The 55,713-nt window shown below is 69.8% G+C and carries 57 protein-coding genes (2 of these 57 running past the window's edge); 22 read left to right on the top strand and 35 right to left on the bottom strand.

The window, feature by feature from the left end; translation table 11 throughout:
• The 6 genes in view from ASE12_RS14035 to topA are tightly spaced (at most 37 nt apart) and all read right to left on the bottom strand, a layout consistent with a single transcriptional unit that may run on beyond the window.
• Positions 1–307: the start of a DNA polymerase III subunit delta' gene (locus ASE12_RS14035; RefSeq protein ID WP_056404852.1), read on the bottom strand. Its footprint begins 836 nt before the window's first position; 307 of the gene's 1,143 nt are visible here — the first part of the coding sequence; it begins with the start codon at positions 305–307; its stop codon lies beyond the left edge, outside the window.
• Positions 304–945 (bottom strand): dTMP kinase, encoded by a 642-nt coding sequence (tmk, locus tag ASE12_RS14030; RefSeq protein ID WP_056401815.1) that lies wholly within the window; start codon positions 943–945, stop codon positions 304–306. Before tmk ends, ASE12_RS14035 begins: the two co-directional genes overlap by 4 nt.
• A 9-nt stretch (positions 946–954) precedes the next feature.
• A complete protein-coding gene (locus ASE12_RS14025) occupies positions 955–1,812 on the bottom strand; it encodes a methyltransferase domain-containing protein (RefSeq protein ID WP_157412936.1) in 858 nt (285 codons plus the stop codon).
• Positions 1,813–1,849: 37 nt separating this feature from the next.
• Positions 1,850–2,251: an MmcQ/YjbR family DNA-binding protein gene (locus tag ASE12_RS14020; protein ID WP_056401809.1), complete on the bottom strand. Its 402-nt coding sequence runs from the start codon at positions 2,249–2,251 to the stop codon at positions 1,850–1,852.
• Positions 2,252–2,260: 9 nt separating this feature from the next.
• Positions 2,261–3,433, bottom strand: coding sequence for a low temperature requirement protein A (locus tag ASE12_RS14015; RefSeq protein WP_056401806.1), 1,173 nt, complete (start codon positions 3,431–3,433; stop codon positions 2,261–2,263).
• A 21-nt stretch (positions 3,434–3,454) separates the two neighbouring features.
• Positions 3,455–6,142 carry a type I DNA topoisomerase gene (topA, locus tag ASE12_RS14010; protein WP_056401803.1) on the bottom strand — a complete coding sequence of 896 codons (2,688 nt, stop codon included), beginning with the start codon at positions 6,140–6,142 and terminating at the stop codon, positions 3,455–3,457.
• A 127-nt stretch (positions 6,143–6,269) separates the two neighbouring features.
• On the opposite strand from topA, the gene ASE12_RS14005 reads away from it, so the two are divergent.
• Entirely contained in the window at positions 6,270–7,499 is a 1,230-nt protein-coding gene (locus ASE12_RS14005) for an MFS transporter (protein WP_157412934.1), read from the top strand.
• Here ASE12_RS14005 and ASE12_RS14000 read toward each other — a convergent pair.
• Positions 7,460–8,032, bottom strand: coding sequence for an XRE family transcriptional regulator (locus ASE12_RS14000; protein ID WP_056401796.1), 573 nt, complete (start codon positions 8,030–8,032; stop codon positions 7,460–7,462). The two genes, ASE12_RS14005 and ASE12_RS14000, sit on opposite strands and share 40 nt — an antisense overlap.
• Before the next feature lie 23 nt (positions 8,033–8,055).
• Here ASE12_RS14000 and ASE12_RS13995 point away from each other — a divergent pair, with 23 nt between their 5' ends.
• Complete coding sequence (locus ASE12_RS13995) at positions 8,056–8,553, top strand: GNAT family N-acetyltransferase (RefSeq protein WP_056401792.1); 498 nt, start codon at positions 8,056–8,058, stop codon at positions 8,551–8,553.
• A 45-nt stretch (positions 8,554–8,598) separates the two neighbouring features.
• Here the strand turns inward: ASE12_RS13995 and ASE12_RS13990 are convergent, their stop codons facing one another.
• From ASE12_RS13990 to ASE12_RS13975, 4 genes are all read right to left on the bottom strand, one after another.
• Positions 8,599–9,486 (bottom strand): maleylpyruvate isomerase family mycothiol-dependent enzyme, encoded by an 888-nt coding sequence (locus tag ASE12_RS13990; RefSeq protein ID WP_056401790.1) that lies wholly within the window; start codon positions 9,484–9,486, stop codon positions 8,599–8,601.
• Between the two features lie 43 nt (positions 9,487–9,529).
• A complete protein-coding gene (locus tag ASE12_RS13985) occupies positions 9,530–10,996 on the bottom strand; it encodes a class I SAM-dependent methyltransferase (protein WP_056401787.1) in 1,467 nt (488 codons plus the stop codon).
• 76 nt (positions 10,997–11,072) lie between these two features.
• A complete protein-coding gene (locus tag ASE12_RS13980) occupies positions 11,073–13,487 on the bottom strand; it encodes a sodium-translocating pyrophosphatase (protein ID WP_056401784.1) in 2,415 nt (804 codons plus the stop codon).
• Between the two features lie 102 nt (positions 13,488–13,589).
• On the bottom strand, positions 13,590–13,934 hold the full coding sequence (locus ASE12_RS13975; protein ID WP_056401781.1) for an STAS domain-containing protein: 345 nt from the start codon (positions 13,932–13,934) through the stop codon (positions 13,590–13,592).
• A gap of 91 nt (positions 13,935–14,025) precedes the next feature.
• Between ASE12_RS13975 and ASE12_RS13970 the strand changes: the two genes are divergently transcribed.
• The 3 genes from ASE12_RS13970 to ASE12_RS13960 are packed head-to-tail and all read left to right on the top strand — an operon-like array spanning position 14,026 to position 18,261.
• Positions 14,026–16,338, top strand: coding sequence for a DEAD/DEAH box helicase (locus ASE12_RS13970; protein ID WP_056401778.1), 2,313 nt, complete (start codon positions 14,026–14,028; stop codon positions 16,336–16,338).
• 55 nt (positions 16,339–16,393) lie between these two features.
• Entirely contained in the window at positions 16,394–16,978 is a 585-nt protein-coding gene (locus ASE12_RS13965) for a helix-turn-helix transcriptional regulator (protein WP_056401775.1), read from the top strand.
• Positions 16,975–18,261 carry an MFS transporter gene (locus ASE12_RS13960; RefSeq protein ID WP_056401771.1) on the top strand — a complete coding sequence of 429 codons (1,287 nt, stop codon included), beginning with the start codon at positions 16,975–16,977 and terminating at the stop codon, positions 18,259–18,261. Before ASE12_RS13965 ends, ASE12_RS13960 begins: the two co-directional genes overlap by 4 nt.
• Here ASE12_RS13960 and ASE12_RS13955 read toward each other — a convergent pair.
• The 8 genes from ASE12_RS13955 to ssd form a co-directional block, all read right to left on the bottom strand.
• Complete coding sequence (locus ASE12_RS13955) at positions 18,231–18,605, bottom strand: Rv3654c family TadE-like protein (RefSeq protein ID WP_082582272.1); 375 nt, start codon at positions 18,603–18,605, stop codon at positions 18,231–18,233. The two genes, ASE12_RS13960 and ASE12_RS13955, sit on opposite strands and share 31 nt — an antisense overlap.
• Entirely contained in the window at positions 18,602–18,952 is a 351-nt protein-coding gene (locus ASE12_RS13950) for a TadE family type IV pilus minor pilin (protein WP_162255493.1), read from the bottom strand. Before ASE12_RS13950 ends, ASE12_RS13955 begins: the two co-directional genes overlap by 4 nt.
• Positions 18,952–19,164, bottom strand: a complete 213-nt coding sequence (locus tag ASE12_RS13945; protein ID WP_082582271.1) for a DUF4244 domain-containing protein — start codon at positions 19,162–19,164, stop codon at positions 18,952–18,954. Before ASE12_RS13945 ends, ASE12_RS13950 begins: the two co-directional genes overlap by 1 nt.
• Before the next feature lie 57 nt (positions 19,165–19,221).
• Positions 19,222–19,398, bottom strand: coding sequence for a DUF4244 domain-containing protein (locus ASE12_RS19820; RefSeq protein WP_082582270.1), 177 nt, complete (start codon positions 19,396–19,398; stop codon positions 19,222–19,224).
• Between the two features lie 115 nt (positions 19,399–19,513).
• Entirely contained in the window at positions 19,514–20,212 is a 699-nt protein-coding gene (locus ASE12_RS13940; RefSeq protein WP_056401760.1) for a type II secretion system F family protein, read from the bottom strand.
• Entirely contained in the window at positions 20,209–21,009 is an 801-nt protein-coding gene (locus ASE12_RS13935) for a type II secretion system F family protein (protein WP_056401756.1), read from the bottom strand. Before ASE12_RS13935 ends, ASE12_RS13940 begins: the two co-directional genes overlap by 4 nt.
• Positions 21,006–22,148 carry a TadA family conjugal transfer-associated ATPase gene (locus tag ASE12_RS13930; protein WP_056401751.1) on the bottom strand — a complete coding sequence of 381 codons (1,143 nt, stop codon included), beginning with the start codon at positions 22,146–22,148 and terminating at the stop codon, positions 21,006–21,008. The genes ASE12_RS13935 and ASE12_RS13930 overlap by 4 nt, the downstream gene beginning before the upstream one ends.
• Positions 22,145–23,185, bottom strand: coding sequence for a septum site-determining protein Ssd (gene ssd / locus ASE12_RS13925; protein ID WP_056401748.1), 1,041 nt, complete (start codon positions 23,183–23,185; stop codon positions 22,145–22,147). Before ssd ends, ASE12_RS13930 begins: the two co-directional genes overlap by 4 nt.
• Positions 23,186–23,290: 105 nt before the next feature.
• Here ssd and ASE12_RS13920 point away from each other — a divergent pair, with 105 nt between their 5' ends.
• The gene (locus ASE12_RS13920; RefSeq protein ID WP_056401745.1) at positions 23,291–24,100 is read left to right on the top strand and encodes an HAD family phosphatase; all 810 of its coding nucleotides are present in this window, start codon (positions 23,291–23,293) and stop codon (positions 24,098–24,100) included.
• Positions 24,101–24,367: 267 nt separating this feature from the next.
• Here the strand turns inward: ASE12_RS13920 and ASE12_RS13915 are convergent, their stop codons facing one another.
• On the bottom strand, positions 24,368–25,651 hold the full coding sequence (locus ASE12_RS13915) for an FAD-binding oxidoreductase (protein WP_056401742.1): 1,284 nt from the start codon (positions 25,649–25,651) through the stop codon (positions 24,368–24,370).
• 85 nt (positions 25,652–25,736) lie between these two features.
• Positions 25,737–26,627, bottom strand: coding sequence for an FkbM family methyltransferase (locus tag ASE12_RS13910; RefSeq protein WP_056401739.1), 891 nt, complete (start codon positions 26,625–26,627; stop codon positions 25,737–25,739).
• A gap of 136 nt (positions 26,628–26,763) precedes the next feature.
• Here ASE12_RS13910 and ASE12_RS13905 point away from each other — a divergent pair, with 136 nt between their 5' ends.
• Positions 26,764–27,822, top strand: a complete 1,059-nt coding sequence (locus ASE12_RS13905; RefSeq protein ID WP_056401737.1) for an acyltransferase family protein — start codon at positions 26,764–26,766, stop codon at positions 27,820–27,822.
• On the opposite strand, the gene ASE12_RS13900 is transcribed toward ASE12_RS13905, so the two are convergent.
• Positions 27,819–28,607 carry an FkbM family methyltransferase gene (locus ASE12_RS13900; RefSeq protein ID WP_082582268.1) on the bottom strand — a complete coding sequence of 263 codons (789 nt, stop codon included), beginning with the start codon at positions 28,605–28,607 and terminating at the stop codon, positions 27,819–27,821. The genes ASE12_RS13905 and ASE12_RS13900 overlap by 4 nt on opposite strands.
• A gap of 76 nt (positions 28,608–28,683) precedes the next feature.
• Positions 28,684–29,823 (bottom strand): acyltransferase, encoded by a 1,140-nt coding sequence (locus ASE12_RS13895; RefSeq protein ID WP_157412932.1) that lies wholly within the window; start codon positions 29,821–29,823, stop codon positions 28,684–28,686.
• A 125-nt stretch (positions 29,824–29,948) separates the two neighbouring features.
• Here ASE12_RS13895 and ASE12_RS13890 point away from each other — a divergent pair, with 125 nt between their 5' ends.
• A complete protein-coding gene (locus tag ASE12_RS13890) occupies positions 29,949–31,916 on the top strand; it encodes an LTA synthase family protein (protein WP_056401728.1) in 1,968 nt (655 codons plus the stop codon).
• Between the two features lie 3 nt (positions 31,917–31,919).
• Here ASE12_RS13890 and ASE12_RS13885 read toward each other — a convergent pair whose 3' ends face one another.
• The 3 genes from ASE12_RS13885 to ASE12_RS13875 are packed head-to-tail and all read right to left on the bottom strand — an operon-like array spanning position 31,920 to position 35,931.
• The gene (locus tag ASE12_RS13885) at positions 31,920–33,122 is read right to left on the bottom strand and encodes a DUF563 domain-containing protein (protein ID WP_056401725.1); all 1,203 of its coding nucleotides are present in this window, start codon (positions 33,120–33,122) and stop codon (positions 31,920–31,922) included.
• Complete coding sequence (locus ASE12_RS13880; RefSeq protein ID WP_056401721.1) at positions 33,119–34,501, bottom strand: O-antigen ligase family protein; 1,383 nt, start codon at positions 34,499–34,501, stop codon at positions 33,119–33,121. The genes ASE12_RS13885 and ASE12_RS13880 overlap by 4 nt, the downstream gene beginning before the upstream one ends.
• Positions 34,498–35,931 (bottom strand): polysaccharide biosynthesis tyrosine autokinase, encoded by a 1,434-nt coding sequence (locus tag ASE12_RS13875; protein WP_056401718.1) that lies wholly within the window; start codon positions 35,929–35,931, stop codon positions 34,498–34,500. Before ASE12_RS13875 ends, ASE12_RS13880 begins: the two co-directional genes overlap by 4 nt.
• A 223-nt stretch (positions 35,932–36,154) precedes the next feature.
• Here ASE12_RS13875 and ASE12_RS13870 point away from each other — a divergent pair, with 223 nt between their 5' ends.
• The 4 genes from ASE12_RS13870 to ASE12_RS13855 are packed head-to-tail and all read left to right on the top strand — an operon-like array spanning position 36,155 to position 39,989.
• Positions 36,155–37,120 (top strand): NAD-dependent epimerase/dehydratase family protein, encoded by a 966-nt coding sequence (locus ASE12_RS13870; RefSeq protein ID WP_056401715.1) that lies wholly within the window; start codon positions 36,155–36,157, stop codon positions 37,118–37,120.
• 9 nt (positions 37,121–37,129) lie between these two features.
• Positions 37,130–38,344, top strand: a complete 1,215-nt coding sequence (locus ASE12_RS13865; RefSeq protein ID WP_056401712.1) for a glycosyltransferase family 4 protein — start codon at positions 37,130–37,132, stop codon at positions 38,342–38,344.
• 37 nt (positions 38,345–38,381) lie between these two features.
• A complete protein-coding gene (locus ASE12_RS13860; RefSeq protein WP_056401709.1) occupies positions 38,382–38,918 on the top strand; it encodes a DapH/DapD/GlmU-related protein in 537 nt (178 codons plus the stop codon).
• Between the two features lie 3 nt (positions 38,919–38,921).
• Positions 38,922–39,989, top strand: coding sequence for a glycosyltransferase (locus ASE12_RS13855; RefSeq protein ID WP_056401706.1), 1,068 nt, complete (start codon positions 38,922–38,924; stop codon positions 39,987–39,989).
• Positions 39,990–39,994: 5 nt separating this feature from the next.
• On the opposite strand, the gene ASE12_RS13850 is transcribed toward ASE12_RS13855, so the two are convergent.
• Positions 39,995–41,320: a lipopolysaccharide biosynthesis protein gene (locus ASE12_RS13850; protein WP_056401703.1), complete on the bottom strand. Its 1,326-nt coding sequence runs from the start codon at positions 41,318–41,320 to the stop codon at positions 39,995–39,997.
• A 214-nt stretch (positions 41,321–41,534) separates the two neighbouring features.
• Between ASE12_RS13850 and ASE12_RS13845 the strand changes: the two genes are divergently transcribed.
• Positions 41,535–42,758: an acyltransferase gene (locus tag ASE12_RS13845; RefSeq protein ID WP_056401699.1), complete on the top strand. Its 1,224-nt coding sequence runs from the start codon at positions 41,535–41,537 to the stop codon at positions 42,756–42,758.
• Here ASE12_RS13845 and ASE12_RS13840 read toward each other — a convergent pair.
• Genes ASE12_RS13840 through gmd form a run of 3 tightly spaced genes read right to left on the bottom strand, consistent with a single transcriptional unit; the run spans position 42,755 to position 45,527 of the window.
• Positions 42,755–43,525: a bifunctional 2-polyprenyl-6-hydroxyphenol methylase/3-demethylubiquinol 3-O-methyltransferase UbiG gene (locus ASE12_RS13840; protein ID WP_056401697.1), complete on the bottom strand. Its 771-nt coding sequence runs from the start codon at positions 43,523–43,525 to the stop codon at positions 42,755–42,757. The two genes, ASE12_RS13845 and ASE12_RS13840, sit on opposite strands and share 4 nt — an antisense overlap.
• Positions 43,526–43,551: 26 nt before the next feature.
• Positions 43,552–44,553, bottom strand: coding sequence for a GDP-mannose 4,6-dehydratase (locus ASE12_RS13835; RefSeq protein WP_056401694.1), 1,002 nt, complete (start codon positions 44,551–44,553; stop codon positions 43,552–43,554).
• Positions 44,550–45,527 carry a GDP-mannose 4,6-dehydratase gene (gene gmd / locus ASE12_RS13830; protein ID WP_056401683.1) on the bottom strand — a complete coding sequence of 326 codons (978 nt, stop codon included), beginning with the start codon at positions 45,525–45,527 and terminating at the stop codon, positions 44,550–44,552. The genes ASE12_RS13835 and gmd overlap by 4 nt, the downstream gene beginning before the upstream one ends.
• 105 nt (positions 45,528–45,632) lie before the next feature.
• On the opposite strand from gmd, the gene ASE12_RS13825 reads away from it, so the two are divergent.
• The gene (locus ASE12_RS13825; protein WP_157412930.1) at positions 45,633–46,595 is read left to right on the top strand and encodes a class I SAM-dependent methyltransferase; all 963 of its coding nucleotides are present in this window, start codon (positions 45,633–45,635) and stop codon (positions 46,593–46,595) included.
• A gap of 4 nt (positions 46,596–46,599) precedes the next feature.
• Positions 46,600–47,472, top strand: coding sequence for an SGNH/GDSL hydrolase family protein (locus tag ASE12_RS13820; RefSeq protein WP_056401676.1), 873 nt, complete (start codon positions 46,600–46,602; stop codon positions 47,470–47,472).
• On the opposite strand, the gene ASE12_RS13815 is transcribed toward ASE12_RS13820, so the two are convergent.
• Positions 47,455–48,171 (bottom strand): hypothetical protein, encoded by a 717-nt coding sequence (locus ASE12_RS13815; RefSeq protein ID WP_056401673.1) that lies wholly within the window; start codon positions 48,169–48,171, stop codon positions 47,455–47,457. The two genes, ASE12_RS13820 and ASE12_RS13815, sit on opposite strands and share 18 nt — an antisense overlap.
• A 49-nt stretch (positions 48,172–48,220) precedes the next feature.
• Between ASE12_RS13815 and ASE12_RS13810 the strand changes: the two genes are divergently transcribed.
• Positions 48,221–48,901: a class I SAM-dependent methyltransferase gene (locus ASE12_RS13810; protein ID WP_056401669.1), complete on the top strand. Its 681-nt coding sequence runs from the start codon at positions 48,221–48,223 to the stop codon at positions 48,899–48,901.
• Positions 48,902–48,904: 3 nt separating this feature from the next.
• Here ASE12_RS13810 and ASE12_RS13805 read toward each other — a convergent pair whose 3' ends face one another.
• Complete coding sequence (locus ASE12_RS13805; protein WP_056401666.1) at positions 48,905–49,645, bottom strand: class I SAM-dependent methyltransferase; 741 nt, start codon at positions 49,643–49,645, stop codon at positions 48,905–48,907.
• A 189-nt stretch (positions 49,646–49,834) separates the two neighbouring features.
• Between ASE12_RS13805 and ASE12_RS20115 the strand changes: the two genes are divergently transcribed.
• Complete coding sequence (locus ASE12_RS20115; protein ID WP_157412928.1) at positions 49,835–49,999, top strand: hypothetical protein; 165 nt, start codon at positions 49,835–49,837, stop codon at positions 49,997–49,999.
• 34 nt (positions 50,000–50,033) lie between these two features.
• Positions 50,034–51,491 (top strand): GuaB1 family IMP dehydrogenase-related protein, encoded by a 1,458-nt coding sequence (locus ASE12_RS13800; protein ID WP_056401663.1) that lies wholly within the window; start codon positions 50,034–50,036, stop codon positions 51,489–51,491.
• Between the two features lie 109 nt (positions 51,492–51,600).
• On the opposite strand, the gene ASE12_RS13795 is transcribed toward ASE12_RS13800, so the two are convergent.
• On the bottom strand, positions 51,601–52,179 hold the full coding sequence (locus ASE12_RS13795; protein WP_056401660.1) for a TetR/AcrR family transcriptional regulator C-terminal domain-containing protein: 579 nt from the start codon (positions 52,177–52,179) through the stop codon (positions 51,601–51,603).
• 108 nt (positions 52,180–52,287) lie between these two features.
• Here ASE12_RS13795 and ASE12_RS13790 point away from each other — a divergent pair, with 108 nt between their 5' ends.
• The 3 genes from ASE12_RS13790 to ASE12_RS13780 are packed head-to-tail and all read left to right on the top strand — an operon-like array spanning position 52,288 to position 54,212.
• The gene (locus ASE12_RS13790) at positions 52,288–52,896 is read left to right on the top strand and encodes a biotin transporter BioY (RefSeq protein WP_056401657.1); all 609 of its coding nucleotides are present in this window, start codon (positions 52,288–52,290) and stop codon (positions 52,894–52,896) included.
• 9 nt (positions 52,897–52,905) lie between these two features.
• Complete coding sequence (locus ASE12_RS13785; RefSeq protein ID WP_056401654.1) at positions 52,906–53,601, top strand: energy-coupling factor ABC transporter ATP-binding protein; 696 nt, start codon at positions 52,906–52,908, stop codon at positions 53,599–53,601.
• On the top strand, positions 53,598–54,212 hold the full coding sequence (locus ASE12_RS13780; protein ID WP_056401652.1) for an energy-coupling factor transporter transmembrane protein EcfT: 615 nt from the start codon (positions 53,598–53,600) through the stop codon (positions 54,210–54,212). Before ASE12_RS13785 ends, ASE12_RS13780 begins: the two co-directional genes overlap by 4 nt.
• Here the strand turns inward: ASE12_RS13780 and ASE12_RS13775 are convergent.
• Positions 54,209–54,388, bottom strand: a complete 180-nt coding sequence (locus ASE12_RS13775; protein ID WP_056401649.1) for a hypothetical protein — start codon at positions 54,386–54,388, stop codon at positions 54,209–54,211. The genes ASE12_RS13780 and ASE12_RS13775 overlap by 4 nt on opposite strands.
• Position 54,389: 1 nt before the next feature.
• Positions 54,390–55,385 (bottom strand): biotin synthase BioB, encoded by a 996-nt coding sequence (gene bioB, locus ASE12_RS13770; protein WP_056401647.1) that lies wholly within the window; start codon positions 55,383–55,385, stop codon positions 54,390–54,392.
• Positions 55,386–55,453: 68 nt separating this feature from the next.
• Between bioB and ASE12_RS13765 the strand changes: the two genes are divergently transcribed.
• A protein-coding gene (locus ASE12_RS13765; RefSeq protein WP_056401644.1) for an adenosylmethionine--8-amino-7-oxononanoate transaminase crosses the window boundary here: on the top strand, positions 55,454–55,713 show its 5' portion. The gene runs 1,015 nt beyond the window's last position; the window shows 260 of its 1,275 coding nt (coding positions 1–260); it begins with the start codon at positions 55,454–55,456; its stop codon lies beyond the right edge, outside the window.

Raw genomic sequence — 55,713 nt, 5'->3', positions numbered from 1 at the left:
CGGACGAGCGTACGTACTGGCGGATGTCCTTGACGCCGATCGAGAGGCCGTCGGTCGAGATCAGGGTGATGTCGGGGTGGCTGCCGGCGCGTGCGGTCGCGCACGAGTGGCACTCGCCGCAACCGCCGAGCTCACACTGCAGACCAGCGGCGAACGCCCGGGCGGCATTGGAGCGACCCGAGCCGGGAGGACCGGTGAAGAGCCAGGCATGCGTCATCGAACGGCCGTCACCGCCGGCCGAGGCGACCGCTGCCTGCAGGGTCTCCACGACTGGTTCCTGCCCGACCAGGTCCGACCACACGGTCATGCCGTCGCCTGCCCCAGCCACGGCTCGACGGCCGCGCGGATCTCGGCGTGGATCTCTGCGGGCGTGCCACCGCCACCGACCACGAGGTAGTGCTGCGGATCGGCGGCAGCCAGGTCGAGGAAGTGCTGGCGTACGCGTTGGTGGAACTCGAGCGGCTCGGACTCGATGCGATCGGCACCCTCGAAACGGAGATGCCCGATGGCCGGATCGATGTCGAGCACGATCGTGAGGTGCGGCCGCAGCGACGACGTCGCCCAGCGCGCGACGTGCTCGACCTCGGCGGAGTCGAGGTGGCGGCCGGCGCCCTGGTAGGCCAGCAGCGAGTCGACGTAGCGGTCGGTCAGCACGATCGTGCCCTCGGCGAGCGCGGGGAGGACGACCTGGTCGACGTGCTCGGCCTTGTCGGCGGCATAGAGCAGGACCTCGGTGCGTGGCGACAGCTCGCCGGTGTCGTTGTCGAGCACGATGTGGCGCAGGATCTTGCCGACCTCGGTGGCGCCGGGCTCACGAGTCAGCAGGACGCCGTGGCCGAGGCTCTCGAGCCACTCGACGAGCATGACGGCCTGCGTCGACTTGCCGGCACCCTCCCCACCCTCCAGAGCGAGGAACACCCCGGTTTCGGTGAAGAGCGGATCCATGGGGCGAGCCTACTCAGTGGCCCCGACGTCCTCCGAGGGCGCGTAGGCGTGACGGCCGAAGTACTGGACGATGCGGTCCATGTTGCTTCGCGAGCGAGTGAAGAGGACATAGCGCTTGCGGAGCCCGGCCGATCCCGTCGCGATCGCCGGCACCCGGAAGTCGAACCGCATGCGGCTCCGGCGGGCGATCACGCCGATCGCCTTAGGGCTGTAGTAGGACGTGTGGCCGCGCGAGTAGAGGTAGCGATGGTTGGCCACATTGCGACCGTCGTAGATATTGGTCGAGCAGACCAGCAGACCGTTGCGGGTGAGCAGCTTGAACAGCCGCGGGAACTCCGAGCGCGGATCCGTGAAGTGCTCGACGACCTCGCACGCGATGATCAGGTCGAACCGCTCGGACGTGCCTTCGGTGATGTTGAGGAAGTCGGCATCGACGCCGAGGTCGACGACATCGCTCATGACGACCCGGTCCACCGCCGGGAGCTTGGCGATGTGCTGGTAGTCGAGGCTGCGGCCGGCACCGAACACCATGACCTTGAGGCCCTGCCGTTGCAGGATGTCGACGCCCATCGCGGCCATGTGGAACTCGCGGCCCTGGTGCTCTGCCGTGCCGACGCGGGGCGAGAGGCGGAAGCTCTCGACCGACTCGAACGCCGTGTAGTCGACGGTGTTGGTGAAGTTGGAGACGTACTGGCAGCGCTGGCAGATGCGGATCTCGTAGGACCGCTTCTTGCGGTCGACGACCTGGGTGCGCGAACGCCGGGAGCCGCACACGAGACACGGCGGGGTGCGCAGTCTGCGGGCGACGACGCGAGCACCTTCCCTGGGATCGCGTACGAGCTGGGACACACGCTGGACGTCGACCATCGGTACACCGTAGCCGGACAGCGGTCGCACAGCCCAGCTAGGCGGGGCGCTCGACGCGAGCCACGAGCTTCTGCGGAGCCATGACGCAGAAGCTGTCGGTCAGCATCTCGGCGAGCTCGTCCCAGTCGGTGTCGTCCCTCAGCTCGAGCCCGACGACGTCGCGGCCCCACCGAGCGACGAAGAACGGCGGGCCGGCCTGGCGGAACGCCTCCAGCTCGTCGCCCGGGGCGCGGAACGTGACGACCGTGACGGGACCCTGGTCGGCGATGAAGCGCGCGTATGCCTCAGGCCGCCCGTCGTCGATGACCAACGCATGGGCGAACGTCTTGCGTCGCACGCACCAGCGCAGGCCGGTCCACGCGGTCTCCTCGTAGGCGTCGGGCAGCGCGAGACAGATCGCACGGAGGCGTTCGACGATGTCGAGCGACACATCGGTCATGCGCCCAACCTAGGACTCGGCGCCGACACTCTCGTCACGGTTGGTCGTCAGCCGGATCTCGGTGACGAGCACCGTGACGGCGATCAGCCCGGCCCAGAGCTCGGAGTACGGCACGAACGTCACGGCGATCATCGCGAGGGCGCCGGCGGCGAACGGCCCGGCGGTGCGTATGGATGCGTCGTGCAGCCGGATGCTGACGGTCCAGAGCGCCACGAGGAACGCCGCGCCGGACCCGGTGACGAAGGCGCTGCTGACCAGGTCGGAGACCTTCGAATGGTCGTCGGAGTAGAAGTCGACGCGCGCCGCCAGCCCGGCGCCGAGAGCGGCGGCCGTGCCGAAGATGACGTAGTGGCCGAACCCCCAGACGTACCCGACCGAGTTGTCCGTGAGGATGTCGGCGTTGTCGCGAGCGAAGTAGAGCCACCAGCCGCTGAACGTGCTCAGCACCCCGCCGGCCACGACCAGCCATAGCTCGGCGGGCGGGTGCGCCTTGTCGAACGCGACCTGCAGGGCGATCGTCACCGAGAGGATCGTCTCGCCGAGCACGATGATGAAGAACAGTCCATAGCGCTCGGCGATGTGGTGCGGGTGCCACGGCGTCGTGCCGGCGAGCTCGGCGTAGAACGGGACCCCGAAGTCGAGGGCCACCATGACGAGGAAGAGCCAGATCGGGATGTGCCCGGAGGTCACCAGCAACGCGACGACCCAGCCGACCTGGACGAGGATCAGCCCGTACGCATAGCGGAGCGCCGTCGTCCGCCGCTCCGGGTGGCCCGAGGCGGCGCGCAGCCACATCAGCACCAGGCCGACCCGCATGATGACGTAGCCGACGACGCCGAGCGTGAAGTCCTCGTGGAAGATCCGGGGCACGCCGGCCGCCAGCACCAGCGACCCGAACACCTGCAGCAGTGTCAAGATGCGGTTGACGGTGTCGTCAGGGTCGTACGCGGAGTTGAACCAGACGAAGTTGAGCCAGGCCCAGAAGATCGCGAAGAACGAGACGGCGAACCACACGAGACCGTGGCCGGCGTGGTCGGCGGTGATCTCGTGGTGCAGCGACAGCGCGGCCTGCGCGACCGCGACGACGTAGCAGAGGTCCGTGAACAGCTCGAGCGGCGACGCGACGCGGTGCGCCTCGTGCGGGTCCCGCGGTGACAGAGGCCTGACGATGGGGCGCAACATGGCCACGATTGTGGCAGGTCGTCAGGCCTTCTTGGCGACCGACTTCTTGGCGGTCTTCTTGGCCGGCGACTTCTTGGCGGTCTTCTTCGTGGCCTTCTTGGCGGTCTTCTTGCCGCCCTTCTTGGCCGGGCCCTTGGCACGGCGCTCGGCGAGCAGCTCGAAGGCGCGCTCCGGCGTCAGCGTCTCGAGCGAGTCGTCCTTGCGCAGGGTCGCGTTGTACTCGCCGTCGGTGACGTACATGCCGAAGCGGCCGTCCTTGGCCACGACCGGCGAGCCGCTGACCGGGTCGTTGCCGAGCTCCTTGAGCGGCGCCGCGGCAGCCCGCCGCCCGTACGTCTTGGGCTGCGCGTAGATCGCGCGCACCTCGTCCTCGGTGATCGTGAGCAGCTGGTCCTCGCGCTCGAGCGACCGGGAGTCGGTGCCCTTCTTGAGGTAGGGACCGTAGCGGCCGTTCTGCGCCGTGACCTCGGTGCCGTCCTCCTCGACGTAGACGACGCGCGGCAGCTTGAGCAGCTCGACGGCCTGCTCGAGCGTGATCGTGTCGAGGTCCATGCTCGCGAACAGGCTCGCCGTCCGCGGCTTGTCGGCCTTCTTGGCGTCCTCGGGCAGCGCCTCGGTGACGTAGGGACCGTAGCGACCGCTCTTGGCGGTGATCATCAGGCCGGTCTCGGGGTGCTTGCCGAGCTCCTTCTCGACGCCCGAGGGGCTCGCGAGGAGCTCCTTGGCGCGGTCGAGCGTCAGCTCGTCGGGCGGCAGGTCGTCCGGCACGTTGGCGCGGGTCGGCACCTTCTTGCCCTCGGCGTCCTCGGTGAACGGCGGCCCCTCGACGTACGGGCCGTAGCGGCCGACCCGCAAGTCGATGTCCTCGCCGAGCGGGAAGGTCGCAAGGCCCCGCGCGTCGATGTCGGGCAGGTTCTCGACAAGGCGCTTGAGCCCCGTGTCGCCCTCGCCGGTGCCGGTCCAGAAGCTCGTCAGCACGTTGAGCCGCTCCTCGCGACCCTTGGCGACCTCGTCGAGGACGTCCTCGAGCTCGGCGGTGAAGTTGTAGTCGATGAGCCGCGGGAAGTGCTGCTCCATCAGCCGGATCACCGAGAACGCGATCCACGCCGGGACCAGCGCGGTGCCCTTCTTGTAGACGTAGCCGCGGTTCTGGATCGTGCCGACGATCGAGGCGTACGTCGACGGGCGGCCGATCTCGCGGGTCTCGAGCTCGCTGATCAGGCTGGCCTCGGTGTAGCGCGACGGCGGCTTGGTCTCGTGGCCGGCCTTGCCGAGCTCGGCGGCGGTGACGGTCTGCCCCTCCGACAGGTTGGGCAGCTTGGTCTGCTGGTCGTCGCCCTCGGCGTCGGAGTCGTCGTGCGACTCGACGTACGCCTTGAGGAATCCGTAGAACGTGATCGTGCGGCCCGAGGCGCCGAACACGACGTCCTCACCGGTCGTCGCGGTCGCACCGATGCGGATGGACACCGAGTCGCCCTTGGCGTCGTTCATCTGCGAGGCGATCGTGCGCTTCCAGATCAGCTCGTAGAGCCGGAGCTCGTCGCCGCCCAGGCCGGTCTGCTGCGGGGTCTTGAACCGCTCGCCCGCGGGACGGATCGCCTCGTGGGCCTCCTGCGCGTTCTTGACCTTGCTGGCGTAGACGCGCGGCGAGGCGGGCAGGTAGGCGGCGCCGTAGAGCTCGGTGACCTGGGCGCGGGCCGCGTTGAGCGCGGTCTGCGACAGGGTCGTCGAGTCGGTACGCATATAGGTGATGTGGCCGCCCTCGTAGAGCCGCTGGGCGACCTGCATCGTGCGGGCGGCGCCGAAGCCGAACTTGCGCGACGCCTCCTGCTGCATCGTCGTGGTGCGGAACGGCGCGTAGGGGCGGCGCGTGTAGGGCTTGGACTCGACCGAACGCACGGTGAACGGCTGCTCCGCGAGCGCGTCGGCCAGCGCCCCGGCCTGCTGCTCGTCGAGGTGCGCGACCTTGTCGGACGTCAGCTGTCCGGCGTTGTCGAAGTTGTTGCCCGACGCGATGCGCTTGCCGTCGACGCTGAACAGCTTGGCGGGGAACTGACGCGGGTCGAAGCCCTCGCCGGCGTCGAACGTCGCCTCGAGGTCCCAGTAGGACGCGACGTGGAACGCCATGCGCTCACGCTCACGCTCGACCACGAGGCGCGTCGCGACGGACTGCACACGTCCGGCCGACAGCCCGCTCATGACCTTCTTCCAGAGCACCGGGCTGACCTCGTAGCCGTAGAGGCGGTCGAGGATGCGGCGGGTCTCCTGGGCGTCGACGAGGTCCATGTCGACGTCGCGGGGGTTGGCGATGGCGTACTGGATCGCGTCCCTGGTGATCTCGTTGAAGACGATGCGCTTGACCGGGACCTTGGGCTTGAGCTCGTCGAGCAGGTGCCACGCGATGGCCTCGCCCTCACGGTCCTCATCCGTCGCCAGGACGAGCTCGTCGGCGTCCTTGAGGAGCTTCTTGAGCTTGGTCATCTGCGACTTCTTGTCGGCCGAGACGACGTAGATCGGCTCGAACTCGCTGTCGATGTTGACGCCGAGGCGGGCCCAGGTCTCGCCCTTGAAGGCCGCCGGCACCTCGTCAGCGCCGCGTGGCAGGTCGCGGATGTGGCCGACGGAGGAGTCCACGACATAGCCGTCGCCGAGGTAGCCCGCGATGCTGCGGACCTTGTTGGGCGACTCGACGATGACGAGACTGGTCACTGGTGAACTCCTGATTGGTCAGACGCAGCACACCGTAGCGTGTGTCGTCAAGACTTCATGCATCCGCATCTGTGAGCGCGTACGGCGCGTCGATCGGTGACAGTCGGTCCTGAGGTGTCCGTGCCGGGTGAAATACTTTCCTGTGGCCTTCTCCGGATATGCGCAGCTGTGGGCGGACAAGTCCGTCCGAACGCTGTTCATCGCGGCCTTCTTCGCACGCATCCCGATGATGGCTGCACCCCTGGTCTTCACGCTCTACGTCGTCGGCGACCTCGACGGCACCTACGCGCAGGCCGGCGTCGTCGCCGCCGCCACGACCCTCGGTGCGGCGATCGGGTCGCCGTGGCGCGGTCGCCTGATCGACCGGCTCGGCATGCGTCGCGCGATCCTGCCCTCGATCGTCGCGGTCGGACTCCTCTATCCCCTGGCCACGTTCGCCTCGTACGTGTGGCTGATCCCGATCGCGCTGTTCATGGGGCTGTTCCTCATCCCCGTGTTCTCGATCGTGCGGCTCTCGCTGAGCGTCATGGTCGAGGAGCGCCAGCGCCGCACGGCGTTCTCCGCCGACTCGGTCATCTCCGAGGCGAGCTTCATCATCGGCCCCGCCGCCGGGGTGCTCCTCGTGACCCAGGCCGGCGGCGACGCAGCGCTCTACGCCGTCGGCGCGTGCGAGGTCCTCGCGGGCCTGATCTTCCTGCGGCTCAACCCGCCGACCCGCTCGGCCTCGCAGGATGACGACGCGGCTCCCGCCGAGTCGACCGGGGCGTCGATCCTGTCGGTGCCCGTCGTGTTCCTCTTCCTCATCTCGGGCGGCACGATGGCGACCCTGGTCGGCACCGACCTCGGCATCATCGCGGAGCTCCGCGAGCTCGACAAGGTCGGCGCGATCGGCTTCACCTACGGGTTGTGGGGCTTGTCCTCCCTGTTGGGCGGTCTGATCTACGGGTCGCTCAACCGCTCGATCCGGCCGACCTATCTACTGCTGGCCCTCGGCCTCACGACGATCCCCGTCGGGCTCGGCGAGCAGGTGTGGTCGCTGTCGCTGTGGGTCATCCCCACCGGGTTCCTCTGCGCGCCGACCATGACGGCTGCCGCCGAGTGGATCGCCAAGCTCGTGCCCGAGGAGCGCCGCGGCGAGGCGATGGGCTGGCAGGGCACGGCGTTCACGATCGGCGGCGCGGCCAGCTCACCCGTCATCGGTGCCGCGATCGACGAGGTCGGCGCCTGGGGTGGCTTCGTGGTCGGTGGCCTGGTCGCCACGGTCATCGCCCTCGGGTGCTGGAGCGGTCAGCTGATCCCGGCGTTCCGGCCGAGCAACTACGTGTCGGTCGACGACGAGAACACCGTCACGACGTAGCGCACGTCGTCGGGTGACGCGTTGCGGTAGACCACCGGTGCCGGATCGCCCATCCGCAGCCGGTCCCCCGCCGCGAGCTCGTAGGTCGTCTCACCCACGACGAACGTCAGGACGCCCTCGACGACCCACACGACGTGCATCCCGAAGTCGTACGACTCGGCCGGCACCGCGACCTCCTTGCCGGGCGGCATCACGATCTCGGTGATGTCGCCGGCCGGTGTCGTGATGACCTGCCGCCGGCGATAGCCGGTGTCGGGATCCACCCACAGCTCCTGGTCGTCACGCGCCAGCACCCGGGTGCCACGGGGCTCCCCGCGTGCGATCAAGGTGGAGACCGTGAGGCCGAACGCGCCGGAGAGCTTGCCGAGCAGCGTCGCGGTCGGGCTGCTCTCACCACGTTCGACCTTGTGGATCATGGCCCGCGACACCCCGGAGCGCTCGGCCAGCTCGCTGAGCGACCAGCCGCGCTGCTCTCGCTCGAGCGCCACCCGCTTGCCGATCCGTGCGCTGATGTCGTCTACTATGGTGGACATATCGCCACTATAGGGGAGACTCGATGATCATCCGCGACGCCGTGCACGACGACCTCCCCGCGATCCTCGAGATCCACAACGACGCGATCCGCACGACCACGGCGATCTGGGACGAGACCGAGGTCGGCCTCGACGACCGGCGTGCCTGGTTCGACGGCCGGCGATCCGCCGGGCTCCCGGTGCTGGTCGCGGAGCGCGACGGCAGTGTCGCGGGCTTCGCGACGTACGGGCCGTGGCGGCCCAAGACCGGCTACCGATTCACGGTCGAGAACTCGGTCTACGTCCATCCGGACCACCGTCGCCGCGGAGTCGCGAACGCCCTGATGCCGGAGCTGATCGACCGGGCCCGTGCCGGTGACGTGCATGCCATCGTCGCCGGCATCGAGGCCACCAACACCGGGTCGATCGCCCTGCACGAGCGGTTCGGGTTCCGCCAGGTGGCGCTGCTGCCCGAGGTCGGCTTCAAGTTCGATCGCTGGCTCGACCTGGCCTATCTGCAGCTGTCGCTCAGCGGTTCCTAGGCAGGCCGGCCGCGGCCGACCGGGAGCGAGCTTGCGAGCGAAGGGCTAGCGGCGGAACAGCGAGGTGAGGCCGCCGAGGCTCTTGGCGGCGAGCGCGAGCCCCTTGCCGCCGGGAAGTCCCGGCACCTCGTCGAGGATCGGCGCGAGCGTCGTCAGTCCCGCCGGGTGCGAGATCTTGAGGCGCCGCGTCGCGAGCAGGCGCACCGGCTCAGCCCGCCCGGCCGCGGCCTCCAGCAGGTCCTTGGCGCGGCCCGCGATGCGGGGCCCGTGTGGCTTGCCGGTGACGGGAGTCGTGGTCCAACCACCAGCCTCGTACGACGTGAAGCTCCACGCCGCCTCGTCCGCGATGATCCCGATCGTCGCGTCGGCTCCGGCGCGCGCCGCGAGTGCTCCGGTCGAGTCGGCCAGGGCCGCGATGCCGTGCCGCAGGAGCACCTCCGGGCAGTCCACGTCCGCGGCGTCGGCGATGTCGAGGGCGTGGATCGCCAGCTCGTACGACTCGGCGTGCACGACCGTCAGCAGCGGCAGCGGACCGGTGACGCTCGCCACCAGCTCCCGGCCCCGCTCCTGGGCGAGCCCTGATGCCAGCAACGCCGCCACGTCATCGCGGGACTGCCGGAGCGCGGCGCGTACGTCGTCGTCACTCGCCCCTGCGCGAGCCTTCACCAGCTCGGCGTTGAAGCCGTCCGCGTCGAGCGGCTGCCGGGCAGCGTCGGTCCCGACCGTCTGCAGCACCTGGTTCAGCGCCGAGCGCCCGACCCACGTCCCGAGGTGCACGACGACCTCGCGGACGGTCCAGCCGGGCAGGCGTGTCCGTGCCGTCAGGTCAGCCCGTTCGACGAGCTCGATGAAGGCGTCCCAGCTGTCGAGCACCGTGGCCGCGAGGTCGTACCCGGGCAGGTCGATGACACCGTGAGAGGAGGCTGACGTCATGCCTCGAGCATCTCGCGGGCGACGCGAGCACGCATGCCGAGCCTCACTCGAGGAAGCCGTCGGCGACGAGCTCGCGGACCGAACCGGCATACGTACGTCTGAGGTCCGCAGCATCGCGGTCCAGCAGCGAGGCGAGCGCGTCGAGGATCTGGCCGGCCGACAGGTCACCCTCGCTGGCGCTGACCAGCCCGGCCTCGACGGTGTCGACCTGGCGCGCACGGCGTACGCCCTGCTGGAGCCGCAGCACGATCGACTCCGGGTGCTCGGCGCCCGCCGGCCCGCGGGTCTCCTCGACGAGGTCGGGGGCGTGCCGGTACGCATGGTCGAGCAGCGCCTCGTCGTCGAGCCCGCGCAGCGTGTCCGTGCGCCGGCCCCATGCTGCGACGGCCGGTCCGACGGGCGGTGCGACCTCGCCGGTCCACTCCTCGAGGCGGTGCACGGGTGTCGCCGACGTCTTGCGCATGCTCAGCCAGCCGAAGCCGACGGCCTCGATGCCGACCTCGGCGAACCAGTCGAGCCACGCGTCGTAGCGGCGTACGTAGTCGGGTGCCGAGGCGAGACCGGCGTCGGCGAGCCACATCTCGACGTACTCCGAGGGGTCGACGAGCTCGCGCTGCACGACCCACGCGTCGAGCGGCTGACCGGCGAACCACTCCTCGAGCCCGTCCTGCCACGCCGTGTCGGTGCGGTGCGCCCAGTTGGCGAGGATCTGGCACCAGCCGCCCTCGTTGAGATGAGCCGCGGCGTTCTCGACGAGGTGCCGCACGACGCTGTCGCCGGGCATGCCCGAGTCGCGATAGACCAGCACCTCGCTGCCGGGCGGGGAGATGACGAACGGCGGGTTCGTCGCGATCAGGTCGAAGGTCTCCCCCGCAACCGGGTCGAACAGGCTGCCGTCGCGGACGTCGATGTCGAGCTGGTTGAGCTCAGCAGTGAGCCGGGCCATCGCCAGCGCCCGCGGGTTGACGTCCGTGGCCACGACCTCGCGGGAGTGCTGGGCGAGGTGGAGCGCCTGCACGCCACAGCCGGTGCCGAGGTCGAGCGCCCGGCCGACGGACTCACGGATCGTCAGCTGCGCCAACGACGACGACGCCTCGCTGATGCCGAGGACGTACTCGGGGCTCATGGGCGCCTGCCGCACGTCGAGGCCGGGCGTCGGGTCGCACACGATCCACCAGTCGTGGTCCTCGTCGCCGTACGGTCGTACGTCGACCAGCGCTCGCACCTCGCCGCCTGAGGCCTCGAGCATCCCGGCGGCCACGAGCGGCTCGACGAGCCCCGGCAGTGCGGCGTCCGCGCGGCTCCGGTCGACGGCGACCTGCAGGGCGAAGAGCCGTACGAGCGTGGCGAGGTCGCCCCCGCCCGCCGTGGCTCGCCGGGCCGGCACCGTCTGGTTGCGTCCGAGCGCGCGATGGGCATCCTCGCCGAGCAGCGCGAACACCGCGTCGACGGTGAAGTCGGCCCTCGCCAACGCCGTGCGGAGATCCTGGACGTAGGCACCTTCGATCATCCGCCCACCCTGTCAGACGTGCCGGAACGCACGAACGGCGCAGACCCGGAGGTCTGCGCCGTTCGTGGTGGTGCGACTAGGCGACCGGAGTGGCCGCCGGAGCGATCTCGTCGACGATGCCCGTGTCGAGTGCGATCGGGCGACGCTTGGAGATGTAGACCGCGACCGCGATGATGACCACCGAGACGCCGGCGATCGAGTAACGCATCCAGTCGTTGGCGTCCTCGCCGTACGAGTACTTGATGATCAACGGCGTGGCGAGCAGCGCCACGAGGTTCATCACCTTGAGCAGCGGGTTGATCGCCGGACCGGCGGTGTCCTTGAACGGGTCACCGACCGTGTCACCGATGATCGTCGCCTCGTGGGCCGGCGATCCCTTGCCGCCGTGGTTGCCGTCCTCGACGAGCTTCTTGGCGTTGTCCCACGCACCACCGGAGTTGGCGAGGAACACCGCCATGAGCACACCGGTCGCGATCGCGCCGGCGAGGTAGCCACCCAGCGGGCCGATGCCGAGGCCGAAGCCGACGGCGATCGGCGCGAAGATCGCGAGGATGCCGGGCGTCGCCAGCTCGCGCAGCGAGTCACGCGTGCAGATGTCGACGACCTTGCCGTACTCAGGACGGCCCGTGCCCTCCATGATGCCCGGGATCTCGCGGAACTGGCGGCGGACCTCGTAGACCACGGCGCCGGCCGCGCGACCCACAGCGTTGATCGCGAGCCCAGAGAACAGGAACACGACCGCGGCACCGAGGATCAGACCGACCAGGATGCTCGGATCGCCCACGTTGATCTTGCCCTGCAGGGAGTCGAACTCGCTGAGCAACAGATCCTTCGCCTCACCCTGGCCGACCTTGGCGCCCTGGATCGAGGTGGAGATCGAGCTGCTCAGCGACCCGAACAGCGCGGTCGCGGCCAGCACAGCCGTGGCGATCGCGATGCCCTTCGTGATGGCCTTGGTCGTGTTGCCGACCGCGTCGAGCTCGGTGAGGATCTGCGCGCCCTCCTCGTCGACGTCGCCCGACATCTCGGCGATGCCCTGGGCGTTGTCGCTGACGGGGCCGAACGTGTCCATGGCGACGATGACGCCGACGGTCGTCAGCAGACCGCAACCGGCGAGCGCGACGGCGAACAGCGCGACGGTGATCGAGCCGCTGCCCAGGAGGAACGCACCGAACACTGCACCCGCGATGACGATCGCGGTGTAGACCGCCGACTCGAAGCCCACCGACAGTCCCGACAGGATCACGGTGGCCGCGCCGGTCAGCGAGGTCTTGCCGACGTCCTTGACCGGACGCGTCTCCGTGCCGGTGAAGTAGCCGGTCAGGGCCAGGATGACAGCGGCGAGGACGATGCCGATCAGCACCGCCGCGATCGCGATCAAGCGCGGGTTGTGGTCGAAGCCGGGCTCCGACGCCTGGTTGGCCTGACCCAGCGTCGTGATGATCTGCGACGTGTCGATGCCCTTCAGGTCGGTGAACTTGCTCGGCAACAGCCAGAAGGCGGCGCCGACGGATGCGGCGGCCGAGATGAGTGCCGTCAGGTAGAACGAGCGGTTGATCGTCGTGAGCCCACCCTCACCGACCCGCGGGCGGGTGATGAACACGCCGAGCACGGCGGTCAGGGCGCCGATCGCGGGGATCACGAGCGGGAAGACCAGCCCGACCTCACCGAACGCGACGGCACCGAGGATCAGGGCGGCGACGAGCGTCACCGCGTACGACTCGAAGAGGTCGGCGGCCATGCCGGCGCAGTCGCCGACGTTGTCGCCGACGTTGTCCGCGATCGTCGCGGCGTTGCGCGGGTCGTCCTCGGGGATGTTCTGCTCGACCTTGCCGACGAGGTCGGCGCCGACGTCAGCGGCCTTGGTGAAGATGCCGCCGCCGACTCGCATGAACATCGCGAGGAGGGCCGCGCCGAAGCCGAAGCCCTCGAGCACGACCGGCGCGTCGCTGGTGTAGATGAGGACGATGCCACCGGCACCGACCAGACCGAGACCGACCGTCAGCATGCCGACCGTGCCGCCGGTGCGGAACGCGATGCGCATGGCAGCTTCGCGGCCCTCGTTCTGGGCGGCCGCGGCGACCCGGATGTTGGCGCGCGTCGCGAGCCACATGCCGAGATAGCCGATCGTGGCGGAGAACCCGGCGCCCAGCAGCAGCGCGACGTAGCGGCCGATCTTGACCTTCCAGTCGTTGTCCCACCCGAGGACCGCCGCGTCGAGCGCGAACAGCATCACGAGGGCGACCAGGGCGAAGACGGCGAGGGTCTTGAACTGCCGGTTGAGGTAGGCGGCAGCGCCCTCCTGGACGGCCTGACCGATCTCCTGCATCTTCTCGGTGCCTTCAGACGCCTTGAGCACCTGGGAGCGGAACACGCCCGCCATGATGAGCGCCAGGACCCCGACGCCGACGACTGCGTACAAGAAGTACGAGTCCTTGTCGGAGAAGTCGAGGTCGCCGCCTACTGCGGCAACGAATGTCGCGTTTGCCATGTAAATGTCCTCCAGATGTAAGGCAAGACGTGGAACGGGTCCGGAGAACCGGACCGCGTGACGCAGGTTACATGGAGGGCCTGTGATCCGGTGCGACCGGGATCACAGTGCTTGGGTCGTACGCGCCTCGTCGATCGAGGTGTGCAGGCCGAAGACCTTGTCCAGGCCCGTGATCTCGAAGATCTTGAGGATGCGCTCCTGGGTGCACACGATGTCGAGCGAACCGCCATCGGCCCGTACGCGCTTGAGCGCACCGACGAGGACGCCGAGGCCCGTGGAGTCGAGGAAGTCGACCTTCTGGACGTCGATGATGAGGCGCGTGTGGCCCGCATCGACGGCGGCCACGATCGCCTCGCGGAGCTTGGGGGCGGTGTAGACATCGATCTCGCCGCCGACCTCGATGATCTCGAAATCGCCCTCGGTGCGTGACGTCGTCGACAGCTCCATGTCCACTCCTCTCTCCGCCTGCATTCAATCACGATCCGGGGGGCACCGCCGATGGGCGAGACGGTGCGGACACGTCTGGGAGAATCACGAGGTGGACCCCGCTGACCTCGTGCTGCGCTACGGCGAGCGGGTGACCCACGTCGAGCGCGTGCCCGAGCGCGAGGCGGTCGTCGAGCCGTGGCCGGAGTGGGTCGACCCCGCCGTACGCGCGATGTACGAGGCCGAGGGCATCACCGCGTTGTGGGGGCACCAGGCCGAGGCGCTGCACCACGTGCACGAGGGGCGCCACGTCGTCATCGCCACCGGCACCGCGTCGGGCAAGTCCCTTGCCTTCCAGGCTCCGGGCCTGACCGGGCTCGCGGAGGGCCGCAGCGGCAGCGCCCTGCGGGGCAACCGGTTGCCGACCGTGCTCTACCTGGCGCCGACCAAGGCGCTCGCCGCCGACCAGCTGCGGCGGCTGTCGGGTGCGCGCGAGTTCGCGCGGCCGGCCACCGTCGACGGGGACAACTCGCGCGAGGAGCGGGTCTGGGCCCGCGACCACGCCAACTACCTGCTGACCAACCCCGACACGTTGCACCACTCGATCCTCCCCGCGCACGCCCGCTGGGCACGGGTGCTCGGCGGGCTGAGCCACGTCGTCGTCGACGAGTGCCACCACTACCGCGGCGTGTTCGGCGCCCACGTGGCTCACGTCCTGCGACGCCTGCGCCGGGTCTGTGCCTACTACGGCGCCGAGCCCACGTTCGTCCTGTCGTCGGCCACCGTCGCCGAGCCCGAGGTGTTCGCCGGCCGGCTCACGGGGCTCGAGGTCGTACCGGTCACGGATGACGCCTCGCCGCACGCCGCTCGTACGATCGCCCTCTGGGAGCCGCCGCTCCTGCCCGGCCGCGACCCGATCAGCGGCGACGCCACCGAGGGCGTCGTACGCCGGGCGGCCACGACCGAAGCCGGGGAGCTGCTCACCGACCTGGTGATCGGCAAGGTCCGCACCCTGGCCTTCGTACGTTCGCGGCGCGGCGCCGAGTCCGTCGCCGCCACCGCGCAACGCCGGCTCGCCGAGGTCGACCCCGAGCTGGCCGCGCGAGTGGCGACGTACCGAGGTGGCTACCTGCCCGAGGAGCGCCGCGAGCTCGAGCAACGACTGCGCAGCGGCGACCTGCTGGGGCTCGCCAGCACCAACGCCCTCGAGCTCGGCATCGACGTCGCGGGGCTCGACGCCGTCATCAGCGTCGGCTTCCCCGGCACCCGCGCGGCTCTCCAGCAGCAGTTCGGGCGCGCCGGCCGGTCGGGTCGCGACTCGATCGGCATCCTCGTCGCCAGGGACGATCCGCTCGACACGTTCCTCGTCCACCACCCGGAGGCGCTGCTCGGCGCACCGGTCGAGGCGTCGGTGTTCGACCCCGACAACCCGTACGTCCTGGGCCCGCACCTGGCCGCGGCCGCGCAGGAGCTCCCGTTGACCGAGGACGACTTCGAGCTGTTCGGCCCGCGTACGGCCGAGGGCGTGCAGGCGCTCGAGGCGGCGGGCTGGCTGCGCAAGCGCCCGGCCGGCTGGTTCTGGACCAAGCGCGAACGCGCCAGCGACCTCGCGGACATCCGGTCGAGCGGCGGCGCTCCGGTGCAGATCGTCGACGCCGTGACGGGCCGCCTGATCGGCACGGTCGACGCCGGCTCCGCCGACTCAGCCGTCCACGAGGGTGCGGTCTACGTCCACCAGGGCGACGTGCACATCGTCGACGACTACGACGTCGAGCACGGCGTCGCGGTCGTGCATCGCGACGACCCGGACTACTCGACGATGGCGCGATCGGTCACCGAGATCACCGTGACCGAGACCGAGCGCACGACGCCCTGGGGCAAGGCGGCGATGTCGTTCGGCTCCGTCGACGTCGTCAACCAGGTCGTGTCCTACATGAAGCGCAGCACCACCGGCGGCGGCATCCTCGGCGAGGAGCTGCTCGACCTGCCCGCTCGTACGCTCCAGACCAAGGCCGTGTGGTGGACGCTCGAGCCGGATGCCGTCGCGGCGACGTTCGAGAGCGGCGACGTGCCCGGCGCCGCGCATGCCGCCGAGCACGCGGCGATCGGTCTGCTGCCACTGCTCGCGACGTGCGACCGCTGGGACATCGGCGGCGTCTCGACGGCACTGCACGCCGACACCGGGACCATGACCGTGTTCGTCTACGACGGCTATCCCGGCGGAGCGGGCTTCGCGGAGCGCGGCTACGAGCTCGCGGCGCGGTGGTTGCGGGTCACCCGCGACGCGATCGTGGCGTGCGAGTGCGCGGGCGGCTGCCCGTCCTGCGTCTACTCTCCCAAGTGCGGCAACGGCAACGAACCGCTCGACAAGGCCGGCGCCGTACGCCTGCTCGAGGCACTGCTGACCGACGCGCCGGCCTCCTGAACCCAGTTCCACAAGAACTCTTGTGCAACTTCTCTTGTGGGATTATCGTGGTGACATGAACGACGCAGGCACCCCGAGGCCCAACATCCGGCGGATCACCGAGACCGCTGTCCTCAGCGCGATGGCGCATCCGTTCCGCGCCCGCCTGATCGATGCCCTCAAGGTCGACGGCCCGTCCACCGCGTCAGCCCTCTCCCAGCGGACCGGCCAGGCAGTCGGAAGCGTCAGCCACCACCTCAAGGTGCTGGCCGAGGTCAAGGTCGTCGAAGAGGTGCCCGAGCTCGCCCGCGACCGCCGTGAGCGCTGGTGGCGCCTCGTCGACGCCGGCTGGAAGTGGACGTCGTCGGACTTCGCCGACGACCCGGTCGCGGCCACTGCCGCCGCTGCCGCCGAGTCGGCCCACTTCAACCGGCAGGTCGCCCGTACGCACGAGTGGCTCGACACTCACGAGGACACCGGCGAATGGGCCGATGCCGCGTTCGCGACCCAGAACTGGCTGCACCTGACGCCCGACGAGCTGCACGCCATGAGCGTCGAGATCGTCGAGCTGATCCAGCGGTGGCAGGACCGACCGCTCGACGACGGCGCCGAGCGACAACCGGTGTTCGTCTACAGCCGGGGATTCCCGAGCCAGCCATGACCCCGGCTCCGACACCGGTCACCACAGCAACGCCGCTGCGGCAGAACCGGAACTTCAGCCTGCTCTGGCTCGGCGAGGGCGTCAGTCTGCTGGGCAACGCCACGACCGCGGTGCTCCTGCCGCTGCTGGCCGTCGTCGACTTCGGCGCCGGGCCCGGCTGGATGGGCGCCCTCACCGCGGCGGCATGGCTGCCGTGGCTCGTCATCGGGCTGCCCGCCGGGGCGTGGGTCGACCGCATGGCGCCACGTCGCGTCATGATCGTCGCGGACCTGGTCGCCGCAGCCGCCTTGGCGAGCGTGCCGGTCACCTGGGCCGTCGGCGCCCTCACCCTGCCGCACCTCGTCGCCGTCGCCCTGGCCAACGGCGCCTGCACGGTGTTCTTCCGCACGGCGTACGGCAAGCTCATCCCCGACATCGTCGAGACCCGCCACCTCGAGCAGGCCAACGGCCGGATGTTCGGCACCGAGTCGACGATGCAGGTCGTCGGTCCTGGTGCGGGTGGCGTGATGGCGCAGTTCCTCAGCGCCGCCGGTGGCCTCGCCGTCGATGCCGTGAGCTACGTCGTCTCGGCGGCATGCCTGTGGCGCATCCGGCCGAGCGGGGAGAGCAGCGCGCCCGACACGGACACCGAGCCGCTGATGACCCGGATCCGCGAAGGCATCACGTACGTCGCCCACGACCCGTACCTCAGGCCGCTGACCCTCATCGGGGGTGTGTCGAACTTCGGCCTCACCGGGTTCACGACACTCCTGGTGCTGTTCATGGTGGACGACCTCGCACTGTCACCCTCGGTCGTCGGCTTCGCCCTGATGGCGGGCAGCGTGGGTGGCATCGTCGGGGCCGCGCTGTCCGGACGGTTCTCACGACGCTGGGGCTCCGGCCGGGCCGCCGTCGGGCTGATGCTGGCGTCGGGGCCGACAACGCTCCTGCTCGTCATGGCCGGCCCCGGCTGGCAGACCATGTGGCTCATCGTGGGCGTGTTCCTCACCGACGTCTGCATCATCGCCGGCAACGTCATCCGCAACGCCTGGCGCCAGCGCTACGTCCCGGGCCACCTCATGGGGCGGGCGATCACGACGAGCCAGGTCATCAACTTCGGCACGATGCCGGTCGCTGCTGCCACGGCGGGGCTGCTGGGCGAGCAGATCGGCCTGCGGTCGACCATCGCGGTGATGGCGGCCATCCACCTGGTCTCGACGCTCGCGGTGCTGCTCACTCCGCTGGCCCGGGTGCGTGACCTGCCGAGCCCCGCTCACTCCTCTGTCGCCGGCGAGCCCAGATAGAAGTCGGGTGCCGCACGGGCCTTCTGCTCCACCGCCCACCTGTGTCCCCACCACGTGCGACTCGTGGCCCGGGTCGTGATCGTCGCGACGTCGAAGTCCATGCGGCAGGTCAGGACCTTGGCATCGTTGCGACCCGCGATGCGCCGGGCCGCCGCGCACCCGTCCTCACCGGAGACACTGGCCTGCGTCGCGGCGAGGGCTGCGAGGTCGGCCGCCGCTGCAACGCGGTGACGCAGCCTGATCAGACCGGCCATCTCGGTGATGATCAGCGCCGCCACGAGCAGCATCACGCCGATCGTCGCGGCGTGCACCGTCACGGCTCCACGTTCGCCCGGTCCCCTCATGGCGACTCCACCGCGGCGACCGACGCGGAGTCCATCGTCTGAGAGCCGACTCCGGAGAAGAAGGGCACCGGCATCCGTGATCGCGCGGTGACCGTCACCGTCACGGTGCCCGACTCCGTGTCGACCGACACCTTGGCCCCGTCGGGCGCGTGGGTGCGAGCCATCGTGGTGGCCGCGTCGACCCCCTCCCCACGCGCGATCATGCGGGCGGCCTCGCGCGACGCATCGGCGATGCGTATCTGGGTCAGTCCCAGCGAGACGACCCAGAGCAGGAGGAAGGCGAATGCGACCCCGAACGGGATGATCGTGGCCAGCTCAGCGGTGACCATCCCCCGCTCGCGCCTCATCAGAATCGAACGCCGAACCGCGGGACACCCTCGAAGGCGTCACGCATCGGGCCCCAGCTGAACGCCCGCTGCAGGATCTCCCGGAACGTCTCCATCCACGGGTTGTCGTCGAGCACGCCGAACTTGTAGAGCGTGAAGGCAAAGCAGACGGCACCCAGGGTGCCGACGGTGTACTCCGCGGTCGCCATGCCGCGGTCATCGTGGTGAGACATGTGAAGCCTTTCAGGTGGATGGCCCGGGGCGGCGCGACGCCGCCCCGGGCCGGACGGTCAGAACGGGAGCAGGTCGGGGATCTTCCCGATCACGTCCTTGACGAGGTCGCCGAACCACGGCGACTGCCCGATCTTGACGAGCACGCCACCGATCGTGCAGGCGCCGAGGGTGCCGACGGTGTACTCAGCGGTGGTCATGCCCCGCTCGGCGCGGCGCAGGAGCTGCTTCTTCATGTGGAGTCCTTTCGATGGATGAAACTGTTGACAGGAAGAAGCGGGGGCTGAGGCCCGAAGTGCGGCCCCGCTGTCTCGGCTGGGGACAAGTGATGCGCAGCCGAGCAGCTGTGGATCAGAAGCTGAACGAGCGGAATGTCGCGACGATCGTCGGCACGATCCCGATCAGGAAGAAGGCCGGCAGGAAGCAGGCCCCCAATGGCGCGGCCGTGCGGACGGCGACCTTGCGGCTGCGTTCGCGTCGCGCTGCCCGGCGTTCACGGCGCAGGTCGTCAGCCACCCCGGACACCACGTGCGCGACCGGCATGCCTGATGTCGCAGCTCGTCGGAAGGCACGACCCACCGGCGCCAGCGACGGGTCGAGCGCGAGCGAGCGCCACACGGCGCCTGCGTCCCCCGCGATCGCCAGCCGGCCGGCCACGAGGCCGAGCTCGGCTCCCAGCGGGTCCGCCGTGGCCGCCGCGGCCAGCTCGAACGCCGTGACCGGCGGTCGACCGACCTCGAGCGCCGCCACCATGAGGTCCAGGGCGGTCGGCAGCTGGGCCACGATCTGTGCGTTTCGGCGCCGCGCGGCTGCCGTCTCGAGGCGACTCATCGACCGGTGGAAGAGCGGCGCCAGCCCCACTCCGATGACTGGCCCGAGGGGCAGGCCCAGCACGACGAACGCCGCGACCGGAGTCAGCAGGGCGGCGACAACGGCCGGATCGATCCTGCCGCCTGCCTTGGGCTGGCCGAACAGGGCTTGCCGCCTGGCCGTCGTCGAGCACGGGACCAGGCACCAGACGGCAAGTCCGGCGAGCACCGACGGAATCATGTGTCGGTCTCCGCGCTCGACGCGATGTGTTCGACCCAGGCGACCCCCAGGCACGCAAGGGCGCACCCCGCTGCGAGGCACAGCACGCCCGGATAGGTGCCGGTGAGGATGGCGACCGGGTCGCCGCCCATGCCGGACCCGAGGGCCAGGCCGAACACCGGCAGGACCGCCATCAACCGCCCCGTGGCACGTGCGGGAGCGAGCCCCGACTGGACCTCGCGCTCGATCTCGAGGTCGCCGCGAGCCGTCTCCTCCAGCCGGTCGAGCACCCGGGCCAGCGGCGCCCCAGCACGTTCGGCGACGAGCCAGGCGCCCGACAGCTCGGCGAGCAGCTCGGCACCGGTCCCGCGCGCTGCCGTGCGCAACGCCGCCGGCACGTCACCACCCAGGTCAGCGGCACGGGCGGCCGGCACGAGGAAGTCGAACTCGGGGGCCAGGCCGGTAAGGGCCCGCTGCGGCAGGATGCCGGCCCTCAGCTCCGCCGACATCAACCCGATCGCCTCGGAGACCAGGCGGCGCCGTTCCTGCAGCCGCCGATGACGCACGGCGCCCCGCCACTGGCGTGCGCCGAACATCGCCACCGCGGCCACGGTGACGACGAGGATGACGTGCGGACCGGAGACGTCCGCCCGACCGGCACCCCAGACCACGACGAGTGGCGCGGCGACCACCAGTGCCCGGCGCGGCCACGGCTGACCGGAGGCCCCGCGCTGCAAGCGGTGCCGTACGAGCCACGCACCGGGTGGGCGCCACAGCCACACCGCCATCGCCGCGAGCAACGCGGCCAGCGCCGTCAATCGAGCACCTGCTGGAGCCGGCCCGCCCCGGGACCGCGCTCGATGCCAGCCGGTCCGGCCGACAGCGCCGGGATGCACTCGACGATGCCTCCGCGATCGCGTTCGAGGACCGCGATCTGCTGGACCCGGCGTGTGCCGTCAGCTCCGCGGCCGAGGTGGACCACGAGATCGAGGCTCGCCGCCAGCTGGCTGTGGACGGCCTCGCGCGGCAGCCCGGCGGCCACACCGAGCGCCTCGAAACGGGCCGGCACGTCCTGCGTGGAGTTGGCGTGCAGCGTGCCGCACCCGCCTTCGTGCCCGGTGTTGAGCGCGGCCAGCAGGTCGACGACCTCAGCGCCGCGCACCTCGCCGACCACCAACCGGTCGGGCCGCATGCGAAGCGCCTGGCGTACGAGATCACGGACCGTCACGAGGCCGGCGCCCTCCACGTTGGCCGGACGCGCCTCGAGGCCGACGACGTGCGGATGGTCCGGCCTGAGCTCGGTCGCGTCCTCGACGATCACCAGCCGCTCAGCCGGGTCGACCTCGGCCAGCAACGCCGACAGCAACGTGGTCTTGCCCGAGCCCGTGCCACCCGTCACCACGAACGCGGCACGCGCCGCGACGACCCGCCGGAGGATGTCGGCGGTCTCATCGGTGAGGGAGCCGGCGGCTCTCAGCTCGGCCACGGAGAAGCTGCGTCGCGCGGGGACGCGCATCGAGATCAGGGTGCCCGGCCGAGCCAGGGGCGCGAGCACGGCGTGCAGGCGTGTGCCGTCGGCAAGGCGGGCATCGACCCAGGGACTCGCGTCGTCCAGGCGGCGCCCGGCCTGGGCGGCGAGTCGCTGGGCCAGCCGGCGTACGGCGTCCTCGTCGGCGAAGCGCACCGGCGACTTCTCGAGGCCCCGCCCGCGATCGAGGTAGACGTCGTCGGGGCCGTTGACGAGGACGTCGGTGACACCTGGAGTCGCCAGCAGCGGGTCGAGGGGCCCGGCACCCCGCGTCTCGCTGCGGAGCTGGTCGACCAGCGCCAGCACCGTGCCACTGCCGGCCACGTGCTGCTCGGCACGCAACGCGGCGGCCACGCTGGACGGGGTCGCCTCCGCCGTGCCGGCGGCGAGCCGTCGACGCACGCGCTCCAGGATCGGCAGCTCGGTCATGCCGTCTCCAGGCCAAGGGTGTCGAGCAGCGCCGAGGCGGTGCGTCTCGCCGCACGTGAGCGGCCGGGACCCATCCCCCGGTCGACGGCACCACGTACGCGGCGATCGACCCGGTGGCGCGCGAGCACGGGCAGACCCAGCACCTCCGAGACCGCCGCCGGTCCGATGCCGCCCGGCCGCCCCACGGTGACCACCACGATCGAGGACGCCACCTGCTGCAGGCGATCGAGGACGTGCCGTGCGGCACCCACTCCGCAGATGTCCTCGGCGACGACCAGAACGCTCAGGACCGACCTCCCGACGATGTCCGCGCCGAACTCGTCGAGGTGTCGCGGCACGTCGGCGACGACCAGGTCGAAGCCGCGAACGGCAGCGGTGAGCACCGAGGGCACTGCCGCAGGCAGGGCGGTCGTGCCCGACCGGTCCCACGAAAGCGTCGAGACACCGTGGTGGACCGGCAGCACGTCGGCGAGCGAGCCGGCACTGAGCCGGCCGTGCGTCGCGTCGAAGTCGGGCCAGCGCAGCCCGTCGGCCCGCTCAGCGCCCATCAGCAGCTCGAGACCGCCGCCCAACGGATCCGCATCGAACAGCAGCGACCTCAGCCCGCGTCGCTGCGCAGCGAGGCCGAGGGCGACCGCGAGCGTGGAGGCACCCACGCCGCCCGAGCCGCCCACCATGCTGACCAGGCACGCCTCACCGCGCCCGTCCAGGGCACCGGCCAGGGCCTCGAGGATGCGGTCCTCCTCGTGCGGACCGCACACGGCTGCCGCACCCAGCGCGACCGCGTCGGGCCACCACTGCGACGGTTCTCTCGCCAGCAGGACCACGTGCTCCCGCCGCGGCAGGGCCGCTCGCGCCAGGTCGGTCGCCAGGTCCTCACCCACGATCACGGCGGAGGCCTGGCGCCACGATCGACGGGTCGCCGTGACGTCCGGCGCCACGTCAGGCACCGCCCCGACCGCCGCGCACCAGCGGAGGGCGTCGTCCAGCAGCAGCTCGTCTGCGGTGGCGATCAACGGGGCGGCGACGTCGGGCATACGTACGACTGTCGCGGCCCCACCGATTCACCGGAACCGCCGCCCGACACCCTGTGGACGACCAATCCCGGCCCTGCGGGATGTGGACCCGCCTATCCTGAACGAGTGAGCCCCACGAGGTCAGCGGCATTCTTCGACCTGGACAAGACGATCATCGCCAAGTCGAGCACGCTCGCCTTCAGCAAGCCCTTCTTCCAGGGCGGGCTCCTCAGCCGCCGCGCGGTGCTGCGCAGCGCGTACGCCAACTTCATGTTCGCGCTCAACGGCGCCGACCACGACAAGCTCGAGAAGATGCGCGCCTACCTCACCCAGATGGTCACCGGCTGGGACGTCGAGGTCGTCCGCCAGTCGGTCGCCGAGACGCTGCACTCGATCATCGACCCGCTCGTGTACGAAGAGGCCGTCGACCTCATCGAGGAGCACCAGGCCGCCGGCCGCGACGTCGTGATCGTCTCCGCGTCGGGCACCGAGGTCGTCGAGCCGATCGGCGAGATGCTGGGCGTCGACCACGTCATCGCGACGACCCTCTACGTCGAGGACGGCCGCTACACCGGCGACGTCGACTTCTACGCGTACGGGCCCAACAAGGCCGTGGCGATGGAGCAGCTCGCTGCCGAGCGGGGCTACGACCTCGCCGAGTCGTACGCGTACTCCGACTCCGAGACCGACGCGCCGATGCTCGAGGCCGTCGGCCATCCCTTCGCGGTCAACCCCGACAAGGCGCTGCGCCGCATCGCCGAGGACAACGGCTGGCCGATCCTCGCGTTCCGCCGGCCCGTCGCCCTGCGCCGCCGTCTGGGCCTGCACACCAAGGTCGGCAAGGCCGCGGCGGTCACGGTCGTCGCGAGCGCCGTCGGTGCGATCACCGTCGCCCTCGTCTCACGCCGCAAGCACCGCGTGCCCGCGAGATTGTGAAGCAAAGCGCACAACGTTACGGCCCAGTAGGCCTCGCGTCGTCCGGCCCAGTGGCGTAGACAAGGAACCAAGAACTCCACAGCGGCAAAGCAGCTCAGTACCCACGCGGCGATCACCCGTCTCAATGGGAACGTTGCTCGTGGACTCCGTCCCACTCAGGGATTCAGACGGGGCCCCGACGACTCCGATCCAGCACGCCTGGTAGCCGAGCCAGCTTGCCAGGCGGCGCCATTCCCCCGGGGATCGGCGCCGCCGCTCTGTGTGGCGTCAGGGTGCGACGTTGAAGTTGCGCCGGAACACGTTGTCGGGGTCCCAGGCCCGCTTGACCTCGCGCAGCCGCTCGAGCGTCTCCGCCGGCCAGAGCGCCGCGATGTCCTCCTCGGTCGCCGAGCCGAGGAAGCCGGCGTACGACCCGATGCCGTGGTCGCCGATCGTGCGCCACACGGCCCTGGCGGCGGCGATCTCGTCGTCGGACGCGTCCTCGGACACGAATGCTGCGGACACCACCAGCGCCTCGGCCTCGCGGTGCGCGAACGCCGTCTCCGACGGGTCGACCCGGCCGAAGGCACCACCGAGGCTGCGCAGGAACACGATGCGTCCTCCGGCGGTGTACGCGTTGGCGACCGCCTCGGACACCGCAGCGTCGACGGTCAGGACCATCGTGTTGCCGATGACCGGGCGGATGCCCGGCGGCGGGTGCGGCGCCTCCTCGAGCACCGAGGCGTACGCACGCTCGCCGATGTCCTCCGCGACGACGGTGCCGATGCCGCGCAGCGGCTCGAGGGCTGCCGTGTCGTCGCCGGCGAGGCAGACGAAGAGCATCGCGCCGGCCGGGAACTCACCCATCCCGGGCATCAGCGCGAGCGACGTGCTCAGCTCGTCCGGCGCATCGCGCATCACGTCGGCCCAACGCTGCACGAGGCCAGCCACGTCGTCGAGGGCGAACGCGATCGAGCCGAAGTGCACCGTCGAGACCTGCTGCGCCTGGAACTCGAGCGCCGTGACGATGCCGAAGTTGCCGGCACCCCCGCGCAGGCCCCAGAACAGGTCGGCGTTCTCGGTGGCCGACACACGGACGACGTCGCCGGCCGCGGTGACGACCTCGGCGGCGAGCAGGCTGTCGATCGTGAGGCCGTGCTTGCGGACCATCCAGCCGACGCCGCCGGCCTGGGTCAAGCCGCCGACCCCGACCGAGAGGGTGTCGCCGGCGGTGATCGCGAGGCCGTGCTCGGCGAGCGCCGCTGCAGCAAGCCCCCAGGTGGCGCCCGCGCCGATGCGCACCCGGCCCTCGCCGAGCACCTCGACGCTGTCGAGCCGGGACAGGTCGATGACGATGCCGTCGTCGACGTTGCCGTAGCCGAGGGCGTTGTGACCGCCGCCGCGAATCGCGAGGGGGAGGCCTTCGGCCTGCGCGTGACGGAGCGAGGCCGCCACCTCGTCGGGCGTGCTGGGGCGCAGCACGAGCGCCGGCGAGGCCACGCCGGAGTTCGTCGTGCGCGCGGCGTCGTAGTCGGGGTCGCCGGGGCGGACCGCGAAGAGCTCGATCGTCATGGGGTCGTCCTTCAGGTCGGGTCAGGTCACGTCTGGAAACGACGATAGGACCTTGACCGCAGTTGAGGTCAACCTCTCACCAACGTCAGCTGGGCTGCACCGCGCGGAGCGCCTCGGCGCCGGCCGCATCGTCACGGTGCGAGACCGCGACGTCCCAGAAGTGGTAGGCCCGGGATTCCAACGGCTCGTCGAGCAGGGCCGAGCGCTCCGCCATCTCCGACAGCGGATAGATGCCGATGGGGCGGCCGCCGTTGTCCCACACGCGTACGAGGTCGTAGCCCAGCGCGTCGAGGTCGGCCCACACCTTGAGCGGATCGTTGCCGGCGAGGCGCGTGAGCTCGTGGTCGTACTCGAAGAACAACACCGGCTTGGTGTCGGCCCACGTACGCGCGACGGCGGGGACGAGGTTGACGTCGTAGCCGTCGGTGTCGGACTTGACCAGGCGCAGCCCGTCGAAGTCGGGGTGCCGTTCGCGCAGCTGGCTGACCGTGACGGTCGGCGCGGTCTTCTCGGACTCCCCCGGCACGAAGCGGGTCGTGCCACCCTGGCGGACCGGCGCCATCGCGACCTCGGCCTCGTCGTCGAGCAGCAGCGACGCCTCGACCGCGATGCGGGAGTCACCGTCGACGTTGCGGTGCAGGAAGTCGAGGTAGAACCCGTCTGCCTCGACGCACAGCACCTTGCCGTCCGCGACGTCGAGGATCTGCAGCGTCGAGTCGCCGACGTTGGCCCCGATGTCCATCGCCACGACTGGGCGTCCGTCGGCGGCGGCGAGTGCCGCGGCGAGGCGAGGGAGGTTCTGGCCGTATTCCGGCTCGACGCGGGCGTAGTCAGGCAGCCGGTGCGACCACGGAAGGACCATGTCGACGCCCTGGACCGTGCGCTTCACCGGTCGGTCGGGCCAGCGGTCGCGGATGGCCCAGCCGATCCGACGGCGCACGCGCTGGACGATCGACTCCGGGGTCTTCGGGGGCATGCATTCTCCTTCGAGGTCGGAGGCAGTCTAGAGGAGTGATTCCGCGTGCCGCAGCGTGACGCGAGACTCGTCCACGAGGCCGACGGCTCAGCCCCTTTGCGTCACATCGCCGCGGCGCACGACCTATCATCGTCGGGTGACAGCAGCCAAGACCCGCAGCGTGGCGATCGACCTCGTCCGCGTCATCGCCATCATCGGCGTCGTCGCCCGGCACGTCTGGTACGACCCGGACGGCATCGTCGCGCAGGTCATCTGCCCGTGGGCGATCGCGGTGTTCTTCGTGCTGACCGGCTATCTCTGGTCGTCCAAGCGCGACCTCGACGGCGAGATCAAGAACCGGTTCCGCAACCTGCTGATCCCCTACATCACCTGGATGCTCGTGATCGGCATCCCGTTCTTCACCTGGGCGTTCATCCACTTCGACGGCAAGCGGCTCGGCGTGCTCGGCCTGCTGGTGGCGACGATCTACGGCGCCCAGCTCATGGTCGTCCCGTTCAGCGCCTGCTGGTTCTTCACGACGATGTTCTTCACCGCCGTGCTGGCCCGCTTCCTGGAGCGCTACCCGCGCCGGGTCACCTGGATCGTCCTCGCCGTCACGCTGCTGATCACGAGCGCGCCCGGACAGATCCCCAAGCTTCTCTGGTTCTTCCCGCTCGGCACGGGTCTGGCGTTCCCCTGCCTGTTGTTCCTGGTCTTCGGCCAGGAGCTCCGCCGTCACCGAGCCCGCATCACCCGGCCACTGCTCACCGGCCTGCTCGTGGTCGGCGTCGGCGCGATCGCGGTCGCCCTCGGCGCCTCGGAGAACCTCAGCGGCACCCTGATCGAGGTCAAGAACTCGACGTACGGCTTCCCGGTCGCCGGTCTCGTGAGCGGTGCCGTCATCGGCCTCGGCCTGGTCCTCGTCGCCGAGGGGCTCGACCCGATCGTCCCGAGCCGCATCGGCCCGGCCGTCGTACGCATCGCCACCACGTCGACGTTCGTGATGTTCCTGCACCCGTGCATCCTGTTCCTGATGCGCGGGGACGACGACGCCGGCACGTGGCCGCAGTTCGCCGCGTCGCTGCTGGGCTCGTTCGCGCTGGCGCTGCTGTGCCTGCGCCTACGGATCTTCCCGTGGCTCACGGGCGTCTGGACGCCGCGGACGGCGGCACCAGCGACACAGCGGGCCGGCGCTCCTGACGCGGCAGCGAGCTAGAGCGGGAGCGCCGTACGGGACAGCCACACCGTGCCGAGGCGCGGCGTCAGGGGCTCCTGGCGAACGACCGTCAGCCCGGCCTTGGCGAAGAACTCCTCGAGCTCTTCCCACGAGTGACCGTCGACCGGGTGGTACTCCATGACGACGCGCTGCACGCCGGCCCAGTCGGCCGGCTCGGAGCCCAGCACGATGTCGTACTCGGCGCCCTCGGTGTCGATCTTGACGACGTCGACCCGGTCACCGGCCTGCGCGAACGCGGCGGCGACGGTCGTGCACGGGATCTCGATGACCGTCGAGCCGGCCGGGGCGGTGATGCCGTTGAGCCCGCTGCCGCCGGCGTTGTCGGCGAACTGCAGCGTGCCGACCTTGGACGACACCGCGGTGTTGTTGACCGTGACCCGCTCGGCGAAGCCGTTGCCGGTGATGTTGCGCGACAGGAAGCCGTACGTCGTGGGCGAGGCCTCGAACGTCTGGACCCGGCCCTGCGGGTGGAGCCGGGCGAACGCCATCGAGAAGCAGCCGATGTGGCCGCCGATGTCGACCGCCGAGACGTCGGCGGGCAGGTCACCGGTGAACCAGTCGAGTCGGTAGGCGTCCTCGGCGAAGACCTCGTAGACCGGGACGCGGGCACCGGCGACGTTGGGGCAGATCACCGTGAGGTCGTCGTCGACCTCGAACACCAGCTCCGGCTTGTGACGGGCGATCGCCGTGAGGACGGCCGTGCCGTTGTCGAAGTCGACCAGGGTCTGGCGCACTCGCCTGGCAGCCAGGGTGATCCTGCTCATGAAGCGGTTCCTTTCAAGGGGAAGACGTCACCGTAACGCGGCACGCGACGGGTCCAACGACCGGCTCGATGCTTGGTCACGAGACGCCGATGACGGGTGCGTCACGTCCCTTGGTCAGCCGCTTGAGCTTCATGGCCTGCTTCTCCAGCAGGTGCCAGCTGACGAACGCCAGCGGAGCCGTGACGATGAAGCACAGCGGCAGGAACACCCACACCGGCATCGGGTGGTCGAGGGCGATCGTCGCAAGGATCTGCGTGACCGGGAACGCGTAGATGTAGACGCCGTAGGAGTAGTCGTCGGGGTAGTTGACCCGCGACAGCCGCGGTGAGCTGCCGAGGTACATCACGACGTACGCGAACGGCAGCGCCGCGAACACGTGGAACCAGCCGATGACGCCGAGTCCGACGCACAGCGCGAGGCACGCCCAGGCGACGGCCGGGACCAGCTTGACCTTGTCGCGATGCAGATAGAGGATCGCGCCGGCCATGAAGAAGATGCCCAGGCGGGCGAGCGGCTCGAACGAGGCCACCAGCGAGTCGAAGCTCGACGCGTTGGCCTCGGCGATCTTCTTGGCGGCGGTGTCCTCGGCACCGTAGTTGGACGACGAGTAGGTCACGACGAACCGGTCGAGGACCTTGACCAGCGTGAAGAACACGAGACCGAGGTAGACCCCGATGTGCAGGTAGCGCCGGCCGAGGATCGTCAGCAGCAGACCCATGCCGACCCAGAGCGTGAACTCGTAGAACAGGGTCCAGGCCGAGAAGTTCCAGACGCCGGCGACCGGCACGTCGTCGAGCGTCCCGGTGATGTTGAGCTGGATGAGCTTGAGTCCGAGGTTGTAGACGATGTAGTCGATGCCGCTGGTCCAGTCGTAGCCGGACTTGCCCTCGATCATGCGCGAGATCGGGCCGAGCACGACGCCCACGAGGAGCAGCGACGCGATCCACGCGGGATACATCCGCAGGAGGCGACGCCAGATGTAGTCCCAGAACGAGCGGGAGGCCAGCCGGCTCGCGGCGATCAGGTAGCCCGACATCACGAAGAACCCGGCCAGGGCGTACGTGGGGATCTCGTCGTCGAAGAACAGCTTGGGCATGCCGGTCATGTAGCCGCCGAGCGGCAGTGCGTGGCCGAACAGCACCGACAGCGCGAAGAACATGCGGATCGCGTTGATGCTGTTGCGGCGCGGGTCCAGCGCCTGCCCGAGAGTTGTCACGGGCAGCAACTGTAGTCGCAGGCTGCCGGGGGCCGGGGGCGCATTTCAGGATTTTCTTACCGGGTGTCCACGTGACTCAGGCGTTCTGCCAGAGTTAATGCGGTGTGCCGAACAATGACCAGCCGATGACCGACACTCAGCCCGCCAGGACTGGCCGCTTCTCGAGGATCACGTCGCTCCTCCCGCCGGGGCACTGGGCCTACATCCTCCTCCAGCTCGTGCCACTCGGCCTCGTGGATCTGCTGTGCACGAGCATGCGCATCACGAGCAGCACCGAGGACAACGGGACCAAGGTCGGCTCGTGGGCCTGGATCGACCAGCTGTCGTCGACGGTGTTCTTCTACCTCGCGCTGATCGCGTTCTGGGTCGGCGTCTTCGCGCTCGTACGCCGTCGCCGCTCACGCCGCATCGCCGTCATCGCGTTCCACATCGTCTTCACGCTGCAGGCGCTGCTCGTGGTCCTGACGCAGATCTACTACATCCTGCTGGACGTCACGCTCAACTCCGACTCGTTCCAGCTGGTCAAGCTGATCTTCCAGGTCGAGATGCTCAAGATCATCCAGGCCGAGCTGCAGTCGTTCCTGCCGGTGCTCGCCGTGGTCTTCATCGTCGTGGCCAACTACTTCGCGGTCATCGTCAACCGACGCTGGAAGCCGCGCCGTCTCCGCGACGCCCCGCCTGCCGGCTGGCGCCGCGCGCTCTCCGGGCCGGCGGTCGTCGGGTTCACGACCGCGGTGGTCATCGCCTCGCTCGTGGTCTCGGCCCTGCCCAACGGCCAGGGCACCACCAACTTCAGCCGCAACCGGGTCGTCAGCATCGCGATGGACTCGGTGACCAAGCGCCTGCAGGGCAAGCCCGACGGCTACACCGCCCCCAAGGCCGCGGACCTGCCCACCAGGACGAGCCTCGTGCCGACCGCACGGACCAAGAAGTACAACGTCGTGCAGATCGTGCTGGAGTCCCAGAGCCTGAAGTCGACGACCCTGGGCACCCCCTCGCTCGACACCACACCCGTGCTCGCCGAGCTGGCCAAGACGAGCCTCGTGGCCAAGCGGGCCTACACCGCGATGCCGCACACCACGAAATCGCTCATCGCCTCCAACTGCGGCGTCGCGCCGCCGCTCGACACGAGCAACAGCGAGGCGCTCAAGGGAGGCCTCGCCGCCAAGTGCCTGCCGTCGCTGCTCAACGAGCAGGGCTACGACACGGCGTTCTTCCAGACCGCGACCAAGAACTTCGAGAATCGCGAGAAGGTCGTCAAGAACTTCGGCTACCGGCACTTCTTCCCGCTCGAGGCCTTCAACAAGAAGGGCTTCTCCGAGACCAACACGCTCGGCTACGAGGACGACGTCATGCTGCAGCCGAGCCTCGACTGGGCGGCCAAGCAGGACGGCAAGCCGTTCTCGCTGGAGTACATGACCCTGACGGCGCACTCGGAGTACGTGCTGCCCAAGGGCTGGAAGATGAAGCACTACGTCGACGACGAGACCGAGAACCACTACCTCAACGCGGTCCGCTACCAGGACGAGTTCGTCGGCAAGGTCATCGACGGCTTCAAGAAGCTCGGCCTCTACGACAACACGATCTTCGTCATCATGGGCGACCACGGCGAGGGCTTCCGCGAGCACGGCCGGCGCCTGCACAACGACACGATCTGGAACGAGGGCATCCAGATCCCTTACGTCATCCACGCGCCCAAGGCACTCGGCACGCAGGGCACGACGATCGACGCACCCGTGCAGAACAAGTGGACGCTCCAGACCGTCGCCGACCTGCTGGGCTACGACATCGCCGGCGGCGAGTACGAGGGCGCGTCGATCCGGACGCCGGAGAAGAACACGCACCCGCTCATGACGGGCTGCTGGGACATCGACCAGTGCGTCGCCTACTTCCCCGACGACCGGCACAAGTACATCTACTTCTTCGGCTACAAGGTGCCGCAGTACTACGACGTCGTGGCGGACCCGCACGAGGAGAAAGACCTCTTCGACACGCTGAGCGACAAGGAGGCCGATGCCCTCAAGCAGAAGGTCCTCGTGTGGCAGGCCGAGGTCAACGCCCGCCACAAGCTGAGCCGCAAGCTCGGCAAGTAGGACTCAGGCGAGCATCTCGTCGACCGCGGCCAGGATGCGCCGCGGGTCGAGGCTGATGTCGGCCTGGATGCCGGTGAGCTCGCCGGTGGGCCGCGGCTCGCCACCGATGAGGTAGCGGTAGCTCGCGCCCTCGATGCTGTCGGTGATCGCCCAGAAGCAGTGCTTGACGTACGTCGAGGTGAACAGCTCCAGCACCGAGACACCCGGCTTGGCGAACACCAGGTTGGTCAGGGCCGCCCCGTGGATGCCGACGATGACGTCGGCCGCCGCAAAGTGGTCGATCTGGTCGCGGACGGACATCGCACCGGGGTCGATGCGGGTGAAGCCGCGCTGCTCGAGCTCGGGCCACAGCTCGGGCTCCTCGATCAGGCGGCGGGTGTTGCGGCCGCCGGTGCGCGTGACGAAGATCCGGCTGGGCTTGTCGTCTGTGGCGACCGCAGGGAACGTCCGGCGTACCCACTCGACCATGCCTCGCGGCGCGACCTCCATGGGGTTGGACTGCGACGGCACCAGCAGGTGCTCGGCCCTTACGGCGGCGTTGCGTCCGGCCTCGATGATCGGCAGCCGGTCGAGCCCGGACAGCGCCAGCAGCTCGCGGTGGTAGCGCGTCGTGTTGGACACGTAGAGCGCGTCGGGCTCGCGACCGGGCATGGTCTCGGCGAAGATGCCCCAACGCGGCAGCACGTCGAGCAGGAAGTGGTAGTAGCTGTTGCTCCCGCCACGCGTGGCCAGGGCGAGCAGCGACCCCTCGACGTGCTGCACCTTGGGCAGGCGTCGGCGCAGGAACAACGGGTGCTCACGCCAGTCGGTGATCGCGAAGTAGGGGCTGGTCTCGAAGTCGAGCTCGCCACCAGGGGTCACGACCGCGCCGTAGTCGCCGACCACGGTGCCGCCGGCGATGTCGGCGGTGAAGACCGCCGGCACGTCGTACGTCCGCATGGTCGCGAACGCCCAGTGGTCCGCGGGCTCGCCGGGCGGCTGCTCGCGATCGAGGTGCTCGCCCTGCGGGGTGGTGTGGATCGTGACGGCCTGCGGCTCGTGCGCCGCCGTGAGCGCGGTGGTGGCGGTGCCCCGACGCGGCAGCGCACGGTCGCCGAACACGACCGAGAGCCGGCGGAACACGGCGCCGGAGACGAACGTCGTGAAGCGGTGCGCGCGCTTGATCAGGGGCCAGGCCGGCTGGAGCGCGCTGGGCAGCCGGGTCACGGTGTCGGCGCTGCGGCCGCAGCCCGCCGGAGCGAGCGCCGGGTCTCGATCGGCCCCTCGTCGTCCTCCTCGAAGTCCATGCCCGAGACCACGAAGGCCAACGCGAGCAGGATGCCGACGTAGCGGCTGCCGAGGTTGGGGGTGATCGGACCGGCGATGACGTACGCCAGGGCGGGGTAGGCCAGCAGGCGGTAGGGCCGGGGACCCTTGAACAGCGGCGAGACCATCGACCACAGCACGAACAGGAACGCGATGAGGCCGATGACGCCCATGCCGGCGAGCACCTGGACGTAGATGTTGTGGGCCAGGAAGATGTCGAAGTCGAAGCCCGCGCCGAAGATCGGGTGGTGCACGAAGACCTCCCAGCCCTCCTTGAGGCCCTTCTCGCGCTCGGCGTTGGAGCCGGCGGCACCGGCGCGGCCGAGCAGGCGGGAGAGGGCGTTGCCGCCCTCCTCGTTGAGGATCCGCTCGATGTTGGCGATCAGGAAGATGCCGCCGAGCGTGAGGGCCGCGGTGACCTTGATCGACTTCTCCATCACCGGGTAGATCACCGCGAGGACGCCGGCCACGAGCAGCGAGGCGCGGCTGCCGCTGATCCAGATCGTGTAGAGGCACATCGCGCCGGCGAGCAGCACGAGCCAGCGATGCTGCATCTGCAGCTTGGTGTAGACGAACGGCAGGAGGGCCAGGCCCAGCAGGCCGGCGTAGCCGAAAGCCGTCGGCTGCTCGGAAAGGCCGATGTAGCGCGCCGTGATCGGATCGGGACCGGTCAGCACGGCGTAGACGAGGCTCAGCACGACGCCCGTGACGTAACCGCCGGCGAGGAACAGCAACGTACGCCCACGCGGCGCCCACCAGACGAACAGCAGCGGGAAGATCAAGGTCGCGGCGAACACGCGCACCATGAGGCTGAGGCTGCCGATCGGGATCTCGTTGAACATCGAGGTGCCGAAGCCGACGATGAACATGACGCTGGCGCCGAGCGCGAACTGCCACGGGACGCGCAGGTGCTGGCTGAACAGCGACGGCAGGAGCAGCACGAAGCCGATGACGAACAGCAGGTCGGAGACCGTCACGAAGCTGGCGCCCGGCACCACGACGCTCGTCAGCGGCGCCGCGACCATGCCCAGCACGTTGAGCCCGGTGCCCATGCCTCGCAGGCCGAACGTGATCAGTGCGAGGAAGAACAGGGCGACACCGATCGCGATGACCGCGCCGACGGTCGAGGAGATCGCGAGCGGGAGCAGCCCGAGCAGCAGCACCGCGGTGAGCGACACCGGCCACACGCGCATCCCGACGGGATGCGCGTGCGGGATGTTCTTGGGGTCTTCGTTCGGGTCGATCACCGGCGCCTCGAACGGAGCGCCGCTGAAGCTCATCGCTTGGCCCGTCGTCCCGTCCCACTCAGGGCGGTCTCGGAGTCCTTGAACTTGACCTTGACCTTCCCCTTGTCGATCTCGTAGGGAACGCCGTAGCCATATCCGTAGTAGCCGTAGCCGTCAGTGCTCGCCCGGCGCGGGGTCCGGTTGAGCACCGTGCCGAACAGGCGACCGCCGACGGCCTCGATGCGGGACACGGCCAGCCGGAGCTGCTCGCGACCGGTCGAGCCGTAGCGGGCCAGCAACAGCGCGCCGTCGACCTCGGTCATGAGGATCGCGGTGTCGGCGACCGGCAGCAGCGGCGGCGCGTCGATGATGACGACGTCGTACTGCGAACGGGCGTGTGCCAGCAGGTCGCGCATCGCCTGCGTGTCGAGGACCTCGGCAGGGTTGGGCGGACGCGGGCCCGTGCCCAGGAAGTGCACGCCGGTGGAGTGCTCCTGGATCGCGTGCTCGAGCGTCGAGCGGCCGATCAGCACCGTGATGACGCCGACCGAGTTCTCGAGGCCGAGCAGGTCGGCGACGTTGGGGTTGCGCATGTCGGCGTCGATCAGCAGGACCGAGCGACCGGACTTGGCCATCGACACGGCGAGGTTGGTCGCCACGAGCGTCTTGCCCTCGTCGGGCAGGGCGCTGGAGACGACGATCATCTGCCGGCTCGCGTCGAGGTTGGCGAACTGCAGGTTGGTGCGCAGCACCTTGAACGCCTCGCTGAGCGAGCCGGTGTCGTCCCTGCTGAGCGGATCCTTCTTGACCGTCGGATCGAACGGCAAGGTCGCCATCACCGCGTTCCCGGTCGCGAACTCGACGTCCTGGCGGGTCTTGACGGTGGTGTCGAGGAGGTCACGCAGCACCGCACCGGCCACGCCGATGAACGTGCTGAGCAGCACGCCGACGATGATGTCGAGCAGCACGCTGGGCGCCACCGGACTGGCGTTGAACGAGGCCTTGCCCGTGACTCTCGCGACGATCGCCGCCGACAGGTTGCTGTCGGCAGGCTTCTCGATCTCCTTGACGAGGTCGACGATCTCGTCGCTCTCGGCGCCGGCGATGTCCTGGGCCAGCTGGGGTGACGACGCCTTGGCGGTGATCTGGAGGATCAGGGTCTGCGGGACGACGGTGGCCGAGATGTCGCCGGCGAGCTCTTCGCGGGTCACCTTGAGGCCGAGCCGGTCGATGACCTTCTGCAGCACCGTGGGATCGGTGGCGAGGTCGGCGTAGGACGCGATGCGCTGGGCCGCGAACACCGTCGCGGCGTAAGGATCGGCCTGGCCGTTGGTCGGGGTCGACACGAACACGCGCGCTGACGAGCTGTAGACCGGTGAGAGGTTGAGGACGAGCCCGACCGTCGCAATAGTCCCGATCACCAGCGTGCTGATGATGAACTTCCAACGACCACGCAGGATGCCCAGGAATTGACGCAGGTCCACGCGGTGGTCCCTTTCAGTGAGTTTCTCCACGACCGATTTCGATCAGGTGTAACAGGGAGTGTATGCGAGGGCCCGGCCGACTCGCGCATGAACTCCGTCCTCGCGTCGTGGGCGTAACCAACGACACCCTCCACCGTTGTGTAACCTGAGCGTTCACCGAGCGGTGGACTGCAGGCGTACAACGGCCCGGGCACCGCGGCCACGAAAAGGGTAGGAAAATTCGATGACCGTACTTGTGACCGGCGCCGGAGGATTCATCGGCGGCCACCTCGTCGCCGATCTTCTCGGTCAGGGCAAGGATGTCCGCGCCGTGGACATCAAGCCCCAGGACGAGTGGTACCAGGTGCACGCCGACGCCGAGAACGTCGTCGCCGACTGCGCCGACATGGGTGACGCGCACAAGATCGCCGTCGGCACCGAGGAGATCTACAACCTCGCGGCCGACATGGGCGGCATGGGCTTCATCGAGAACAACAAGGCCGAGTGCATGCTCTCGGTCCTCACGAGCACCAACGTGCTGGTCGCCGCCCGCGACGCCGGCACCCAGCGCTACTTCTACAGCAGCTCGGCGTGCGTCTACGCCGGCGACAAGCAGACCGACCCCAACGTGACGGCGCTCAAGGAGTCCGACGCCTACCCGGCGGACCCGGAGGACGGCTACGGCTGGGAGAAGCTGTTCAGCGAGCGCATGGCCCGCCACTTCCGCGAGGACTTCGGCATCGAGACCCGCATCGCCCGCTACCACAACGTCTACGGCCCCGAGGGTACGTTCGAGGGTGGCCGCGAAAAGGCCCCCGCAGCCCTGTCGCGCAAGATCGCGCAGGCCAAGCTCAGCGGTGACCACACGATCGAGGTCTGGGGCGACGGCGAGCAGAGCCGCAGCTTCATGTACATCGACGACTGCGTCCGCGGCACCCAGGAGATCCTGGCCGGCGACAACGTCGAGCCGGTCAACCTCGGCAGCGCCGAGCTCGTCACGATCAACCAGATGATCGGCATCCTCGAGGACATCGCCGGCATCACGGTGACCAAGAACCATGACCTGTCGGCGCCCCAGGGCGTACGCGGCCGCAACTCCGACAACACGATGTTCCACGAGATCTACGGCTGGGAGCCTTCGATCTCGCTGCGTGACGGCTTGGAGAAGACCTACAGCTGGATCTACGACCAGCTCAAGTCCCGAGGCTAGAGCCCGGCGATGGAGGTCATCGTCCACGACTTCTCGGGCCATCCCTTCCAGGCCGAGCTGTCGCGCAAGCTCGCCGGCCGCGGGCACACGGTGGAGCACGTCTCGGCCGAGCAGTACGTCAGCGGCAAGGGACACCTCGAGCACCAGGACGACGACCCGGACTCGCTGACGTTCAGCTCGATCAAGCTCGACCTGCCGTTCAAGAAGTACGCGCCGCTCGCCCGGCTCCGCTGGGAGCGCGCGTACGCCCACGAGTGGATCGCGCAGCTGCGCACGTCGTCGGCCGAGGTCGTCGTCGCGTGCAACCTGCCGCTCATCACGCTCTATCTCTTCTCGCGCCACGCCAAGCGCCGCAAGCTGCCGTGGGTCCTGTGGCACCAGGACATCTACAGCTTCGCGCTCGCCGACGAGCTGCGCCGCAAGCTGCCTCGCCCGCTGGCGTGGCTCGGCGGCAAGGTGCTCGTGGGTCTCGAGGCCCGCTGCGCCCGCCGGGCGGCCCACGTCGTGGCGATCGGCGACGCGTTCGAGGGCGTCTACCGCGACTGGCACGTTCCCGCGGATCACGTCTCGGTGATCCCCAACTGGGCGCCGCTCGACAAGATCTTCCCGGTCGACCTCGACAACGCGCGCACGGCCGACCTGTTCGACGCCGACGCCGCGCTCCGGCTCGTCTACGCCGGCACGCTGGGTCGCAAGCACAACCCCCGGCTCCTGATCGACCTGCTGACGACCGTGCGGTCCAACGGCATCGACGCCCAGCTCGCCGTGATCTCCGAGGGCGAGGCCGCCGACGACCTCGCGACGATCGCCCGTGACGAGAAGCTGCCTGTGCGCATCCTGCCGTTCCAGCCCGCGGCCGAGCTGCCCAACGTGCTCGGGGCCGCCGACGTCCTGGTCGCGCTGCTCGAGCCGGACGCCACGAAGTTCTCGATCCCCAGCAAGGTGCTGTCCTACATGGCGGCAGGTCGCCCGATCCTCGGCCTCATGCCCGCCGACAACCCGGCCGCCCTCGACATCCGCGACAGCGGCGGCTTCGTCGCCGACCCGACCGACGTCGGCGCCAAGGCCGGCGCCGGATGGCTCGCGGACCTGACCGGCGACCGCACGGCCCAGGCCGACATCGGGCAGCGGACGCGCGCGACCGCCGAGCAGAAGTTCGACGTCGACAAGGTCGCTCGCGAGTTCGAGGAGATCCTGGGAGCGGCAGTCGGAGTGCCGGCATGAGCGTCGGCGCATGAGTCACGAGGGAGCGGATCCAGACATGTCAGAGCAGGTCACCTACCCCCGGCTGGCCACGTTCCCCCCGGGTGGCTACGACAAGGGCCGCAGCATCTTCTGGCAGGTGGCCTGGACGGTGTTCCAGAACCTGGTCTTCGTCAAGTGGTGGTTCCCCCGCCGCTTCCGGCCCGCCGCGCTGCGGATGTTCGGCGCCACGATCGGCACCGGCATCGTCTTCCGGCACCACGTACGGGTGCAGTGGCCGTGGAAGCTGACGATCGGCGACGACACCTGGATCGGCGAGGATGCCTGGCTCTACAACGTCGAGCCCATCACGATCGGCCACGACGTGTGCCTGTCGCAGGGTGCGTTCGTGTGCACCGGCAGCCACGACCACAACAGCTCGGACTTCCACTGCACCAACAAGCCGATCGTCATCGAGGACGGCGCCTGGCTGTGCGCCCAGAGCCTCGTGCTCGCCGGCGTCACGGTCGGCACCGGTGCCGTCGTCGGTGCACGTGCCATCGCGTTCCGCGACGTGGCACCGGGCGCGAGCGTCCGCGTCGGGACGGTCAGCTAGTCGATGCGCATCCTGATCGACGGCCTCGCCATCACCGGCGACAGCCTCGCCATCGTCGCTGAGCACCTGGTCGCAGGCTGGGACAAGCTCCCCGACGGCGACGAGCTCCACATCGTCGTCGGCCCTGGCAACGAGGCTCCGTTCCCCGACAGGGTCACGGTCCACGAGGTGCCGTTCGGCAAGCGCACCCAGCTCAGCCGCATCCGGGCCCAGAACGTCGACCTGCCGCGCCTCGCCCGTTCGCTCAAGGCCGATGCGGTGCTCGGGCTGCTGCCGACCACGACGGTCGCTCCCCTGCCCTGCCCGCGGGTCATCATCGCGTACGACCTGCGGCACGAGCTCCGGCCGCAGCAGTTCAGCCGCATGAACCGGGCGCAGCGCAAGATCAGCTACAACCTCGGCTGGCGGCAGTCCGACGGCATCGCGGTGATCTCCGACCGCACCCGCAACGACCTCCTGGCCGCTCGTCCGTGGCTGGCGAAGCGACCGCTGCGCCTCGCCCTGCTCGGCGCGGACCACACCGACGACTGGCTGCGCAAGGACACCGAGCCGTACGCGTTGGCGTTCGGCCAGTACTTCAACAAGAACGTCGACCTCGTGATCGACGCGTGGGCCCTGCTGCGCGATTGCGGCCCCGTCATGCCCCTGACGGTCGTGGGCCTCGGCCAGGCGGCACGCACCGCCGCGCAGGCCAAGGTCGAGGAGCTCGGGCTGACCGACCTCGTCCGGGTGCTGCCGTGGCTGTCGATCGAGGAGTTCCGCGGCACGTTCGCCTCGTCGTCGTTGATCGTCTTCCCGTCCGACTTCGAGGGCTTCGGGCTGCCGGCCGCCGAGGCGATGCGCATCGGCATCCCGGTCGTCATCACCCCCGAGCCCGCCCTGCTCGAGATCACCGCCGGCCACGCCACCGTCATGGACGGCTGGGACGCCCCGGCGCTCGCCGACGCCGTCGTCGCCTCACGCGAGACGACGACCGACCAGATCGAGGCCGCCCGCGAGTTCGCGCAGCGCTACACCTGGAAGAACGCCGCCGCCGACGTACGCGCGGTGATCGTCGACGCCGTCGGTTGAGCCGTTCAGGGCATCCGGTGGTCGGCGTCGTCGATGTCGATGACCTCGGTGACCCCGACCTCGACGGGCTCGCCTGAGCCCTCACCGTTCCAGGACAACGTCGACCCGACCCACGCGCAGGCGACGACACCGGCGACGAGCAGCGCGATGCCGGCCCCCTCGAGGCCCCAGAGGTGCATGCCGATCAGAGCAGCGGCGACCAGGACGGCCGTCGAGCCCGCCTCGGCGAACGATGCCGCAGCGACCCGGCCCTGGGCCTGCGCCGCGGCGACGAGCACGCGGCGCAGCGCGAGGAGGGCCCACGCGACGATCAGGATGCGGGCGACGTCGGTGGCCGGCACGAAGTCGTCGCCGAAGAAGATGCGCAGCGCCGGGCCGATGACGACCTGCATGCCCGCCACCATCGCGAGGTCGAGGGCGATCGCCGCCATGACCCAACGCCGCATGACCTGGCTCGCGCCGGCAGGAGGCAGCGCGGCCATGCGCGGCAGAAGGATCGACGCGACGCCGGCCAGCACGATCGACGGGAAGCTCGTCGCGGAGGCGGCCACCGCGTAGAGACCCAGGGCCGACGAGCCGAGCACGAGGCCGACGAGCAGCTGGTCGAGGCCCCACGAGTCGAGGGCGTTGAGGCCACTGATGAAGCCCCGCCGGGCGAACGCGTGGATCTCGCGGCGATCGGCCCGCACGGACTCGTCGCCGGTCGGCGGCCGCAGCATCAGCCAGCAGACGACGAAGCCGCCGAGCAAGGAGAGGATGTAGACCAGCAGGATGAGCGTCGCCTCGTCGGTCGGGCTGAGGACGAACAGCGCGGCGACCACGATGACGTACGAGGCCATGCCGACGAGCCGCTGCAGGTTGATGCGGCGCACGTTGCCCTCGCCCTGCAGCATCGCGCCGAGCAGGAACTGGACCGAGAGGCAGAAGCTCACCGCGAATCCCTCGAGGGTCAGCAGCCACTGGTGCGGCGCGTCCCTGACGAGCACCGCGACCAGGCCCGCGGCGACGGTCGCCGTCGCCAGCGAGGCGACGACCCAGACACCGAGGTGACCTCGCACGACGTCACGCGCCGACGCACCCGAAGCGCCGATGGCGTGGGAGATCGCCGGGATCAGCCCGCCGACGCCGAACAGGGCGCCCAGCATCGCCACGAGCATGACCATGACCATCTGGCCGCGGCCGTCCGGACCAATCATCCGCGCCACGAGGGGCCCGGAGGCCACCGTCAGGAGCTGGACGCCGAAGCCGGCAGCCGCGATCGAGAGGAACGCCCGCAGGCCGCCTCCGCGACGGGACGCCGACTCCTCGGGTGCGGCGTCAGCGGGGCTCATCGTCTCCTCAGGGCGTGGGTCGCGTCGCATTCTACGGCGGCAGGGCCCTCACGCTATCCGTCGCACCACGGGAGACCCGCACGGCACTCCGTGGGCCAAATCCCCGCGGGCGGCCGCGTAACGAAATACTGTCTCCCTGAGTTGGTTCTACGACGAGGAGCCACATGATGCGCTCGGCTCTGCCGACCGCCCCGACGAAGCGGAGCAGCACCCGATGACGGACTCGAAGCGCGAGGTCGGACACGCCCCCTCATGGGGCAAGCGGCTGGCCGGGCTCGACGGGCTCCGTGGGCTCGCCCTGCTCGCGGTGATCCTGGCGCACACGATCATCCTGCTGCCCGGCTCCGGCGGCTACACCTCGTTGGGCACCGCGCTCACGGGCCTCCTGGTGCACGGCCTCACGTTCTTCTTCGTCCTGTCGGCGTTCCTGCTCTACCGGCCGTTCGCGTCGGCCGCCATCAAGGGCCGCACCCGGCCCCCGACCCGCGAGTTCTACCGCAACCGCATCCTGCGCATCTGGCCCGCCTATCTCGTGATCCTCGCGATCGTGAGCTGGGGCTTCGGGCTAGCGGTCATCGACAACGAGATCACGACGGTCGACCGGCTCGGCCGCATGACCGACCCGCTCCAGATCGTGCTCAACATCCTGCTCCTCCAGGGCTGGGTGCCGAGCACGGCCTTCACGGGGCTCGGCGTCTCGTGGTCGCTCGTGACCGAGGCGGCGTTCTACGCGATGCTGCCGGCCCTCGGAGCCGTGGCGATCTGGCTCGCCCGTCGCGGCCGTCCCGTGTTCTCCGCGCTCGTGCCGGCGTTCCTCGTCCTGGCGATGGGCCTCGCCGGTCGCCTCATCACGATGGGCATCCACGGTGGCGTCGACATCGAGTTCGACTCGAGCTGGCTGGCGGTCATCAACCGCAGCATCATCGGCCAGGGCGACCTGTTCGGCCTCGGCATGATCACCGCGGTGCTGATCGTGGTCTCCGACCGCGTGTCCGAGCAGCGACTGCGCACGTGGCGCATCGTCGGCTGGTCGACGCTGTTCGTCGCCGCCGTGGCGGTGCTGATCATCGGCTCGGGCGAGTACGCCACGCCGTTCATGGGCATCATCTTCGCCTGCATCATCGTGCTGACGCAGATGCCCAAGTCCGACGGGTTCTCGCGTGGCGTCGTGCGGGTCATGGAGACGCCGCTGCCGCGCCTCGCCGGCGAGTACAGCCTGAGCTGCTACCTCTGGCACTACCCGGTGATCTGGTTCCTGTTCAAGCACGTCGACCGGGTCATCTACGACTCCAACGCCGACATCGCCGTGAGCTTCGTCATCGTGCTGGTGCCGACCGTGATCCTGGGCACCATCACGTACCACCTGGTCGAGAAGCCCGCGATGAAGAAGAAGCACCGCACCGACCGTCGCCTCAGCGAGGCGAACACCGCTCCTTAGTCGTCGGCCTTCTGCACGAAGATCAGCAGGGTCGGCGCCAACGACGGCGGCGTCAGGCGGCCCAGGAACGCGACGAGGCGCCAGGCGATGACCGAGCGGCCGAAGTAGGCCGGCTCGCTGGTGTTGCCGTAGACGTACGTGCGGTTGCGGCCGAACAGGCGGCGCAGCGTGCGACGGGTGTTCATCTGGTAGCGGACCGGGAAGACGTCCTCGGCGACGCGATCAGGCTGCAGCCGTTTGAGCAGCCTGACGTGGACGCCGTTGGGGATGGCGCGGGCGCCGAGGCCGACCATGCCCCACTTGTTGGGCGTACGGGCGGCGAACCAGCCGCCGGGCTTGAGCACGCGCATGATGTCGTCGGCGACGTCCTGGGCGTCGTCCGCGTTGATGTGCTCGAGGACGAAGTCGGCGAACACCAGGTCGAACGACGCGTCCTCGAACGGCAGCGGCGCGCCGATCTCGACGACGAGGCCCTGGTCGAGCGACGGGTTGGTGAGCACCGCGGGATCGACGTCGGTGCCGACGACCTCCTTGACCCGGCCACGCAGCATGCGGAGGCGCTTGGGCATCTCGGCGATGGGCTCGAACATCCACCAGGCACGGCCCGCGCCGAAGTCGAGCACGCGGCTCTTCTCGTCGACGAGCGCGTTGATCCGCGAGTAGAACTCGATGTCGCCGTTGACCCGGGAGTAGCCGCCGACCGCCGCCTCGGGATAGAGCCTGGCGAGCGTGGGGTCGGGCTTGTAGTCGTCATTCTCCGTGGGCACGGAGACAGCCTAATGGGAACCGGCGGCTATCCGCGGAGATACTCCGGAGACTCCTCGACCCCCGTGCGTACGCGCCGGAGCTCGACGTCCACCATCTCCGCGACCAGCTGCTCGAACGACGTCGAGGGAGTCCAGCCGAGCCGCTCACGGGCGCGCGTCGCGTCGCCGGAGAGCCCGGGGGCGTCGGCCTTGCGCATGAGGGCGGGGTCCTGCCGGACGTACGGCCACGGGTCGTCGATGCCGACCGCGCCGAACGCCAGCTCCAGGAGGTCCTGGAGGGAGTGCAGGACGCCGGTCGCCAGCACGTAGTCGCCGGGCTCTTCGTGCGTGAGAGCCAGGTGCATGCCGACGACGTAGTCCGCCGCGGCGCCCCAGTCGCGGGAGACGTCGAGGTTGCCGAGGCTGACCGACTCCTGGCGGCCCTCAGAGATCTCGACCGCCGCGCGGATGATCTTGCGGGTCACGAACTGCACGCCGCGCAAGGGGCTCTCGTGGTTGTAGAGGATGCCGACGCACGCGAACAGGCCGTCGTCGGTGCGGGCCCGCACCGTCGCCTGCTGGGCCCGGCTCTTGGAGGCGGCGTAGGGGTTCTGCGGGTCGTGCGGCGTGGACTCGTCCTGCGGGTTGGGCGCCTGGGGGCCGAACACCTCGGAGCTCGAGGCCTGGAAGAACCGCGGCGCGGTGCCCGTACGGCCTCGGCGCGCCACGAGAGCGGCGAGCATCGCCTCGACCGCGGCCGTGTTGACCTCGTGGACCAGGTCGACGGCGTCCCAGCTCGCGCCGACCGACGTGAACCCGGCGAGGTTGTAGACCTCGTCCGGCTCGTGGGCGTCGAGCAGTCGCTCGAACCCCTCGGCGTCGCGGAGGTCGTGCGACTCGATCTCGACACCGTCGAGGTAGGGCTGCAGCGGCGACTCCGAGCCGGGCAGCACCGTGCCGACGACCCGGTAGCCGGCCGCGATCAGGTGCCGGGCCAGCAGCACGCCGTCCTGACCGGCGGCTCCCGTGACGAGAGCGGTGCGGGTCACGCCTTGAGCAGGGCGATGTCGGCGTCGACCATGAGCTCGGCGAGCTGCTGGGTACCGGTCTGCGCCTTCCATCCGAGCAGGTCGTTCGCCTTGGACGGGTCACCGAGCAGGGCGTCGACCTCGGTCGGGCGCTCGTAGCGCTCGTCGTACTTGACGTAGTCCTGCCAGTCGAGGCCGACGTGGGAGAACGCCATCTCGCAGAACTCGCGGACCGTCGTGCCCGTGCCGGTGGCCAGCACGAAGTCGGTCGGCTCGTCGTGCTGGAGCATGCGCCACATGCCCTCGACGTACTCCTTGGCGTAGCCCCAGTCGCGGATCGAGTCGATGTTGCCCAGCACGAGGTCGTTCTGCGTGCCGGCGGCGATGCGTGCGACGGCGCGGGTGATCTTGCGCGTCACGAACGTCTCGCCGCGGCGGGGCGACTCGTGGTTGAACAGGATGCCCGACACCGTGAACATGTCGTAGGCCTCGCGGTAGTTGACCGTGACCCAGTGGGCGTAGAGCTTGGCGGCGCCGTAGGGCGAGCGCGGGTAGAACATCGTGCCCTCGTCCTGCGGGGGCGGGGTCGCGCCGAACATCTCCGACGTCGACGCCTGGTAGAACCGCGTCTCGAGCTTGGCGGCCCGGATCGCCTCGAGCAGGCGGATCGTGCCGATGCCGTCGGCCGACGCGGTGTACTCGGGCATCTCGAACGACACCTTGACGTGGCTCTGCGCCGCGAGGTTGTAGACCTCGTCGGGCCGGATCTCGCGGATGAGGTTGACGAGGCTGACGCCGTCGGTCATGTCGCCGTAGTGCAGGAACAGCCGCTTGGCCGCCTCGGGATCGTTGTCGCGGATCGGGTCGATGCGACCGCGGTTGAACGACGAGGACCGGCGCACGAGGCCGTGCACCTCGTAGCCCTTGTCGAGCAGCAGCTCGGTCAGGTAGGAACCGTCCTGGCCGGTGATCCCGGTGATGAACGCGCGCTTCATGGCCTGCCTCTACGTGGATTCGTGGGGTGTCCGGCGCCTCAGCCCGGTCTTGCAGGTCACAGCATAATCGGCTCCGCTGGGCGTGGCGGACTATTATGCTCAGACGTGCGGACGAACATCGTGACCGCCACCGTGGACGACTTCCACGCACTCTCGAGGAGAAACAAGATGACGACCGAGGTCGTGGCTCCGCCGCGCTGTCAGGCCTGTCTGTCGACCGACATCCAGGTCCACCCGGCATCGCGCCGCACAGGCCTGGTCATCCACGAGTGCCGGGGCTGCGGCCTGCACGCACTGGCGGAGCGGCCCGAGCTCGACGACCTCGTGGAGCTGCTCGACGTCGACCGCGACTGGTTCGCCGGCTGGGTCGAGCGCACGCGGGGTGACGTGATCGACTCCAGCCACGCCCAGGTCCTCGACCGCCTCGCGACGATGGTCGGCACGGGCGACGACCGCAGCCTGTTCGACGTCGGCGCCGGCGAGGGTGGCTTCCTGGCGATGGCACGCGACAAGGGCTTCCGGCCCGCCGGCAACGACGTCGCGACCGGTGCGATCGACCTCGCCCGGGAGCGCAACGGCATCGAGCTGTTCATGGGCGACCTGTCGACCCTCGGCGACATCGGCCAGTACGACGTCGTGACGATGTGGTGCGTCCTGGCCCACGTCCCCGACGGCAACCGCCTGCTCAGCGACGCGCTCGAGCTGCTCAAGCCCGGCGGCGTCCTCTACCTCCAGACGCCTCGGTGGTCCGCGATGGACACCGCAGGGATGGCCGCCCACGACGTCACCAAGGGCCGGTCGACCCGGATCACCGACCGGCGTCTGGCGCTGCACCACATGGCGCTGCACACCCCGACGAGCATGCGCACCAACCTCGAACGACTGGGCTATGAGATCGTCTCGATCGAGCCCAAGGTCCGCTACTCGCTCAACACCGCCGACTACCTCGGCTCGCTCGGCGTCGGGCAGAAGGCCGCGGAGCGACTCGCCAAGCCGATCGACAAGCTGCTCGAGCGCGACCTGTTCTTCCGCAACGTGATCGACGTCTACGCGCGCCGTCCTCACTGATCGCATGCAGCACCGGCGCGTTCTCGGCGCACTGACGGCCGTCGTGCTGATGGTCGCGGGGCTCGCGGCCTGCGACGGCTCGTCGCCGGACACGACGACCAAGAAGGGCGCACTGTACGTCGCGCTCGGCGACTCGTACGTCTCCGGGGCGATCGGCAAGGGTGCCGGGAAGTGCGGCCGCGGCGACGACAACTACCCCCACCTGGTGGCGCGCAAGCTGCGGCCCATGACGGTCCGCGACGCGAGCTGCGGCGGCGCCGGCACCGCCAACGTGCTCAGCTCCGCTCCCCTGGCCGGTGCCACCCTGCCGGCGCAGCTCGACGACGTACCGGCCGACGCCGACGTGGTGACACTGGGGATCGGCGCCAATGACGGCAACCTCTACCCGTCGATCTTCTACGGCTGCTTCATCGAGTCCCGGCTCCGGTCGGCGGCGGCGTGCGGCAGCGCGCTCGCCAAGGCACCGGCCATCCTGGCCACCACGAAGCAGAGCATCGTCACGACGATCCAGGCGGTGCAGGCCAAGGCGCCCCGGGCCAAGGTCGTCCTCGTGGGCTACCTGCGACTGGCCCCCGACTCGGGCGACTGTCCGGAGCTGGGCGCCGGGACCACGGTGGTCCGTCAGTTCGCGGAGGTCGAGGAGCTGCTCGCCGAGACCCAGGCCTCCGCAGCCCAGGAGGCGGGGGTTCCATTCGTGCCGGTGCGCGACGACTCCGCCGGGCACGACGCGTGCGCCAAGGACTCCTGGACCAACGCCCTGACCGCCGAGCGTGGCGACGGCATCCTGCTGCACCCGCGGGCCGCCGGCATGAAGGCCGTGGCCAAGCTGGTCGAGCCCTACGTCGAGCGCGCGACGGCGTCAGCGCGCAAGGGGTGACGCTTCGGCGCCACGGGTGAACGCCTGCGAGGCGTACATCAGCCACTGGTGCACGCCCGTCGCCTCTCCGCCCGCGTACGCCGCCAGGGCCGACCGGTAGCCGTCGGGCTCGGCCGCATGGCCGGCCTCGGGCACCGTGACCGACGCGGGGTCGACGCCCTTGGCGACGAGCACGAGGCGCTCCGCGGCCCGGCCAACCACGGCGTTGTGCGTGGCGAACGCCCCGGCGGCGGCGATCTCGGCGTGGACGAGCGCCGCGACGACCAGACCCGGGGCCTCGGTCGGCTCACCGAGCATCACCGCGAGCGCCGTCAGCCGGGCGACACCGTCGGGGTTGACCGGCCGGCCGAGGTCGGCGTCGTCGACGGAGCCGGCCGCAGCGAGGGCGTGCATGCGGGCGAGCGCCTGGACCGGGGAGTGGTTCCACACCGGCAGCAGGCCGAGCAGCTCCGTGGACAGCCGGACGGCACCGCGGGCGAGGTCGTCCCCACCACCCGAGGCGAGCACCTCGACGTCGTACGTGCTGCCCTCCAGCGCGGCGGTCGCTGCGGCGCCCAACAGCAACGAGCGCGCGGTGTCGTCAGGGGTGCTGCGACGCAGGCCGCGGTCGCGCAGCATCGAGTCGATGCCGTCGCGGGTGCCGGCGTACGTCGAGGGGATGCCCTCGAGCAGGGCGGCCGAGAGGAACGGATCGGACACGCCCGAAGCGTACCGGCCGCCCCTCGCGCCGACCGGTAGCCTGAGGAAGATGAACGACTCCCCCGAAGATCGCACCGCCAAGTGGCTGGTCGGGGACCGTCTGGCGTGCGTCCTGCACCTCGGTGACACGTCACTCGCCTACCAGCTGGCCGAGCAGGGTCACGAGGTCGTGGTCGCGGGGGACGACGTCACCGCGAGCCGCCACGAGGACATCCAGTACGTCCGCAGCCGGGGCGAGCGCCTGCCGTTCCTGGCCGACGCGTTCGACGTCGTGATCGCCCCGGAGCTGCGCGAGGCGCCGACGGCGCTCGCCGAGTACGCCCGCGTGCTGCGGCCCGACGGACTCCTGTCGACGATCTCGCAGCGCTACGACGACTCGATCCCGTGGATGCGCAAGCTGCGCGAGATCACCGGTGACCGTGGCGAGGCGGCGACGCCGGTCGACACGTTCAACGCCTCGGGCCTGTTCCACGAGGCCGAGACGCACGAGTTCGGCACGTGGGAGAAGCTCGACCTGCCGGGCCTCCTGCGATTCGCGGAGGCGACCCGGCACCCCTCGGTCCCGGAGTCAGCACTTGCGCAGGTGCGCGACCTGTTCATGAGCTACGGCGCCCAGACCGGGTTCCTGCGCCTGCGCCACGAGACGTTCTGCGTACGCGCCAAGGTCGACAAGTCCGGCATGGAGCACGAGGTCGAGCCGCCCGACACGCTGCTGCTCGACTTCCGCTGACGCTCAGGTCGTCGAGGCGCCTCGGGCGCGTACGCGGCTGACCGCGCTCCGGGCGGCCGACACCGACGAACGGCCGGCCTGCGTCACGCGCGGCGACAGCAGGAGCTTGGTCGTGGCGCGCAGCGGCACACGGTGGAACAGGTGGTAGTTGTCGCCGTTGCTGGTCAGCTGGTAGCCGAGTCGCTCGGCGACGACCTCGAGCGAGCGATGCGTGTGGAACGCGATGTGCTGCCCGGACTCGAGGGCGTAGTAGTACCACTCCGACGGGCGCGGCGGGATCGCCGGCTGCAGGCGCGTGGTGAAGAACAACCGGTCGTTGACCGCGGCCAGCTTCTCGAGCTCGGCCACCGGGTCGCTGATGTGCTCCACGACCTCGAACGCCGTCACCAGGTCGTACGACGTGGACTCGTCGCCCTCGTAGCCGGGTGCCAGGAGGTTGGTCGCGTAGGCATCGGTCGTGTAGTAGTCGAAGCCCTTGTCGCGCATCATCCGTGTCAGGGCGCCGTAGCCGCCGGCCCAGTCCAGGAAGCGGCCGTCGGAGAGCCGCTCGCTGCGGATCAGCGTCGTGGTGAGGGTGCTCATGAGGCGGCAGCGCCGCAGGAGGCCGCTGTCGCCGTCGTAGATCGCGCTGGCATAGGCCTCGTCGAGCCACGTCGGGTCTGGGGCCACGATCAGCCCGCACGACGTGCAGCGGTGGAAGTCCACCTCGTACTTGCCCAGCACGACAGCACGGTCGAACGGCACGCGCGGACCGTCGCACACAGTGCAGGTCGGCCTGGGAGTAGGGGCCACGGGTGCACGCTACCCGAGGCGGCTGGCCTGACAGACCGTTATCCGGAAGTGCTGCGAGCCGACGACCGTGCTACCAGCGCGGCAGTCCGGAATTGTCCGCACCGGTTCCTATCGTGAGAGATGAGACGGAAGGAGAGCGACATGAGACGTTCATTGGCACTCATCGGTCTCGCCATGGTGTGCGAGGCGTGCGAGGGCGAGATCGACCTGCCCGAGGACCTCGAGGGCGGCACCGGCATGTGCCGTCAGTGCGGCATCGCGTTCCTGGTCGACGCCCCTTACGAAGCCGGCCGCCGCAGCGCGTGAGCGCAGGTGCCCACCAGGCATCTAGAATTGTGCGGTGAAGTTCCTCAACGGCCTGCAGCCCACGTACGACCTGACCTACAACGACGTGTTCATGGTCCCGGGTCGCTCCGACGTGACGAGCCGCTTCGACGTCGACCTCGCGACGGCTGACGGCGTCGGCACCACGCTGCCCCTCGTCGTCGCCAACATGACGGCGATCTCGGGCAAGCGGATGGCCGAGACGATCGCCCGACGCGGCGGCATCGCGATCATCCCGCAGGACATCCCGCTCGACATCGTCGCCGCCACGGTGCAGCGCGTGAAGGCCGCGCACACGGTCTACGACACCCCGGTCACGGTCGCCCCCTCGACCACGGTCGGCGAGGCCATGAGCCTGATCCCCAAGCGCGCGCACGGTGCGGTCGTCGTGGTCGAGGACGGCAAGGTGCTCGGCATCGTCACGGAGCGCGACGGTGCCGAGATCGACCGCTTCGCCCAGGTCCGCGAGGTCATGACGACCGACGTCCTGACGTTCGACGCCGGCACCGACCCGCAGACCTGCTTCAACGAGATGTCGGCGCGGCACATCGACTTCGCCCCCGTGCTCGACGGCGGCCAGCTCGTCGGCGTCCTGACCCGCAAGGGTGCGTTGCGCTCGACGATCTACCAGCCGGCCGTCGACGCGTCCGGTGCGCTCGTGATCGGCGCGGCGGTCGGCATCAACGGCGACGTGTCCGGCAAGGCGGCCGACCTGCTCGCGATGGGCCTCGACGTGCTCGTCGTCGACACCGCGCACGGGCACCAGGAGAAGATGCTCGAGGCGCTGCCGGTCGTCGTGGCGGCCCGTGACGCGTACGAGTCGGCGTCGGGCCACCGTGTCCCGATCGCGGCCGGCAACGTCGTGTCGGCCGACGGAGTCCGTGACCTGGTCGCCGCCGGAGCCGACATCGTCAAGGTCGGCGTCGGACCCGGCGCGATGTGCACGACCCGCATGATGACCGGCGTCGGCCGGCCGCAGTTCTCCGCCGTGCTCGAGTGCGCCGCGGCCGCCCGCGAGCTCGGCGCCCACGTGTGGGCCGACGGTGGCGTCCGCTACCCCCGCGACGTCGCCCTCGCCCTGGCCGCCGGTGCGGCGAGCGTCATGATCGGCTCCTGGTTCGCCGGCACGCTCGAAAGCCCCGGTGACCTCAAGGTCGGCCCCGACGGGCGCCCCTACAAGGAGTCGTTCGGCATGGCCTCGGCTCGCGCGGTGTCCAACCGTACGCGCGACGCCGCCGGCTTCGAGCGCGCCCGCATGGCGCTGTTCGAGGAGGGCATCTCGTCGTCGCGCATGTTCCTCGACCCCGATCGTCCGGGCGTGGAGGACCTCGTCGACGCGATCACGGCCGGCGTACGGTCGAGCGCCACGTACGCCGGCGCCCGCTCGCTCGCGGAGTTCTACGAGCGTGCGATCGTCGGCCTGCAGAGCTCGGCCGGCTACGACGAAGGCCGCCCGCTACACGCGTCCTGGTGATAGGCGGCCGCGGCTCCTTCGTCGCCGCTCACTCCTGTTGCTCGCTGGCGCTCGCACCAGGCCGCCTGCTCGCTTCGCTCGCTATGGCTGGGTCGGTGGTTAAGCAGGCCTAGATGCTTGCGGTTGTTGATTCGTGGAGGCGGATGCCGTCGAGGATCAGGGTGAGGCCGAGCTCGAACGAGTCCGCGCCGGCCCGGTCGAGCGGCTCGTCGTCGATCGCCCCGACGCTGTTGGCCTGCAGGTGCGTCTGCTCGTCGGACACGTGGCCGAACACGAAATAGAGGATCGTCGTCGCGGCCGAGCGGGCGAACGCGTCGTCGAAGCCGCCCGCCGAGATCGCGCCGGCGAGGCGGCTGTTGAGCGACACCGCACCGAGTCCGAACGCGTGCACCGTGGCGATCAGCTCGGCGCCGTCGCGGTAGGCGAGCATCGCGTCGCGCAGCTCGCGGCTGACCGCGACGACCTGCGCGTCCCACGGCTCGTCGGTCGGCACCGGACGCGCACCGCGAGCCAGCAGCTCGTCGGCGACGGCCGCCAGCAGCACCTGCTTGTTGGCGAAGTGGTGGTAGAGCGCGCTGGGCTGCAGCCCCAGCTCGGAGGCGATCCGGCGCATCGACATGTCCGGCAGGCCGTACATGTCGAGGATTCCGACAGCACGCTCGACGATGTCGGAACGGTGATAGCGCACGTGGCCTCCGGCTCGAATTGACGGTGCGACCAGCCTATAGGCTAGCCTGAACGCCGTTCACCTGAGCATCGTTCAGGTACGTCCCCCTTTCAGCACGCAGGAGATCGCATGAGCACGCCCGAGGCCGCCACCACGCCGACCAAGGCGCAGTTCGACACGACCGACCTGGCACTCATCGCCGCCTTCGCTGCGCTCATCGCCGCCTGTGCGCTGATCCCCGGCATCCACGTGGCGGGGAGCGTCGTCCCCATCACCCTCCAGACCATCGGCGTGATGCTGGCCGGTGTCGTGCTGGGCCCGCTGCGCGGCTTCCTCGCCGTGGCGCTCTACCTCGCTGTCGGCTTCGCCGGGCTGCCGATCTTCACCGACCAGGCGGGCGGGCCGTCGACCTTCACCAAGCCGTCGATCGGCTATCTCCTGGCCTTCCCCGTCGCCGCGGCGCTGGCCGGATTCCTGGTCAAGTACGTCGCGGGGCGCAAGGGCGCGACGAGCGCCCTGGCGATCTTCGCCTGCTCGCTCGCGGGCAGCGTCCTCGTCATCCACCCGGCAGGCATCGCCGGACTCATGTGGCGCCTGCCTGACGGGGCCAACAGCTTCGAGGACGCCTTCAACATCGACAAGGTGTTCTGGCTCGGCGACCTGGCCAAGACGGCGCTCGTCGCGATGGTCGCCGCTGAGGTGCACCGCGCGTTTCCCCGCCTGCTCCGCAAGGACTGATACTGAGGCGTGCCCGCCATCCAGTTCGACGAGGTCTCCGTCCGGGTCAAGACCCCCGACGGTGAGCTCGTGATCCTGGCGCCGACCTCGTTCACCTTGACCGAGCAGCGAGTCGGACTCATCGGTGCCAACGGCTCAGGCAAGTCGACGGTCGCCCGGCTCGTCAACGGATTGGTCGAGGCGACCGAAGGCACGGTCACGGTCGACGGCCTCGACGTGGCGCGCAAGGGTGCCGAGGTACGCAGGCGGGTCGGCTTCGCGTTCACCGATCCCTCTGCGCAGCTCGTCATGCCGACCGGCGTCGAGGACGTCGAGCTGTCACTGCGGCGCCTCAAGGTCGATCGGTCCGCCCGCCGCGAGCGAGCGCTCGCCGTCCTGGAGGCCTACGGACTGCGCGATCTCGCGGACACCAGCGTGCACGCCCTGTCCGGCGGCCAGAAGCAGCTCCTCGCTCTCGCAGGCGTTCTCGCCACCGAGCCGCAGATCCTGGTCGCCGACGAGCCCACCACCCTGCTCGACCTGGTCAACACACGTCGTGTCGCCGACCTGCTCTTCTCGCTCGACCAACAGCTGCTCCTCGTCACGCACGACCTCGAGCTCGCGGCACGTTGCGACCGCGTGCTGGTCGTCGACGACGCCTCCGTACGTTTCGACGGTCCAGCAGACGAGGCCGTGGCGTTCTACCTGGCGCAGGTGGCGACATGAGCTCGCCAGTCCTGATGGGGCTGTACCGGCCCGGAACGTCGATCTTCCACAGGTCGCCGGTCGGCGCCAAGGTGCTTGCACTGTTCGCGTACAGCGCCGTCGTGGTCGCCGTGCGCGGCGAGGTCTCGGGACTCGTCTTCCTCGCGGTCGCAGTCGCGTGCGCCGGTGTCGCCCGACTTGGCGTCCGGGCTATGACACATGCGCTTCGATCGGTGGCAGTGGCAGCCGTGTTCTTCGGGGCCTTTGTTGCCTGGCAGTCCACGTGGCACGCCGCCGTGGAGGTCGTCGCGGACCTGCTCGCGCTCGTCATCGCGGCCACCGTGTTGACCGCCACCACGCCGATCAACGCGATGCTCGACGCCATCGTCCGATGGCTCCAACCATTTCGACGGTTCGGCGTGCACCCTGAGCGCGTCGGCCTGACGTTCTCCCTCATGATGCGGGCCGTGCCTGAGACCATGGCGACCGCTCGCGAGACCCGAGCCGCAGCCAAGGCTCGCGGCCTGGAGCGCAGCCCGCGGGCGCTGCTGACGCCCATGGTGATCCGCACGGTCGCGCACGCGTACGACACCGGCGCCGCGCTGCACGCCCGCGGCATCGGGGACGACTAGCCGCTGACCTCCCCGTGGTCGACGCAACGGGCCGACCAGCCACGCGGCACGACCTGGACGACCATTCGTCGCCGGCACGCGACGCAGAAGCGAGGCGGCTCCATCCGCAGGAGCTCGAGACAGCGCGAGTGGTCGCGCGCCTCGACGGGCTCGCCGCACTGGCCGCAGTACGTCATGTCAGAGCGTCTTCTGGAGTTCCTTGATCGGCATGCCGAGCTCGGTCAGCAGGTCGATGTCCTCGTTGGCGTCACGGCCCAGCGTCGTGAGGTAGTTGCCGACGATGACGGCGTTGACGCCGCCGAGCAGGCCTTCACGGGTGCCGAGGTCGCCCAGCGTCAGCTCGCGTCCGCCGGCGTAGCGCAGGATCGTGTGCGGCATCGCGAGGCGGAACGCCGCGATCGTCCGCAGGGCGTCCTGCGAGCTCATGAGCTGCTGGTCACCGAACGGCGTGCCGGGCCGCGGGTTGAGGAAGTTGAGGGGCACCTCGTGCGGCCGCAGCTCGGCGAGCTGGACCGCGAGCTCGGCCCGCTGCTCGAGCGACTCGCCCATGCCGACGAGCCCTCCACAGCACAGCTCCATGCCCGCCTCGCGGACCATGAGGCAGGTGTCCCACCGCTCCTCGTACGAGTGCGTCGACACGACCTGCGGGAAGTACGACTTCGCCGCCTCCAGGTTGTGGTTGTAGCGGTGGACGCCCATCTCGACGAACTCGTCGACCTGCGCCTGCGTCAGCATGCCGAGCGAGCACGCGATGTTGATGTCGACCTCGGCCTGGATCGCCTTGATGCCCTCACGCACCTGGTCCATCAGGCGCTGGTCGGGGCCGCGTACGGCCGCCACGATGCAGAACTCGGAGGCCCCGGTCCTGGCGGTCTCCTTGGCGGCTTCGACGAGCTCGGGGATGTTGAGCCAGACGGCGCGGACCGGGGACTGGAACTGTCCCGACTGGCTGCAGAAGTGGCAGTCCTCGGGACATCCGCCGGTCTTGAGCGACACGATCCCCTCGACCTCGACCTCCGGGCCGCACCACGTCATCCGCACCTCGTGCGCCAGCTCCAACAGCTCGGGGATGCGTTCGTCGGGCAGCCTGAGCACCTCGACGAGCAGCTCCTCGGAGAGCCCGAGGCCCTGCTCGAGGACGTGGGCGCGGGCGACCTGCAGGACGTCAGTCATGAGGAGGAATGTATCCTGAACACCGTTCAGGTCAAACCTCGACCGCTCGAGATCCTGATCACCCTGCCATGGATGACCTCATCGAGTTCGACCGCGCCCACGTGTGGCACCCGTACGCCCCCATGAGCTCGCCAGCCACGCCATTGCTGGTCACCGGCGCTGCGGGCAACCGCCTGACGCTCGCAGACGGGCGCGAGCCGATCGATGCCATGTCGTCGTGGTGGGCAGCGATCCACGGCTACCGCCACCCTCGTCTCGACGCGGCACTGCATCGCCAGGCCGACTCGATGTCGCACGTCATGTTCGGTGGCCTGACGCATGAGCCGGC

Source organism: Aeromicrobium sp. Root236 (genome assembly GCF_001428805.1).
GTDB lineage: Bacteria > Actinomycetota > Actinomycetes > Propionibacteriales > Nocardioidaceae > Aeromicrobium.
Note: the sequence above shows the minus strand (reverse complement) of the source record. Positions and strands in the feature narration are given on the sequence as shown.

Coding starts and splice junctions, on each gene's coding strand:
- ASE12_RS13940 (WP_056401760.1), bottom strand. CDS start 20,212: ATGATTCCGTCGGTGCTCGCCGGACTTGCCGTCTGGTGCCTGGTCCCG.
- ASE12_RS13775 (WP_056401649.1), bottom strand. CDS start 54,388: ATGACGTACTGCGGCCAGTGCGGCGAGCCCGTCGAGGCGCGCGACCAC.
- ASE12_RS13860 (WP_056401709.1), top strand. CDS start 38,382: ATGTCAGAGCAGGTCACCTACCCCCGGCTGGCCACGTTCCCCCCGGGT.
- ASE12_RS13810 (WP_056401669.1), top strand. CDS start 48,221: ATGAACGACTCCCCCGAAGATCGCACCGCCAAGTGGCTGGTCGGGGAC.
- ASE12_RS13960 (WP_056401771.1), top strand. CDS start 16,975: ATGACCCCGGCTCCGACACCGGTCACCACAGCAACGCCGCTGCGGCAG.
- ASE12_RS13990 (WP_056401790.1), bottom strand. CDS start 9,486: ATGACGTCAGCCTCCTCTCACGGTGTCATCGACCTGCCCGGGTACGAC.
- ASE12_RS13845 (WP_056401699.1), top strand. CDS start 41,535: ATGACGGACTCGAAGCGCGAGGTCGGACACGCCCCCTCATGGGGCAAG.
- ASE12_RS14015 (WP_056401806.1), bottom strand. CDS start 3,433: ATGTTGCGCCCCATCGTCAGGCCTCTGTCACCGCGGGACCCGCACGAG.
- ASE12_RS14000 (WP_056401796.1), bottom strand. CDS start 8,032: ATGTCCACCATAGTAGACGACATCAGCGCACGGATCGGCAAGCGGGTG.
- ssd (WP_056401748.1), bottom strand. CDS start 23,185: ATGCCCGACGTCGCCGCCCCGTTGATCGCCACCGCAGACGAGCTGCTG.
- ASE12_RS19820 (WP_082582270.1), bottom strand. CDS start 19,398: ATGAAGAAGCAGCTCCTGCGCCGCGCCGAGCGGGGCATGACCACCGCT.
- ASE12_RS13780 (WP_056401652.1), top strand. CDS start 53,598: ATGAGCTCGCCAGTCCTGATGGGGCTGTACCGGCCCGGAACGTCGATC.
- ASE12_RS13930 (WP_056401751.1), bottom strand. CDS start 22,148: ATGACCGAGCTGCCGATCCTGGAGCGCGTGCGTCGACGGCTCGCCGCC.
- ASE12_RS13945 (WP_082582271.1), bottom strand. CDS start 19,164: ATGTCTCACCACGATGACCGCGGCATGGCGACCGCGGAGTACACCGTC.
- ASE12_RS14020 (WP_056401809.1), bottom strand. CDS start 2,251: ATGACCGATGTGTCGCTCGACATCGTCGAACGCCTCCGTGCGATCTGT.
- ASE12_RS13900 (WP_082582268.1), bottom strand. CDS start 28,607: ATGAGCAGGATCACCCTGGCTGCCAGGCGAGTGCGCCAGACCCTGGTC.
- ASE12_RS13850 (WP_056401703.1), bottom strand. CDS start 41,320: ATGAGCCCCGCTGACGCCGCACCCGAGGAGTCGGCGTCCCGTCGCGGA.
- ASE12_RS14025 (WP_157412936.1), bottom strand. CDS start 1,812: ATGGTCGACGTCCAGCGTGTGTCCCAGCTCGTACGCGATCCCAGGGAA.
- ASE12_RS13975 (WP_056401781.1), bottom strand. CDS start 13,934: ATGGAGCTGTCGACGACGTCACGCACCGAGGGCGATTTCGAGATCATC.
- ASE12_RS13985 (WP_056401787.1), bottom strand. CDS start 10,996: ATGATCGAAGGTGCCTACGTCCAGGATCTCCGCACGGCGTTGGCGAGG.
- ASE12_RS13865 (WP_056401712.1), top strand. CDS start 37,130: ATGGAGGTCATCGTCCACGACTTCTCGGGCCATCCCTTCCAGGCCGAG.
- gmd (WP_056401683.1), bottom strand. CDS start 45,527: ATGAAGCGCGCGTTCATCACCGGGATCACCGGCCAGGACGGTTCCTAC.
- bioB (WP_056401647.1), bottom strand. CDS start 55,385: ATGACTGACGTCCTGCAGGTCGCCCGCGCCCACGTCCTCGAGCAGGGC.
- ASE12_RS13880 (WP_056401721.1), bottom strand. CDS start 34,501: ATGAGCTTCAGCGGCGCTCCGTTCGAGGCGCCGGTGATCGACCCGAAC.
- ASE12_RS13955 (WP_082582272.1), bottom strand. CDS start 18,605: ATGAGGGGACCGGGCGAACGTGGAGCCGTGACGGTGCACGCCGCGACG.
- ASE12_RS13855 (WP_056401706.1), top strand. CDS start 38,922: ATGCGCATCCTGATCGACGGCCTCGCCATCACCGGCGACAGCCTCGCC.
- ASE12_RS20115 (WP_157412928.1), top strand. CDS start 49,835: ATGAGACGTTCATTGGCACTCATCGGTCTCGCCATGGTGTGCGAGGCG.
- ASE12_RS13965 (WP_056401775.1), top strand. CDS start 16,394: ATGAACGACGCAGGCACCCCGAGGCCCAACATCCGGCGGATCACCGAG.
- ASE12_RS13950 (WP_162255493.1), bottom strand. CDS start 18,952: ATGAGGCGCGAGCGGGGGATGGTCACCGCTGAGCTGGCCACGATCATC.
- ASE12_RS13910 (WP_056401739.1), bottom strand. CDS start 26,627: ATGCCCCCGAAGACCCCGGAGTCGATCGTCCAGCGCGTGCGCCGTCGG.
- ASE12_RS13995 (WP_056401792.1), top strand. CDS start 8,056: ATGATCATCCGCGACGCCGTGCACGACGACCTCCCCGCGATCCTCGAG.
- ASE12_RS13915 (WP_056401742.1), bottom strand. CDS start 25,651: ATGACGATCGAGCTCTTCGCGGTCCGCCCCGGCGACCCCGACTACGAC.
- ASE12_RS13790 (WP_056401657.1), top strand. CDS start 52,288: ATGAGCACGCCCGAGGCCGCCACCACGCCGACCAAGGCGCAGTTCGAC.
- ASE12_RS13980 (WP_056401784.1), bottom strand. CDS start 13,487: ATGGCAAACGCGACATTCGTTGCCGCAGTAGGCGGCGACCTCGACTTC.
- ASE12_RS13820 (WP_056401676.1), top strand. CDS start 46,600: ATGCAGCACCGGCGCGTTCTCGGCGCACTGACGGCCGTCGTGCTGATG.
- ASE12_RS13870 (WP_056401715.1), top strand. CDS start 36,155: ATGACCGTACTTGTGACCGGCGCCGGAGGATTCATCGGCGGCCACCTC.
- tmk (WP_056401815.1), bottom strand. CDS start 945: ATGGATCCGCTCTTCACCGAAACCGGGGTGTTCCTCGCTCTGGAGGGT.
- ASE12_RS13890 (WP_056401728.1), top strand. CDS start 29,949: ATGACCGACACTCAGCCCGCCAGGACTGGCCGCTTCTCGAGGATCACG.